Here is a 40,676-nt window from a genome sequence, read left to right as displayed (position 1 = left end):
CGGTTGAGAACAGCACTTCGAGAATCTTCTGGCGTTCCGTCGAATTCGCCATCAGGAACCGCTGGAACTGATACTGCGGCAACATCACGACCTGGCGGAACTGATCGCAGCGGAAACCGAGCAGTTGCTCGACCTTCTCGGTGACGTGCATCCATTGGGTCGCGATCACGGTCCCATCGTCCGCATCATCGGTCATATCGCTGCGGCGCCAAAGCGTCGCCTCGGGCGGCTCGCGCGTCACGCCCGTGCCTTTTTTCTTGGGGCGCTCCTGCTCCGGCATCCGTTTGATGCGGTAGCGTTCGGCGCCCACGGAAAAATCGAAGCTGACTTCCGTCGGCAGGTCGGGTGGCGCGTGATCGCTGCGCAGGGTGCGGGGCTCGCGGGCCGCTCCGGAAGACTCCCCATAAAGCGCGAAGCAGATGGCATCCAGGATCGAGGTCTTGCCCGAGCCGGTCTGGCCGTGGATCAGGAAAAGCGAGCGTCCGCCGAGCTGGCGGAAATCGATCTCCTGCCTTGCAGCATACGGCCCGAAAGCCTGCATCACGAGGCGCTGGGGCTTCACGGCTGGGACTCCCGCTCCGAGGCGTGCAGCCGTTCGACGACACCGAGATAGGCGTTGATCTCGTCCTCGGACGCGGCTTCCCCTTTCACCGTCTGAAAGAAGGAAGTAAAAATCTCGCGATCGCTCAGGGTGCGATAGTCCACGCGGGATGCCGCCGGATCACTCCGGCCGAGCCGCTCCGCCCGCTTGAGCTCCAGCACGTTGGGATACTTGGACCGCAACCGGCCGATGGGATCGAATACCGGGCCCTTGTCGAGGAGCGTCACCGACAGGTAATCGTCGGCTTCGTTACCGACCGGCGCACTCAGCAGCGTGTCCAGTGTCCCGGTTACGCAACGCACCGCGCGGCGCGGTGTGAGCGGGATCCGCTCGAGGCGGAATCGACCCGCGGCATCGAGTTCCACCAGGTTGACCGACTTTGAATGGGCGGCCTCGGAGAAGGAGTACTGAAGCAGCGATCCCGAGTAGTGGATCCGGTCGTTGCCGGCCCGCTGCGGGCGATGCAAATGGCCGAGTGCGACGAAAGAAAAACCGTCGAACACCGACGGTTCGACGGCGCCGGTACCGCCCACCGACAGAGGGCGTTCGGATTCGGACTCCTCGCCCCCGACAACCAATGCATGGGCCACGAGCACCGAGCGCGTACCACGCGGACGGGTCTCGCGTGCCTTCGCGATGAGGGCGCGCATCGCGGCGGCGTGATCGGAAAGGTCCGGATTGCCGAGGCGTTCGCGCACCAGGGCGGGCTCGGCATAAGGAATCGTGCAGAAGCTCACGGTGCCGTGAGCGTCCGTGAGCGATGTCCACATCGGGTCGAGTCCGACGCGCCCCGCCACGTGCAGACCGCTCTGGGAGAGCAGCCGCGTGCCGAAGCCCAGACGCTCCGGGCTGTCGTGGTTGCCGGCGATCAGTATTACCCGCGTCTTGAGGTCGATGACGAGTCGCGAGAGGGTCTCATCAAGCAAGCTCACCGCCTCGGGTGGCGGGACAGCCCGGTCGTACACGTCTCCTGCGATGACGACGGCGTCAGGTTTTGCCTCACGGACCAGGTTAATGAACTGGTCCAGCACGTAGGCCTGGTCCTGCGTCAGGTGGACGCCGTAAAAAATCCGACCGAGATGCCAATCGGCGGTATGAATAATTCGCATCCTGCCAACCCCGAGTCCTTGTACGACAATTCCGTAGTGTCCGAAATTCCGCGCGGGACTTCAACGTGCCCCGGCTTACCAACGCATAACGCGCGCTGACGAATGGCTGAATATTATTCAATCGCCATGTTTCCATTGCCTCCTGCCTGATATCCCGAAAACTTATAGCGCACGTGGGCTGGGGCATATCGAAGACAGAAACGTCACGCCATGGATGGCAGGCGCTTCACAAAATGGGGCGTAACTTGGCTTTCGCTCCTTCGGGGTCTCCGTGCGTCCTTAGTTCCGTAAACGGCGCATCCCTGCGCCACTCCTCTCTGCGCCCCAGCGTTCAACACAGCTACGCTGGTTGTCGAAACCGGCTAATGAAACGCATCGTCAAGAACAGGGAATGACAATTATCCAGGGACACCTCTTTTCATAACATCTGTTTCTCAATGAGATCATCAGACATGTACTAGAGCTTACCCAGAAGCAACAGGATGATTAGAATCAGCAGGATCAGGCCAATCCCGCCGCTCGGGTAGTAGCCCCACTGTCGACTATGAGGCCACGTGGGCAGTGCCCCCACCAGTATCAGAACCACGACGATAATCAGAATTGTTCCGAGCATATCGCACCTCCGTGCAGCAGTGATTTACCTTTAGGAAACTGACGCAGTGGTTGAATTTTACGATCTCCGCCCCTGGATAACATTGACCAGAATAACGATGATGGCAATCACCAGCAGTACATGGATTAACCCTCCCATCGTATAACTGGTCACCAGCCCCAGCGCCCACAGAACTAGCAGTACTACAACGATCGTCCACAACATTGGATCCTCCTTTCGGATTGGCCGGGATTGCCGAGTGCTGGTGCAGACATGCGCCGGCACCCGGCAATCCGGCAGTCTAATTGGACTTCCCGACGGTCATCTTGTTGTTTACGCGCTTCACGCCTTTTACGTCACTGACAAGTTTGGTAACCAAGTCGATTTCGGCGGCGTTCTCGGCCTTGCCACTTAAGGTGACCACGCCTTTTTTAGTCTCGGCCTTGGTGTGAACGGTGCTGGTTGAGCGATGGCTCAGCAACGTCATCTTGACCTGGGCAGTGATGGAAGCGTCATCGATCTTTTCGCCCATCGTTGCTTTCTTTTTTGGCGCACCGGACACGGTCATCGCATTGTTGACGTCCTTAACCCCCTCGACATCCTTGGCGTATTCGGTCGTCAGGTCCTTTTCCGCCTGGCTGGCGGCGTCGCCGCGCAGGGTTACGATGCCGTTATTGGCGGACACCTCAGTCATGGCGCTCACGTTACTATGGAACAAGAGCGTGGTTTTCACTTTCGTAACGAGCCACGCATCGGAGTTCTCGGCAGGGTGTTCTCCTTTGATTTCCAGCTCATTGTCCACGCTTTTGACGCCGGGCAGGCTTGCCACCGTCTCTTGGGCCAATGATTTGTGTGATTCTTCTGCAACCGTCCCCGTCAAGGTGACGACGCCATTCTTTGATTCGACTTTAATGTCATCACTCTTGAGGTAGGTCTTGAACACATACGACTTCTTGGCGGATGATTCGATGCGGTCATCTAACTTGGACGCCAGCACCGGCATGCTGGTCACGAGCATCGCAGCCACAGCCGCCGCCAGTAAAGTTGCAGAATATCTGGATTTCATTGCTTTTCTCCATTTCATTGTTGGCCCCCATGTTTTCCGCGATATGGTTTCGTTATCTAATGCAATCACAGCCACGGGTTCAAGCCAAGCCCGTGGCTCTCACCACTCGCGTCTACTTCCCTACGACCTTCTCGACTTGGCCGATCTTTTTTTGAACCTTGCCGGCGATCTTTTCGCCTTTGCCTTCGGCTTCCAACTCTGGGTCGTCGATAAGTTTCCCGGCGGTCTCCTTGACCTTACCCTTTGCTTCGTGAAACTTGCCTGCTGCCTGGTCCTTCGTGCTGCGTTTCATGGTGTTCCTCCTTGTTTTTCGCTCGCGCTTTGCCACGACAACACCCGGCACCCGCCGGCTCGTCATGACCTGCTCCGAATGACCTTAGATAATAAGTGAGGTGACCGGAAACACTCTGTGCGCTGGCGAACACAAAAGTTTGATCCAAATCAATATATGCGACGAAATAAGACGGCAGATTGGCCGTTCCATTAATATTAGGGCACCCCAATGTCAAGACGACATTCATTTCAGCCGTATCCTGAGACGTGTTTCGAGTCCAGGGACAGCAAGCGCGCCGTATCCGCACAGCTTGCGCCCAGGCAAAACCATCTTCTTGCAGCGCTGCCACGGGAGGATTATGAGCCTTAGCTGCCCCATCTAAAGCCCGCTCCTTTGCCGCTCGATTGCATCATTCACGGCACCGGCGACCGGAGAAAGTATCTGTATTTCCTCATCGCGAGCATCGTTTCCAAGTTTTGCGTGACGGTGAACGGGGCATCGTCACAATGCACGGTCAGACAGCGAAGACGTGAGCGGTCTGACCTGTGCTGCCATCTTCTCGAACACGCTTGCGCAATCGCGGGCCGTTGACTTTCCTTGGGTCTTCCCTCATTTTTCATGCAATGACACACGTAGGATTCATCGAGAATTTAAGTACCAGCCCGCGGTATCCTTCAGTAATACAAAGCGTTTCTGCTTACTGCTTTAAAAAGGTTAAAGTAGCCCGTTTTGGGAGGGTGCGATGAACTATTGGCAGACGATATTCCTGGGTCGGCGACAGCTCCCGTGTGAACTGACCCCCATCGAAGGGATGCCAATAATCGGTTCCATTTATGATGCTCAACATTATTTAAATAATCTAATTTATTGAAGCAATCCAATTCCAGCAGGTAAAATGCGCCTTTAATGGATTGTTTGTCGCTTTACTGGTTCTGGCTCAATACACTTCTATATACATCATGCAAAATATCCAGAAACCTGATGTCTCTAGTACTGCAGATTTGCAACATGAAGTTGCTGAATTGATGGTCGAATGTCTCAACCTCGAGGTCACGGCAGATCAAATCGCCCCTGACGCCCCGTTGTATGGCGATGGCTTGGGCCTGGACTCGATTGATGTGCTGGAAGTCGCGCTGGTGGTCTCCAAGCGTTATGGTCTGCAACTGCGTTCCGACAGCGCAGGCAACCGGCACATTTTCAGCTCGCTGCGCAGCCTCTCCGACTATATCGCAGCACAGAGAACCCGCTAATGGCACGCCGCGTCGTGCGCTTGCGGGGCATTGCGGCGCTGGTGATCGGTTATCCGCTACTGGCGCATTACATTAATAAATCCGCGCACAGCGGCAACTTGGGCGAGTTGGTGGCCATTGCCGAATATTGGGTGCGCAGATGGGTATTACCCAATATGCCGCCTACCCGCATCCTCGATGCGGTGCTGGCATTCAGGAACACCTCGGCGCTTCCAGGCTAGTCCTTACAGCCTTAATCATGTCTTCACTACCACTCGTATCACACGTCTCCCCGGACAGCATCATCGCCTGGCGCGCCGATGGCGCCGTCACGCTGCGCCAATTCCTGGCCGAGGTCAGGCAGCTTGCCGCCCTGTTTCCCGCAGAGGGTCACCTGCTCAACTTGTGCAGAGATCGTTACCGTTTCAGCGTGGGTCTGGCAGCCGCCATGGTGGCCGGCAAAGTCAGCCTGCTGCCGCCTGCCGACACACCGGAAGTGGTGCGCCAAATAAAGGTTTTTGCGCCGGATGTGTTTTGTTTGACTGATAGCGACCGATGCACAGTGGATCTGCCCCAACTGCGATATCCGGTCATGGGCGTTAGCCAAGCGGACGCATTGGCCATTCCACAAATAGACAGCAAGCAGCGCATCGCGGTGCTATTTACTTCAGGCTCGACCGGTACCCCGCAGCCGCATCCCAAAACCTGGGGTGCAATGTTCAGCAGTGTACAGGCCGAAGCAGCGCGCCTGGGGCTATTGCGCAATACGCCCTGCACCCTGATTGGCACCGTACCGCCGCAACACATGTACGGGTTTGAAGCCACGGTACTGATGGCATGGCGCAGCGGCAATGCCCTCAGCCATGCGCAACCGTTTTACCCGGCCGATATTTGCCAGGCACTGGCGGCTGTGCCCACACCACGCGTGTTGGTGTCCTCGCCCGTGCATCTACGCGCCTTGCTGGATGCGGGGCTGGCGCTGCCGGAGATCGCACAGGTGTTATGCGCCACGGCGCCGTTGTCTGACCAACTCGCGCAGGACATTGAGACACGCTGCAATGCTCCGCTAATGGAAATCTATGGCAGCACCGAAACCGGAATGATTGCCACCCGCCGCACCAGCCAAACCGCGGAATGGCAGCTGCTTCCCGGGATAAGATTGGTCGTGGAGGGTGACTGCGTGCGCGCTTGCGGCGGCCACCTCGAGACACCTATCGCCATGAGCGACATGATTGAACCGATTACCGACGAGCATTTTTTACTGCGCGGGCGCACGGCCGATCTGGTCAATATCGCGGGCAAACGGCATTCGCTGGCAAGCCTCAATTACCTGCTTAATTCCATTCCTGGCGTGGTTGACGGCGCTTTTTATATGCCCGATGAACCCAGTCCTGGTCATGTCACCCGGCTTGCGGCGTGCGTGGTGGCTCCGGGTATGGATGCGCCACATCTGCTGGCGGCGCTACGCGAACGTATTGACCCGGTTTTCCTGCCGCGCCCGCTGCTGTTTGTGGAGGCGCTGCCACGCAACGGCACCGGGAAACTGCCGCGCGCCGCGCTGCAAGCGCTGTTTCAGACACACAGCCCACGGAAATACGCATGAATAACGCCACGCGCTGGATTGTTCCGCTGGATCATCCCGCTTTTGCCGGACATTTTCCCGGAAACCCCATTCTCCCCGGTGTGACGCTGCTGGACACCGTGCTACACGCCATAGCCGCTGCCACTGGAATCTCGCTGGATATCTGCGAAATCAGCTCGATCAAGTTTCTGAGCCCGGCAAATCCGGGCGACGAACTGGTAATCCAGCATATCCTCTCGACCAGCGGCACAATTCGATTCGACATCGTGGCGGGTATGCGCAAAATTGCCAGCGGCAGTATCGTGCCGGGATCGCCTGTATGACATCGCGCCCGGGAACCGGCGAAGCCGCCTGGGCGCATACCCCCGAGCGCAGCAACATGCTCATGTTGCGCGTCATGACATGGATATCACTGCGTCTGGGGCGGCGCGCAGGGCGCGTCGTGCTGCACCTGACCGCCAGTTATTTTCTGTTGTTTGCACCGGCCAGTCGTCGTGCTTCAAGCAATTATCTCAGGCGGGCGTTGGGTCGTCCTCCCCACTGGCGCGATCTGTACCGGCATTTTTTCACCTTTGCCGCCACCGTTCATGACCGTATCTATCTGGTCAACCGCCGCTTCGATTTGTTTGATATTGAAGTGCACGGCGAGGACATATTGCACAACCTGCTTGCCGACGGCAAAGGCTTGTTCCTGATGGGCGCGCACCTGGGCAGCTTTGAAGTGATCCGCGCGCTTGGCCGGAGAGACACGGATTTGCGCATCGCCATGGTCATGCACCAGGATAACGCACAAAAAATCAACGCCATGCTGGCTGCCATTAATCCGGAAGCCGTGCAGGATATCATTGGCCTGGGGCACGTTGATTCCATGCTCAAGGTGCGAGAGCGCCTGGATGAAGGCGGCGTCATCGGTATGCTGGCCGATCGCAGCCCGGGCAACGACACCCTGTGCCCTGCGCAAATCCTCGGCGCAACCGCGAACTTGCCCAGCGGGCCGTTCCGCATGGCCGCATTGCTGCGGCGTCCCGTGGTATTCATGACCGGGCTGTATCTGGGCGGCAACCGCTACGCCATCCATTTCGATCCTCTGGCGGATTTTTCTACCGTTGCACCCGGTCAACGCGATGCCGCTCTGGAAGTGGCCATCACCCGTTATGCCGCGCTGCTGGATCAATACTGCCGTAAGGCGCCATACAACTGGTTTAATTTTTTCGATTTCTGGCAGTCCACACCCGCTATAACGCCTCCCAAATCATGATGACACTATTGTCCTCTCCGGCCTTTTCGCTGCGCGTCATGCGGCACCTGCTCGTTGCGCTGACGCTGATGCTGGTACCTGTCATCAGTCACACCGCCGAGTGGGATATTGACCAGCTCATGCGTGGCCTGGCGCAGGCCCATACCGACCATGCCAGCTTTGTCGAGAAAAAATCCATCGCCATGCTCGACAAACCGGTGGAATCTTCCGGGGAGTTGTTCTACACCGCACCTGACCATCTGGAAAAGCGCACTCTCAAACCCAAACCCGAATCCATGATCTTGGATCACGACACCCTGGTAATCGAGCGTGGTCGCCAACAACATCGCCTGCCATTGCAGGATTACCCGGAGCTGGCGGCTTTCATCGACAGCATTCGCGGCACCCTGGCGGGTGACCGCAAGGCGCTGGAACGCAATTACCGGCTGAGTCTGGATGGCACAGTCGAGCACTGGACCCTGCAACTACTGCCGGTGGATGAAAAAATGCAGGCGGTGGTAAAGCGCATCCGTATTGCGGGGATGCGCGACGCGGTGCGCAGCGTCGAAATCACCCAAGCCGATGGTGACAGCTCGCTTATGCTCATCGAAAAGTTGGCCACACCGTGAGGCCAGCCCCGGCGCGGCGCGGCCGGGCAATAATAGCCCTGTGGCTGGTGTTTATCCTCGTCTGCGGCATCATCATCAGCCGCAGCCAGTTCACCACTGATTTATCGGCTTTTTTACCACGCAGCCCCACGCCCGAGCAGCAGCTGCTGCTGGAGCAGATACGTGACGGCCTGGCCTCGCGCCTGATTCTGGTGGGCATTGAAGGCACCGATGCGTCCACCCGCGCCAGGCTTTCCAAACAAATCGCCCAGCGCCTGCGCGCTGATGCGGCTTTTGTCAGCGTCAATAATGGCGAGCCCGTCAGCGTCGAGCGCGACCGTGCTTTTCTGTTCAACCATCGCTACCTGCTAAGCCCTGCGGTGACGCCTGCACGCTTCAGCGCAGACGGCCTGCATGCCGCCTTGAGCGACAGCATCGACTTGCTCGCCTCGCCTGCCGGGCTGCTGGTCAAGTCGCTGCTACCACACGACCCGACCGGTGAAATGGTGCAATTACTCGACCAGCTCAACAGTGGCGTCCATCCGCAGATGATTGATGGCGCATGGGCATCACGCGACGGCGCGCGTGCCTTGATGCTGATGCAATCGCGTGCTTCGGGTGTCGATACCGACGCCCAGCAACGCGCCATGGCCGCCATCCGCCAAGCGTTTGACACGGCACCCAGCGCAACCCCATCCGCCAGACTGGTGATGACCGGTCCCGGTGTGTTTTCGGTTAATTCACGCGACACTATAAAAAGTCAGGTCAGCCGCCTGTTCATCATCAGCGTCGTGCTCATCGCTACACTGTTATTGCTGGTTTATCGTTCCTTCACGGCACTGGCATTGGGTTTTTTACCCGTTATCAGCGGCGCGCTGGCAGGCATCGCGGCAGTCAGTCTGGGCTTTGGGGCGGTCCACGGCATCACCCTGGGATTTGGCACCGCGCTGATCGGCGAGGCGGTGGATTATTCAATCTATCTGTTTGTGCAATCAGAACAGGGCGGTTCAGACCAGCAGAACTGGATCAAGCGCTTCTGGCCCACCATCCGTCTCGGTGTGTTGACCTCGATATTCGGCTTTGCTGCGCTGCTACTGTCCGGCTTTCCGGGGCTGGCGCAACTCGGCCTGTATTCGATCGCCGGTCTGGCAGCCGCCGCCACGGTGACCCGCTTCGTCTTGCCTAATCTGCTGCCGACAAACTTTCGCATTCATGATGTATCGGCTATCAGCCGCGTCCTGTCCCGTCTGGCACAGCACGCTGCGACGCTGCGATGGGCGGCCGCGTTACTGCTGCTGGCGGCCTGCGCCGTCCTCGTCCAGCACCGCGCCAGTTTGTGGAATGACAAGATATCCTCATTGAGTCCGGTATCGCAGGCCGACGTGGCGTTGGATGCCAGCCTGCGCGCCGACATGGGTGTGTCTGATGTGCGTTATCTGGTGGTGATATCCGGCGCGAGCCGGGAAAACGTATTACGTTCTTCCGAACAGGTTTCCACAGTACTGCAAACGCAAGTCGATCAAGGCGAACTCGCCGGATTTGAAAGTCCCAGCCGTTATCTTCCCAGCACAGCGACGCAGCACGCCCGCCAGGCCAGCTTGCCCTCCCGCGCCGTGTTGGAAACGCGGCTGGCGCAAGCTGTTCAGGGGTTACCGGTGCGTGCGCAACTGTTTACGCCGTTTCTTGCCGATATCGCAACCGCTCGCCGCCAGCCCTTGCTGCAAGCGGCTGATCTTGAACAGACCTCAATGGCCATGGCGGTTGATGCGCTGCTCATCCAGCAAGACCACCACTGGCGGGCCCTGTTGCCGCTTACCGCACCTAAGGATGTCGCCATCAACGCAAGCCGAATACGCGCTGCGTTGAACGCCACGGGTTTGCCCAATGTTCTGCTGGTGGATATGAAAGCCGAGTTCGATCGCCTGTATTCCGGCTACTTGCATGAAGCCATCCTGCTGTCGCTAGGCGGGCTGGTTGCCATTACCGGATTGCTGTTGGTGGTTTTCCGCTCGCCCATGCGCATGGCACGAATCATCGCGCCGCTGGCGGCCGCGGTTATCACCGTTACGGCAGGATTGGCTGTGTTTGGCCAGCAACTGATTATTCTGCATCTGGTGGGCTTGCTGCTGGTGGTCGCGGTGGGTTCCAATTACGCCCTGTTTTTCGATCGCGCTGATCAGCCTCTCCCGCCGGGAGAGGGGACGATGGCTGCGCCCGAACCGATTGACCACAGCATTTCGCCCCGCACCCTGACCTCGATGTTGTTTGCCAACCTCACGACCGTCGCCGGTTTTGGCCTGCTTGCGTTTTCCAACGTGTCAGTATTGCAGGCCTTGGGCGTCACCGTGGCGCCGGGTGTCATCCTGGCGCTGATTTACTCCGCGATTTTTGCTCGGCGACCCAAAGCGCAATTCGCGCATGAAGACCGCCTGGCCTGAGCGAATTAACATCGCTCTACGAAAACTTGACCGCGTCATGCTTGCGACACACGAGCAGTATCTCATCGACGTGCTCAGTATCTATCAGCCCGGGAATGAGCGCGAGTTTTTTCTGAAAGCGCACGCCCAGCGGCATGAAGACTCGGTTGTACCACCACATCGCCTGCTCGCGGTGATGGGTGAGATACCACATCCCGACATCGACCAGCCGCGACGATTTAGGTTGCATTCCGAATACGGCGCTCTGCTCCACGGCAAATCCGTGCTCGGCGAGCTTGGCGAGCAGCCGCTGCGGCTCATAGCGGCAACGGTGCCCGACGAAGTCGTCAAACGTCGTCCAGTGTCCGGGATGCAACGGCACAGAGAGCAACAACGACGCATGGGGGGCGGCCACGCGGGACAGCTCGGACAGGATTGCATCGTCGTCGTCGACATGCTCGACGATGTCGAAGGCGCAGACGAGCCCGAATGCACGATCCGGGAATGGCAGTGCGGATACCAGCGCGACAACGGCGTTTGCTCCGCGGGCGCGCAGTTTCGCCACCGCGGACGGGCTGAAGTCCACGAAATGCGTCTCCTCGAGTGGAAACCGCGGTCGCAAGCCCGGTGCGACTTCAAGCCGCGGCTGCGAGCGCGAGACCAGGGAGCACACGAGCGGCCACGTGTTGAAGCGCTGCGGCTCGACGAGGCGCGCGCTCGTCCACAGAGGATCGTAGAACCTGCGGTTCACTTCAAGCAGGGCCGGACCACCGTGAGCATGAGATTGCATGGAATTCGAGGTTTCCTCTGATTTTCGTCTTCCAATGAGTGTGTTTCATGCTACCAGTTTTCCATCTTGTTTAGCGATGAACCAGTCATCCAGAAACCGGATCGGTGACTTGTCACCCGGCGTCGAGCGTCGCCGTTTCCTGTTGTAGAATGCAGCGGTTTCGGTTTTTTGGACAGTCGGCGACGCCGATGTCCGCTTTTACGCTGCTCATCCAGCAAGACCGCCATTGGAGCGCCTCATTATGCGTAATTCACGCTGGCAACCCACGCTGTTGGTCCGCACTTCCATCGCGCTGCATCTGCTGGCCTTGATTGCCGTTATCGCCGAACCTGGGCAGTGGCGCTGGGCGCTGGGCGCCGTGCTTGCCAATCACCTCCTGCTCATGCTGGTCGGGCTGTGGCCGCGCAGCCACTGGCTGGGGCCGAACTGGACAGAGCTGCCCGCTGCCGCTGCAGCCAGAAATGAAATCGCTCTGACCATTGACGACGGCCCCGATCCCATCGTCACCCCGCAGGTACTGGACATGCTGGATCGTTACGCGACCGAGGCCACCTTCTTCTGCGTCGGGGAAAAAGCCGCGCGCTACCCGGACTTGTGCCGCGAAATCGTGCGGCGCGGCCATGCCGTCGAAAACCACAGTCAACATCACCGCCATTATTTTGCGCTGATGGGACGTTCCGGCTTCACGCGTGAGCTTCAGAACGCCCAGGACACGCTCACTGCGATTACCGGCCAGCGTCCCTTGTTTTTTCGCGCGCCAGCCGGCTTGCGTAACCCTTTTCTCGACCCGGTGCTGGCTCGACTGGAGCTGCGGCTTGCCAGCTGGTCAGCACGCGGCTTCGACACCCGGATCGGCGATGTTGAACGCGTTACTAACAGGCTGTTGCGAGGCCTGCGAGCGGGTGCTATTTTGCTGTTGCACGATGGCAACGCGGCACGCACGCGCGACGGCATTCCTGTTATTCTTGAAGTGCTCCCTGCTGTTCTGACCGCCGCTAGCGCCGCTAATCTGCGTTTTGTCACCTTGCGTCAAGTCAAGTCATGATTCGTGTCACTATTGCAGCATCCCATGGTGAACAAGCCTTGAACGAATATAGTCAGCAGACACCCTGGTACCGTCAAGCTGCAGCGGCAATATCCAGACATGTGTATCTCAAGAGTATCGGAACGACGCTTTTCATCAGCCTGTTTTTCGGTGCTTACTTCTATTTGCTCAAAGTCCCGTCCTACCCGACAACGGTAATGCCCATCACATTGCTGGATCACCTGATCGGCTTTCAGCCTCTGGCCTTGCCCATGTATATATCATTGTGGGTCTATGTTTCCCTGCCCCCGACATTGCTGTCGACACGACGCGAGCTGTATGGCTATGGCATGGTCATGGCTGTGACATGCCTCGCCGGACTGATCGTCTTCTACTTCTGGCCCACAGCGGTACCCGCCGCCAATATCGACTGGGCTCAGTATCCCGGCGTGGATTTCCTTAAAAGCCTGGATGCCTCGGGCAATGCCTGCCCTTCGCTTCACGTCACCGCAGCCGTGTTTTCGGGTATCTGGTTGCATCACTTGCTGCGCCGCTTTGGCGCGCCGCTGTGGATACTCATCTTCAATGGGGCGTGGTGCATCGGCATCGTATATTCCACCCTGGCCACACGCCAGCATGTGGCAGTGGATGTGTTGGCCGGACTAGTGCTCGGAGTGCTGGCTGCCTATCTGTCATTGCGACATCGCGTGGACGCGGGTGTAACCGGTAAAATCCACCACCCATCTATTTGATCCAAGCCAACCACTGGAATTTGCTAAAATCCTCCTTTACTTACGACTGGCTAACTTTTCTTTGAATCCGCTCCGGCTCTCCCATTTCACTGCGACCAGCAGCATCGGTTGCGGCCTCGACCAGACCGTGACCGCGCTGCGCCAGCGTCGCACCGGGCTGGCGCCGTGCGCGTTTGATACGGTGGATCTGGCGACTTTCATTGGCGAGGTGGCAGGGGTAGATGCGGTGCAGTTGCCCGCGCACCTGGCCGACTTTGATTGCCGCAACAACCGGCTCGCGTTGCTGGGATTGACTCAGGATGGCTTCGCTGAGGCGGTGCGCGCTGCCATCGCAAAATACGGTGCGCAGCGCATTGGTGTTTTCCTCGGCACCAGCACTTCAGGCATCCTGAATACCGAGCTGGCCTACCGGCGACGCGACCCGGTGACTGGCGCATTACCCGCCGATTTTATTTACCGCACCACCCACAGTACTTTCTCCGTCGCGGATTTCACGCGCCATTATTTTGGTCTGACAGGTCCGGCGGTCGTGGTGTCATCGGCGTGCTCGTCCAGCGCCAAGGTATTTGGTTCAGCGCGACGCATGATGGCGGCGGGACTGATAGACGCGGCCGTGGTGGGCGGCGTGGATTCGCTGTGTCTGACGACGCTGTATGGCTTCAGCTCGCTCGGCCTGATTTCTGAACAGGCATGTCGCCCATTTGATGAACATCGCAACGGCATCTCGATTGGTGAAGCGGCTGCCTTCGCGCTGCTGGAACGCACCCCGGAACACCTGGATGCCGATGCGGTGCTGCTGCTCGGGATAGGCGAATCCAGCGATGCCTATCACATGTCATCGCCGCATCCGGATGGTCTGGGTGCGCGCATGGCGATGCAGGATGCGCTGAAAATGGCTGGATTGCAGTCATCTGAAATCGACTATATCAACCTGCACGGCACCGCTACCCAAAGCAACGATGCCGCAGAGGGCAAGGCAGTTCAATATATATTCGGCTCGGATACGCCGTGCAGCTCCACCAAAGGCGCGACTGGCCACGCCCTGGGCGCTGCCGGTGGCGTGGAGGCGGTGATTTGCGCGCTGGCGCTGCAACACGGCTTGTTGCCCGCCGGGCTGAACACCCAGCGACTCGACCCGACGCTGGATCTCGATTATGTACTGGATAATCGCGAACAGCCGGTGGCGCGCGTGCTCAGCAATTCGTTTGGATTCGGCGGCACCAATTGCAGCCTGGTTTTTGCTCGCGCGGATTAGATCCATGCACACGCTCACCGCATACATTGAAGGCATCGGCTTGCTCGGCCCCGGTTTGACCGACTGGCCGACCAGTCAGGCTGTCCTTAGCGGGCGGCAGCCCTATCAGCCACACAAGACCGTACTGCCGTCACCCGCGTTGTTGCCAGCGGCAGAACGCCGGCGTAGTGGCGCGGTTGTCAAACTCACCCTGGCGACCGGGCTGGAAGCCATCGCAGCAGCCGGACTCGACGCCGCCAGCTTGCCCAGCGTGTTTGCTTCATCTGGCGGCGATGGGGAAAACTGTCACGCCATCTGTGAAATGCTCGCCTCGGATGACCGGCAAATCTCCCCGACCCGCTTTCATAATTCTGCGCATAACGCTGCCGCCGGGTACTGGAGCATCGCCACCGGCGCGATGACAACATCATCGGTGTTGAGCGCCTTTGACGCCAGCTTCGGCGCGGGTCTGCTGGAAGCGCTAACCCAGGTGGTGGTAGATAACACACGCGCCGTTTTGCTGGCGTGCGACACCGCTTACCCGGAACCGCTCTACAGCGCCCGCCCCATCCCTGATGCGTTTGGCATCGCACTGGTACTGGCACCGCAACGCAGCGCACAGGCGCTGGCGCAAATCACCGTCAACCTGACTGACGCCAGCGCAGACCAGCTCGACGACGTCGCACTCGAAAGCATGCGTCTGGCGATTCCCGCCGCGCGTGGGTTGCCACTGTTGCGCGGTATCGCACGGCGGCAAGACAAACACCTGGTGCTGGATTACCTCGATAGCACGCGTCTCGCCGTGGCAATTACGCTGTGCTAGATCAAATCAAACTAGATCACGCCTGGATTGCCCGGCACATCCCGCATCAGGGCGGCATGTGCCTGCTTGATTATGTTGAGGCGTGGGATCAGCAGCGCATCCAGTGTCGCGCGAGCAGCCACCGCGCCGCCGACAACCCGTTGCGCGCTTATGGCCGACTGGGTGCCGCCTGCGGTATCGAATACGCGGCACAGGCCATGGCCGTGCACGGTGCCTTGCTGGCACCGTCAGACAGTACCAGCGCACGGGTCGGTTATCTGGTCAGCGTGCGCGACACACGGTTGCATGTGCCACGACTGGACGACATCGCCGCCGATCTGCTGGTGGAAGCCACCTGCATCACGCGCAGCGAAAACAATATTCTTTATCAGTTCAGCGTCAGCGCGGCGGGTCGCCTGCTGCTGGATGGGCGCGCCGCTGTCGTGCTCAATGCTGACTCACTCACACTCCATTTAACTTGAATATCGCGAAGCGATACAACATCACTCTCCCCCTCTGGGGGAGAGGTAGGAGAGAGGGAACGGACATGGCGAGAAGTACTTTTCATAATTTGGAGCGGCGCTTCTCGCCTTGTCCGTCAGGAGAGGCGCCATGAAAAATGCCCTGGTGACCGGCGGGAGCGGCAGCATTGGCGCGGCCATCTGCCGCCGTCTTGCTGCCGATGGCTGCCATGTCTACATTCATGCCAATCGCAGACTGCAAGCCGCACAGACGCTGGCCGAAGCCATTTGTGCAAGCGGTGGCAGTGCGCAGGCGCTGGCATTTGATGTGACCGACAGCACAGCGGTAGCCGCTGCGCTGACCCCCCTCGTCGAGCACCAGCCGATCCAGATTTTGGTCAACAATGCCGGCATCCATGACGACGCCGTGTTTCCCGGCATGCGCGCCGAGCAGTGGCATCGGGTGATAGACGTAACTGTTAACGGCTTTTTCAACGTCACCCAGCCGCTGATAATGCCGATGATCCGCAGCCGCTGGGGGCGCATCATCAATATGTCTTCCATCGCCGCGCTGACCGGCAATCGCGGACAGGTCAATTATTCCGCTGCCAAGGGCGCGCTCAATTCAGCCACCAAGTCGCTGGCGCAGGAAGTCGCCAGCCGGGGCATCACCGTCAACGCGGTGGCGCCCGGCATTATCGATACCCCGATGAGCGAATCGGCGTTCGACGCCCAGGATATCGCGCGCATGGTGCCGATGAAACGCGCCGGTACCCCCGGTGAAGTTGCCGACCTGATCGGGTTTCTCGCCTCGACCCAGGCGGCCTATATCACCGGGCAGATTATCTCCATCAATGGCGGCATGATTTAACGGTGAGCAACAAGATGAACCCCCTAGACCTACTCCGGTGCATTCACTGCACATCCCGCTGACTGATTACTATCAAACACGAGTTTGAATATGAAAATCGTGGAATTAAAATCGTCCCCGCACCCGTCTTACCAGCAAAACGGGTAAACGCAACACAAAGCCGACAAACAGGCGCGTGTGCATCCAGCTCAACAGCACGTTGTCGCGCAGGTAGCGGAAATGCGACACGCCGCCCTCCTCCGCACGGTAATAGCGCACCGGTGCGGGCAGATTGACCGGCCTGACGCCGCGCCAGCACAGGCGCACCACGGCCTCGGGATCGAAGTCGAAGTGACGCATCCACAATTGATGACGCATCACTTGCCGCAACGCGTCAACCGGATAGACGCGGAACCCGAACAGCGAGTCGCCTATGCCTGCCCATAGCGTTTCCAGATTGGCCCACCAGTTGGATACGCGGCGCCCTTTCACACGCAAGCCCGGCGCACTGGCATCGAACACCGGTACGCCCAATATCATAGCAGCCGGCTGTCTGGAGGATTCCGCCATGAACGCAGGGATACATTCGGGTGGATGCTGGCCATCCGAATCCATGGTTAATAAGTGACTGAATCCCGCTGCTGCCGCCTGTTCCAGGCCGTGCAGTACCGCCGCGCCCTTACCCTGGTTGTGCGGCAACACGATCACGCGCAGGCCGGCGTCTTGCGCTGTCATCGCCAATAAACCCTCGGCGCTGCCGTCGTTGCTGCCATCCACCACCACCCACACCGGAGTCCAGTATTGGCGTGCCGCACGTACGGTTTCATAGACTTTGGCACCGGGGTTATAGCTGGGGATGAGGACGAGATGCGTAGTCGAGACACCACTCATGACGGTGTACGGGAAGTGAGGTCAGGAGTACGGTCAGCCTGCGTGGGGAGGGAATTAGCCGGGTAGAATGCCGAGCCTTGCATCAGCTCATGCGCAAAGTAGTGTTCCAGTTCAGCCATGAAGCGCTGGGTATTCCGCGGTGGATCAAAGCGCCTTCCCAAACGCACCCGATAATGGATCGGCATCGGCGGTTTGCGGAACAGCGACCAGCCTTTGCTCAAATATGCCGAGTCGGTTTCTATCAGAATTGTCTGTACGGGCACCTGTGCATAATTCGCGATCAGTCCGATACTGCCCTTGAGCGGGTTGACCGGGCGCGTGATGGTGCGGGTGCCTTCCGGGAATAGCAACAGATGGCTGCCAGAGTCAAAATCCTTGATCGCCAACCGCACCATGCGCCGCACCGGTTCATTGCGGATGTAGCGCGCCAGTCGGGCACCCGCACCGAGAAAAATATTGTTCATCAGCTCGGCTTTGAGCACGCAGGCAACATTCGGCAAGCGTGAAATTACCATCACTGCATCCAGCAGGCACGGATGATTGGGCGCAATAATCAGCGACGGTTCATCGCGCAGCACATCCAGCGCCTCCAGATCAAAGCTGCACCGGCGCGACACGCTAAGGCTGGCAAGGTAAAATCGAAACACCACCATGATGGCGTAACGCCCCAGCGCCTGTCCCCGGCGCTCGGACAATAGCAGGTAAATGATCATCGCAATCGGCGTCCATGCCAGGCACAGTATCCCCAGCCAGGCCAGGCCGAGATACAGCACCAGGTAATCGTAGCCATTCAGCAACACACGCAATGCGGCACGCATGATCAGTCCCGTAGACCGGATATGAACACCAACGGATACGCAGCAGCGGCCTCAATTTCCAGCATTCGTTATCATAACTGTTAACTATTTCGCCGTCTTGCCAGACTTATCTACGTCCGTTGTACCGACGCCATGAAGTCTATGCGACCTCTCTTTGCGCAGGGGCCTCATGAGGGTGGTATTACTCTGGCCTGCGGCCATCACCCCTTCGGGGCCGCCGTGCGTCCTTAGCTCCGTAAGCGACGCATCTCTGCGCCACTCCTTGCTGCGCTCCAGCGTTCAAGTTCGCCTGCGGCGAACTTGTCGAACCCGGTCTATGAATTTACCGAGGGCTCGAATTCACTCATTCACAGGTCAAATAATAAAGGGCCTTATGGCCCCATTTTAATTGACTGGCGGAGAGGGAGGGATTAGTCGTTTCTGCGCTTCGCTATCCTGCTCAGCATGAAACCCAGGGCTCGGCATCCTGCCGCGCCCGTTGGGGGCCGCTGTCGATACGCTCCTGCATTCCCTAGCGTCCTTTCGCGGGATAACCCACGGTTTGCGCCAGTATAATCCGCTGGTACGGGGCCAGCCCCATGGCCTTGGCAAGGGCATCGCGTTCGACCGACCCGCGCACCACGGTGGCGAGGTTAGCGGATGCGCAGAAGAGATAAACGTTCTGTGCGATAAAGCCAGCGTCGGTCGCGGCGTAAAACTCTTTTTGTTCAGCGGCGGATCCTTCCATGCGTTCGAGATTAGCGACGTAGACCAGGTTAACCGGTGCCATGGCGACAAAGTCCTGCACACCCGTGAGCGCGCGCAAGTCGCGCGCGACGACCGGTTGCAACGCGTTCGCCTTGGCATCGTAGCGGTACATGCCCTGCGTCATCGCGACGTAGACGTCGATCTCGCGCCAGTCGCGCGCTGACGGGACAGTACGCTGACCCGACGTCGGCCGGTTCAAGCCGGCCGCGGCCCACAACAGATTCGATAGCACCTGGGGCGGCAGCGCCTCGGGACTGAACTCACGCGTCGAATGCCGTTCCTTAAGCGCCTGCATCAGTGGTTTTCCGCCCTCGGTCTGCGGTGACGGCAAGCGTACGATCTGCTGTTCACTCGCGATTGTCGACGCGGTCATGATCATCAGCAACACTCCTGCCCAAATTCGAAATTGCATCGTAGCTACCTCCTTCCATCGACAAGGTGACAGCCGCACGACCACGCGACTATCCAGCGCGTTCAGTCGGGACAGAAGGACGTCGTCATGTGCCAACCGGCGAATCCAAAAGTCTGGGTAAAAATGTCGCGTGTGTCTTTGACACAGATCAGAACCGCGGCGTTGGCGCGAAGACTGCGCCGGCTTGATGTCATCGACATCTGCCTATTCGCGTACAAGATAAAAACGGGGCCGATGGCCCCGTTTTTATTTGACTGGCGGAGAGGGAGGGATTCGAACCCTCGGTGCGTTTTTGACGCACACACACTTTCCAGGCGTGCTCCTTAAACCGCTCGGACACCTCTCCGTAACTCTATTTCGGGATAACACACGGCGCCACGCGCCAAAACGGGACGCAAGGGTAAACTACCGGGCAGTTCTCCGCAATAAAGCAATCAGGCAGCGCGGGAAAGTCCGCCCAAACCGCCGCGCAGAACCGAAACCTCGAATCCCCGCTGACTCAGCAAAAACGCCGCCGCGCAACTGCGGCTGCCGGTCTGACAAAAAACTACATAGTGGCGTTTTGAGTCGAGCTCCCGGGCCTTGCGCCGCAACATATACAGCGGCAGGTTGACGCTGCCCTTGACGGTGCCGTTGCGAAATTCATCCTCGGTGCGCACATCGAGCAGCCCGGCTCCCTTCTGCGCCAAGGCTCTGGCCTGATCCAGCGCCACCCACTGCACCAGCGGCTCGCGCATCAGCTCATTGAAATCTTTCCGGCCCAGGCGCATGAGGACGCCATCCACCGCCATCACCACCGTGGCATTGCGTGGCGCACCGGACAGAAGCGCTTCTTCACCAAAACCGTCACCTTCGCCCAGTTGTCCAACAACAGAAACCTTGCCGCCTTTCTCTGCCTTGCGTGACACGTTGGCTTTGCCGGTTTTGATGATGTAGTAAAAGTCGCCGGGATCTCCTTGCCGGATGATGACCTGGTTTGCCTTGACCTCGATCGGCTCAAAGCGGGCAAACAGGGCATTGATATTGGAAGGCGGCAATTTCTGGAATGTATCGCTGCGCAACATGCGTATCATCCATTCGGGGTCCTGACTGCCGTCGAATTCAGTGACCTCATAACCGGTCGTCTGGTCCCAAGTGAGCAAACGGTCCAACATGGCGCTGTCCACCCAAGCGACGGTAATGGCTGTCTTGGCGGTGCCGGTGTACTGGCGCGGCTTGAGCTGCGCAAGCGCATAGCGTGCGTCATCGGTACCGGCAACCACATGGCGACTGTCGGCGCTGTCGGTTGAAGTCAGCGCGACTTCTCCTGACAACAGAAACACGGAATGAATGTCGCGGTCGCCTTGCTTGAACAGCTGGCTCCCGGCAGTCATATTTTCGATGACGGCCTCGGCCGCTAGTTCCTTGAAGTTTTCGGGCGTCAGCGAATTGATGGGGACCAGGGTTTTGAGGATGTTCTTATCCATGTGGCAACGATAAATTTGTAAGGGGTATTCTATATAGTAGAACATCCCGGATTAGGCGCCCTTTGCACTCGAATCCATTTTTTCACAGGCCAAATAAATAAGGGGCCATAAGGTCCCTTTTTATATTTGATTGGCGGAGAGGGAGGGATTACTCGGTGCATCCCTGCGCCTCGCCCCTTCGGGGCCGCCGCTTCGCGGCGTTCCGCGTCGCTCCTGGCGACGCTGGTCGAACCCTCCGGGTTCCCATACCATTCCTTCGGCCGGCTTTAAAACAATAAGGGGGCACATGCGTGCCCCCTTATTGTTTTAAATTGGCGGAGAGGGAGGGATTCGAACCCCCGTGGCGTTTCCGCCCATCTGATTTCGAGTCAGCGCCGTTGTGACCGCTTCGGTACCTCTCCGGCGGCAACTATCATTATACCCAGACGAACGAAGTAGGGCGACATCTATACCAATACACACTGTTTCGGCCATGCATGAGGCACGTGACAAGCGCCTGACGCTGCACTAGGTTTAGCTCTATGGATCGTATCGGGACTGACCAGCCAACCGGGATATTTCACGCCGCGCTCCGAATCTGCCGTCCTGCCCTGCTGGTTTTGCTGGTTTTCCCGCAACTCCTGTCCTGTTCCTTTTTTGAGAAGAACAAGCTGCGGGACGTCAAATCCGCGGGCGAACTGGTGGTGCTGACGCGCACCAGCCCCACCACTTATTACGAGATGCCGGAAGGACCGGCCGGGTTCGAATACGATCTGGTGAAAAGCTTCGCCAACTATCTCGGCGTGAAACCGCGTTTCGTGGTCGCCGAAAAATTCAACGACATCATTCCACGGCTGCTCAAGGGCGATGCCGACCTGGCGGCGGCGGGGATCACAGTGACGGAGGCGCGGAGCAAACTGGTCCGGTTCGGCCCGCCCTATCAGGAAATCCACCAGCAGGTGATTTACCGATCGGGGACCGACCGGCCCGCCAGCGCCGAGGAATTGATCGGCCGGCAGATCGAAGTGCAAGCCGGCACCAGCTATGCCGAGCGGCTGAACGAACTCAAGCAGCAATATCCCGAATTGAAGTGGACCGAGGTGGATAAGGAAACCGAGGAATTGCTGCAGCTCGTATGGGAAGGGCTGCTCGAAATCAGCATCGCCGATTCGAACATCGTCGCGATCAACCGGCAATATTTCCCCGAGATTCAGGTCGCCTTCGATCTCCAGAATCCGGAGGCGCTGGCCTGGGCCTTCCCTCTGGGCGAAGATCGAAGTTTGTACGACGCCGCCGTGAAGTTTCTGGAAAAAAGCCGCGCCTCGGGTGAACTGGCGCAACTGGTCGATCGCTATTACGGCCCGGCCAGCCGCTCGAACTTCGTCAACCTGAGCGTATACAAAGTGCGCATACGCAGCCGCCTGGCGCAATATCAGCTAATGTTCGAAAAGGCGGCCAAGCAGTACAACCTCGACTGGCGGCTGCTCGCCGCCCTCGGTTACCAGGAATCCTACTGGGACCCGACCGCGACCTCACCGACCGGCGTGCGCGGCATGATGATGCTGACGGAAGAAACCGCCAACCAGCTCGGGATTACCGACCGTCAGAATGTAACACAAAGCATCGACGGCGGTGCCCGTTATCTCCAAGGCCTGATCGAGCGCATGCCACCCGGCATCACCGAACCCGATCGAACATGGATGGCGCTCGCGGCGTATAACATCGGTACCAGTCATCTGGAAGACGCGCGCATCATTACCCAGAAGCAAGGCCATGATCCGAACAAGTGGAATGATGTCAAGACCTACCTGCCGCTGCTCGCCGACGAAGCCTGGTACCCCAAGACCAAAAACGGCTATGCCCGCGGGCTGGAGCCAGTCATCTTCGTCAACGCCGTGCGCACATATTATGACGTGCTGGTAAAGACCGACGAAGAGGAAAAAGCCAAGAAAAGGCCCGAGGCTTTCGGGATCAAGGCGCCGGCGATTTGATTACCGTAAATGTAGGTTGGGCTGAGCAATAGCGAAGCCCAACAATTAATCGAAGACGTTGTTGGGGTTCGCGGTGCTCACCCCAACCTACAGTTTCTACATTCCTCAACGCCTTGCCGCGAAAAAATTCCGCAACATCTCACCGCACTCCTCCGCAAGCACGCCGCGGGTGACCTCTGCGCGATGATTCAGCGCGGAGGATTCCAGCAGGTTGAATACGCTCCCGGCCGCGCCGGACTTCGGGTCGGCCGCGCCGTACACAACGCGTGCAATACGCGCGTGCACCATCGCGCCGGCGCACATGGCGCAGGGCTCGAGTGTTACGTAGAGCACGGCGTCTGAGAGACGGTAATTTCTAACGCACGCGGCGGCGGCGCGCAACGCCACGATCTCGGCGTGGGCGGTGGGATCATGGGAGACGATCGGCTGGTTCCAACCCTCACCGATAATCTCGTCGTTCAGCACCACCAGCGCGCCCACCGGCACCTCACCCGCTTCCTCGGCGTGGTGGGCCAGTTCGAGCGCACGACGCATGTTCGCCGCGTCGCGCGCCTCCGGTGTCGTTACTCCCATTCGATGGTCGCCGGCGGTTTGCCGGAGATGTCGTAGACCACGCGCGAGATGCCACGCACTTCGTTGATGATGCGGTTGGAGATGATGCCGAGGACTTCATAGGGGATCTGCGCCCAGTTGGCGGTCATGAAATCCACCGTCTCAACCGCGCGCAGCGCGACCACGAAATCGTAGGCGCGGGCATCGCCGAGCACGGCGACCGATTTCACCGGCAGAAACACGGCGAAGGCCTGGCTGATCTTGTCGTAAAGATTGTGGCGGTACAGCTCTTCCAGGTAGATCGCATCCGCCTTGCGCAGCAGATCGGCGTATTCCTTTTTGACCTCTCCCAGGATGCGCACGCCCAGACCCGGACCGGGGAAAGGATGGCGGTAGATCATCTGATGCGGCAATCCCAGCTCCTCGCCGATGCGGCGCACTTCGTCCTTGAACAACTCGCGCAGCGGCTCGAGCAACTTGATGTTCATGATCTCCGGCAACCCGCCGACGTTGTGATGCGACTTGATCACATGCGCCTTCTTGGTTTTGGCCGCGGCTGATTCGATTACGTCCGGGTAGATCGTGCCCTGCGCCAGCCATCGGGCGTTCTTGATCTTGGCCGCCTCCTCCTCGAAAACCTCGATGAAGATGCCGCCGATGATCTTGCGCTTCTTCTCCGGATCGGCCACGCCCTTGAGCGCGGAAAGAAAACGGTTCTCGGCGTCCACCCGGATGACCTTCACGCCCATGTGCCGGGCGAAAGTCTCCATCACCTGGTCACCCTCGTTCAGGCGCAGCAGGCCGTTGTCGACGAAAATGCAGGTGAGCTGCTTGCCGATGGCGCGGTGTAACAGTGCCGCGACCACGGAAGAGTCCACGCCGCCGGACAGCCCGAGCACCACTTCGTCCTGGCCGACCTGGGCGCGCACCGACTGGACCATGCTCTCGATGATGTTGCCCGGCGTCCACAGCGACTGGCAGCCGCAGATCTCGTGCACGAAGCGCTGCAGAATCCCGCTGCCTTGCGTCGTGTGCGTCACCTCCGGATGGAATTGCACGCCATAAAAACCGCGCGACTCGTCGGCAATGCCGGCGAGCGGCGCCGAACCGGTTTCGGCGATCATGCGGAATCCCGGCGGCAGGCGCGTGACCTTGTCGCCGTGGCTCATCCAGACGTGCAGCCACTCGCTGCCATCGTCCATGTGCTCGTCGCGGATGTCGCGGAACAACTTGGAATGCCCGTGCATGCGTACCCGGGCATAACCGAATTCGCGTTTCTCGCCGGCCTCGACCGTGCCGCCCAACTGTGCCGCCATGGTTTGCTGGCCGTAGCAGATGCCAAGGACGGGAATCTTCATGTCGAAGATTTCCTGCGGTGCGCGCGGTGTCTCGACCAGCGTCACCGATTCCGGCCCGCCGGAAAGAATAATGCCGCGCGGGGCAAATTTCCGGATTTCCTCGACCGGCGTGTCATAGGAATACAGTTCGCAATACACCCCGGCCTCGCGCACGCGGCGCGCGATCAGCTGCGTGTATTGAGCGCCGAAATCGAGAATCAGGATTTTCTGTGAATGCGGATCAGTCATGGCACTAAATTATTTTTACCGCCAGGAGCGCCACGGAAATCAATGGTGGCGGTTCATTCCCGCTGGTAGTTTGGAGCTTCCTTGGTCACCATTACGTCGTGTACGTGCGACTCGCGAATGCCGGCGTTGGTGATGCGCACGAACTGCGTTTTCGTGCGCATTGCTTCGATATTGACGCTGCCGGTATAGCCCATGCTGGAACGCAGGCCACCCATGAGCTGATGAATGATGTTGATCATCGGTCCCTTGTAGGGCACGCGGCCTTCGACGCCTTCCGGAACCAGTTTGTCGCCCTTGGTGCCTTCCTGGAAATAACGGTCGCTCGAGCCTTCGCCCATCGCCCCGAGCGATCCCATGCCGCGATAGGATTTGTACGAGCGGCCCTGGTAAATTTCCACCTGTCCGGGCGCTTCATCGGTGCCGGCCAGCAGGCTGCCAATCATGATCGAGTGCGCGCCGGCGGCCAGGGCTTTGGCGATATCGCCGGAGTAACGGATGCCGCCGTCGGCAATCACCGGAATGTTCGATCCCTTCAGCGCTTCCGCGACGTTGGCGATCGCCGTGAGCTGCGGTACGCCGACCCCGGCCACCATGCGCGTGGTGCAGATGGAACCGGGCCCGATGCCGACCTTTACACCGTCGGCTCCGGCATCGCGCAGTGATTTCGCGGCGTCGCCCGTGGCGATGTTGCCGCCAATCACCTGCATGTCGGGATAATGCTTCTTGATCCAGCGCACGCGATCGAGCACACCCTGGGAATGGCCATGCGCCGTGTCCACGATGATCACGTCCACCTCGGCCTCGACCAGGCGCTCGACACGCTCTTCCGTGCCCTGGCCCACCCCGACCGCGGCGCCGGCGAGCAGACGGCCCTTGGTATCCTTGGCCGAACGCGGGTATTCGCTCGACTTCTGGATGTCTTTGACGGTAATAAGGCCTTTCAAACCGAACTTGTCGTCCACGACGAGGATCTTTTCAATACGGTGCTGATGCAGCAGCTTGAGTATCTCGTCGCGCGAAGCACCTTCCTTGACCGTCACCAGTTTTTCCTGCGGCGTCATGATGCGCGACACCGGCTCCTCGTAGCGGGTCTCAAACCGCAGATCGCGGCTGGTGACGATGCCCAGAAGCTTGTCACCCTGGGTCACCGGCACGCCGGAGATATGCTGCGCGCGCGTCAGTTCCAGCACCTTGCGGATGGTGGTATCGGGCGTCACCGTGATCGGGTTGCTGATGATGCCGGCTTCGAACTTCTTGACGCGGCGAACCTCGTCCGCCTGGCGCACCGGCGTGATGTTTTTGTGGATAATGCCGAGACCCCCTTCCTGGGCCAGGCAGATGGCGGCGCGCGCCTCCGTGACCGTGTCCATGGCAGCCGACAGCAGCGGTATATTGAGGTTGATGGTACGCGTAAGGGAGGTTTTCAGGTCCACGTCCTTGGGCAGGACGGTCGAATGTGCAGGAAGCAGCAGGACATCGTCAAAGGTGAGGCCTTCCTGAACTATTCGCATGCCGTATTATACGTAATCCACCCACCAGCCGTAAACTGGGCGACGTGCGAATCGCACCGCTTATTCCCCTACTTCCGGGGTCTGCGGGCTTAAGACACATGTCCCGTTGACGTGACAGGGAATGTATTTTACCGTGGGGCGTCTATATATACCGTACAGTCAGTCACAGGAGGAGAAGAATGAAACAGACGCTCATGATAGGCACCTTGGTCGTCGCGCTTGCCGGATGCGCCAGCGTCGTCAATGACGATGAATACAACAAGCTCGCCGCCCAGGCGGAAAATGAAATCAAACTCGCCGACAAGACCGGCTTTCTGTGGCTTCACACAGAGAAATATATGAAGGACTCGAAAGAAGCCAAGGCCGCCGCCGACAAGGCCATGAAGGACGGCGACAAGACCACCGCTTCCAAAGAGTTCGAGAAAGCCATGAAGCTCGCCAAGAACGCGCTCAAGGAAGCACAACTGGCGCAACAACAGGCCAGGGACAACGCCAACCCTGTCGCAATATACAAGTAGGCCAGCCGTTTGCCGACTAAAAAGCCGGGCATTGCCCGGCTTTTTTATTCCCCCACCCTTTTTCCACCTCATGAATTTCAGGGCTTGTCATACCTGAAAACGAGTTTTATCGATCGCCATGCATCGAATGTCGAACATTTAGCCATGCTCAGGGAGATTTTGTATTTCTCTTAAATCAGGTTATGTTTCATGGCATGAAGCAGCCGTCACCCACCACCACACCTGTTCGCGACATCTACACGGTTTCACGTCTGAATCGTGAAGCCAAGGGACTACTGGAGAGCAGTTTCCCGCCCATTTGGATTGAGGGCGAAATTTCCAATCTCTCGCGTCCGGCGTCGGGCCACGTGTACTTCTCACTCAAGGACTCCCAGGCGCAGGTACGTTGTGCCTTCTTTCGTCAACATCAACGCCTGGTCGGCATCACGCTCAAGGACGGGTTGCACGTGCTGCTGCGCGCGCGCGTAAGCCTGTACGAGGGTCGCGGCGACTTTCAGATCATCGTCGAATATCTCGAAGAGGCCGGCGAAGGCGCCTTGCGGCGCGCTTTCGATGCGCTCAAGCAGAGACTCGCCAAGGAAGGTCTCTTCGATACCGCGCACAAGCTACCGCTGCCCCGGCTCCCGCGGCGTATCGGCATCATCACTTCCCCTTCCGGCGCGGTGCTGCACGATATCCTGACAACGCTCAAACGCCGCTTCCCGGCGATCGCCGTGCTGGTGTTTCCAGTGCCGGTGCAGGGCGAGGGCGCGGCGGAGAAAATCGCCACGGCCATCCGGCTGGCCGGTCGGCGAAAAGACTGCGATGCGCTGATCCTCGCGCGCGGCGGCGGTTCGCTCGAGGACCTATGGCCATTCAACGAAGAGATCGTGGCGCGCGCCATTCACGCCTGTCCTGTCCCGATCGTCAGCGGCGTGGGACACGAAACCGATTTCACCATCGCCGACATGGCCGCGGATGCGCGCGCCCCGACACCGACTGCGGCCGCCGAGATGCTGAGCCCGGACCAGCAGGAATGGCTGGCGCATTTTGAGCGCATTGCTAACCGGTTGATCTCGGCCATGCACGGCCGCCTGCGCAGCCACAGTCAGCACCTTGACTGGCTGGGCGCGCGCCTGGTGCATCCGCGTAGTCGCCTGGCATTACTGCAACAACAGCTCGCCTCGCTCTCCCAGCGTATGCATCTGGCACAGGCCACGCGGTTGCGCCATGCGCGTTCGCAACTTCAAGCCATGACGGCAGGACTGCTTCAACACTCGCCATTGCCGCGGTTGCACGCGGCAATGCTCGACACCCGCCATTTCCACGCCCGCCTGGCGTCCGCCATGAAGCGGCGTATCGAACTCTCCACTGCCCGCCTGCTGCAAGTGATGCAGGCCCTGCATGCCCTGAGTCCGCTTGCCACGCTGGAGCGGGGTTATGCCATTGTGCAACAATCGGCCACCGGCGCGATCGTAACCGAGGCGGCATCGGTTCAAGCGGGCGAACGAGTACAGGCCCAACTGGCGCATGGCTATCTGGATTGTCTGGTTGAAAAAACTCGTGAGCAATAAAATGTGGGCGCTGTTAACGCTGCTGATCGGCGCGGTCGCGCACGCGCAGGAATTGCCATCGGCTAGCCCGGTGCCGGGCGGCATCGCGATCCTGCCGCTGGTGCCGGACACCGAGCCAGTGCCGGTGGTGCATTTTGCCGATCAACGCATCATGGTGATGCGTCACGATGGACGCTGGCAGGCCGTCGTGGGACTGCCACTCACGCTCGCGCCGGGCCCGCAGATGGTTACGGTCCGCGACAGTCAGGGCAGGACGCGGGAATATCCGTTTACCGTACAGTCCAAGGAATATGCCGTGCAGCACCTGACGCTCAAGAACAAGCGCATGGTGGAACCGACTGAAGAAGATCTCGCGCGCATCACCCGAGAACAGGCGATCATCCAGCACGCATTTGCCGCCTGGACCGATGAAACTATATCCTCGCTGCGATGCCTGCTGCCGGTGCACGGGCCGGTGAGTAGTGTCTTCGGGCTGCGGCGTTTCTTCAACAATGAACCACGTCAGCCGCACAGCGGCATTGATATCGCCGCGCCCGTCGGTGCGCCGGTCGTGGCGCCGCTGGCGGGGACCGTCATTCAGACCGGAGAGTATTTCTTCAATGGCAAAACCGTTTTTCTCGACCATGGCCAGGGACTCGTCAGCATGTTCAATCACTTGAGCCGTATTGCGGTCGAGAACGGCGCGCGGGTGAGCCAGGGTCAGAAAATCGGCGAAGTAGGCATGTCCGGACGTGTCACCGGCCCGCACCTGCATTGGACCGTGAGCCTTAACAATAGCCGGGTCGATCCGGCATTGTTCCTGCCCAAAATAAAATAATAGCGCAGCGGAAAGTCGTATCAGCGCGGCCTGGCGGTCGCGCTCAAATAAATCTCATTTTCCCTTCCAGATTCGGACGGTTTTGTCGCGGCCGGCGGAGACAAGCCTGGTGCCATCCGGCGAAAACGCCACCGACTGCACCCAATCCTGATGACCCACGAGCGTCTGCAAGGCAGTGCCGTTACCGGGATCGAATATCTCGATGGTTTTGTCAGCCAGTCCGGCGGCCAGCCAGCGGCTATCCGGCGACCAAGCCAGACTGAGAACGGCGGGATTATTATTCAGTATCCGTATCAACGTACCAGTCGTCGCATCCCACAGACGTATCGTTTCACCGGAGTCGCCGGAAGCCAGCCATTTCCCGTCAGGCGACCAGGCCAGCGCCAACACCTTGTCTTTGTGGCCGGCCATCCTCATTGCCTCCGCTCCATTCGCCACGCTCCAGACGAGCAGCATCTTGTCGACGCCGGCGGAGGCAATGAATTTACCACTGGGAGAAAACACGAGCGCATAAATATCGCCGGAGTGTCCTTCAAGTGTTTGCAGTCGTTTTCCACTATCCACGTCCCATACGTACACGATCCTGTCCTTGCCGGCGGCGGCGACAAGCTTCCCATTGGGCGAAAACGCTACCGCATAGAGCGCATTGCTCGGGCCGCTCAAGGCACTGTGCAGTTGCCCGGTGCCGGCTTCCCACAACCTTACCGTCCCATCATCGCCTGCCGACGCCAGCCACGTGCCAGTGGCGGAAATTGCCACGGCGTTAGCGGCATAACTCTGCCGCAGCGAACCGAGCAGCGAACCGCTGGACGTCACCCAGAGCTTGATAGTCTTGTCGGCACCAGCAGACGCGATCCATTTTCCATCCGGTGCAAACGCCACCGACTGCACCCAGTCCTGATGACCGGTTAGCGTTTTTTCGAGCAAGGCAGGAATAACCGCCGATACTGTCTGCGCGACTGGTTGGGGTTTGGAGAGAGGTGCTACGGGTTCGTATGCCTTCGTCGGCAATTTCGCTTCCGCTGGTTGCTCTGTTGACGTTGCGGATTTGCTTGAAGGCCTGATTTGAATTGCCGGTGCGGAGGTATGTTCTTCCCCCTCCCAATGAACCTTAAGGTCGGACCAATAGAGGGTACCGGCCACCGCAAGGCTGGCCACCATCAGCGCCGCTGCCATCCAACCAACGGCCGTCGAGCTGCGGTCTTTTTCATTCATGGCCTTCGTCGCCTGGGCTGATACCTTTACCCTGGATACGGACGGTCGGTTGAACACGGCCGGTTGACCGGTCGTGGACTGACGTCCAATTCTGCCTCTCCCCATGAGGGCATCCTGCAACTCACGCGCCGATTGAGGCCGATCACGCGAATACACCTGCATGGCCCAGTCAATGCATTCGAGCACTTGCTTCTGATACCCATTTTTTCCCGCCACGACCGCCGGTGTCAGCGGATCCACCTGGTATTTGAGCACCGCCTGATAACGCTCCAGGGCGTCATCCGGCTTCTTGCCGCTGATGCAGCGGTACATGGAAGCACCCACGGCATAGACATCGCTCGATGGGTCCGGTGTCCCCTTGTCGGGGTATTGTTCCATCGGAGCATAACCTTGGGTCAGCGCCACTTTCTGCAGATGGACCGCCCCCTGGCGAGCCGAGCCAAAGTCAATGAGCATCGGGCTGCCGTCCTTGCGCAGGTAAATATTTTCCGGCTTGATGTCGAGATGCAGCATCTCGGCCTCGTGCACCGCGTGCAGGCCATTGAGAATCGGGATAAACACCTTCAACAGGGTCTGCTCATCCAGACGCGGTCCATTGCGCTTGAGATAATCCGCGAGGCTCTGTCCCTCCTCGTACTCCATGACCATGTAGGCGGTCCCATTAGCCTCGAGGAAACGCAGGACGCGGACGATGTTGGGATGCTTGAAGCGGGCCAGGGCCCGGGCCTCCTTCACGAAATTCTTGAGGCCGATTTGATAGTCGTGCACCGCCCCGCGGGAGGGATTCGGCAACACTTGGGTCTTGTTGTCACGGTTGGCAATCTCGTGGGGGAGGTACTCCTTGATCGCCACTTGGGCGCCCAACGACGTGTCGCGCGCAAGATAAGTGATTCCGAAGCCGCCATGGCCCAGAACCGATTCAATAGTGTATTCAGCCAGCCGGTAACCGGACCGGAGGGCGCTTTTATGGAATGCGCTCACGACACTACCCTCTGAGTCCCTGATTCACGCGCCCTGCCCCTTGCTGCGGCATGTCTCTGCTTTTACTTTATGTTTCAATCTACAGGTGAGTATAGTTCACGGATTTTCAGGAGCGTTTACGGGGGGAATGCCGGCGGCCGGCCCGTCCACCAGCCTTCTTATCCTCATAGGGATTCTTTTCCTGTCGGCAATCGATCCAGACCTGTGTGCCAACCAATTGAAATGCCTTGCGGAAGGTATTAGCCAGGTAGCGGCGGTAGGATTTGGACAGTGAGGCAACCTGGTTGCCATGGATCACCACGCGGGGAGGGTTCTTGCCACCCTGGTGGGCATACTTGGGACGGGCGCGCCGGCCACGGGCCAAGGGCGGCGGGGTAGCCGTCACGGCGTCCTGCAGGACGCGATTAAGCTTGGGGGTGGTCATGGTACGGAAGGCGGAAGCATAGGCCTCGTCCACCGAGGCAAATAAACCGCCCACCCCAGCACCATCCCGCGCCGAAATATAGTGAACCCGGGCAAACTCAAGAAATGGCAATTTGCGCTCGAACTCGCGCTTGATCCAGGCACGCTCGGAATCCGCCACCGCATCCCATTTGTTGATAGCGACCACCATGGCCCTTCCGGCTTCCAGCGCGTATCCGGAAAGCGAGGCATCCTGTTCTGAAATGCCGGCACTGGCGTCAATGACAAGAATCGCAACGTTCGCCTCGTCGATGGCCTGAAGGGTTTTGAGCACGGAAAACTTTTCCAGCAGTTCATCAATTTTGGAGCGGCGACGCACACCAGCCGTATCAATGAGAATATAGCGTCGGCCTGCGCGTTCAAGCGGTACGCGGATGCTGTCGCGCGTGGTGCCCGGCGCGTCGCTGACCACCACGCGCTCTTCACCGAGCAAGGCATTGACGAGCGTGGATTTGCCGACGTTGGGTTTTCCGATCACGGCGATGCGCGGGACACCTTCTTCCGGCTCAGTCTCTTCGCTGATGGGCAAGGAACCCAGCACGCGTTGCATCAGTTCCTCCACGCCATCGCCATGCGTGGCGGAGATAGCCATCGGCTCGCCCAGACCGAAGACATGAAATTCCGCCACCGCCGTGGACGGGTCATATCCCTCCGACTTGTTCACGGCAACCCAGACCGGTTTGCCATGCCGCCTCAGATCCGTGGCAAGTTCACGATCGACGGGATGAATACCCTCGCGCGTATCCACCAGCAGAATAACAGCGTCGGCCTCGGCCAGCGCGGCGCGGACCTGGACAGCGACATGTGAGCTTACGTCCCCCTGCTCTTTGGCGGAGGCAAGACTGGCGACGATGCCTCCCGTGTCCACGACAAAATACGGGCGATCCCCGATACGCCCATCTCCGTACTGACGGTCGCGCGTCAACCCGGGCACGTCGGCGACGAGCGCCGCGCGGCTGCGCGTGAGCCGGTTGAACAGCGTGGATTTACCGACATTGGGCCGGCCGACGAGAACGACAACGGGTTTCATATGAAAGATTTAACCGTCAGGACGCCAAGAGCGCCAGGGAAACAAAATTGAACTAAAAACCTACAACAAAATAAGAATTAGCTGCAGAGCACACAAGAATCGACTAAAAAACGAATTTTCACAAATAGCTCTTTAGTGGATTCCATATTCGGTTACTCTAAAAAATATTTTCCTGGCGTCCTGACGGACCCACCGTCAGTTCTTTTCCAGACGCAACGCTTCCAGCGTGCCCGACTGGCTGCTGACGTAGAGCGTATCGTTACTGGCCAGTGTCGGGGATTGAATGGCGCTATGACTGACTCGGTAACGCGCCACGAAATGACCATCATCGCTCGACAGCCAGTGAACATAACCCTCGAAATCACCGACAGCCACCAGTCCGTCCACGCAACGCGGTGCATTCAGCTGACGTGCGCGTAGCTGTTCCTGCTTCCACACGCTTGCGCCGGTTTGTTGATCCAGCGCCATTACAATACCGTGATCATCGGTGAGATAAATGTTTTTTGAATCCGCGTCCATGCCGGTATAGGTTGACACATCTCGCGACCACAGGATGCGGCCTGTCTGCATGTCCACGGCGATGATCTTGCCTTGGTAACTCGCGGCATAGACTACATTGCGCACGACAATCGGCGAGGCGTCGACGTCCACCAGGCGTTCCACTTCATTGCGTCCGTGAGGTTGGGCAACGGGCATCTCCCACAGGAGTTTGCCGTCCTTGATCTGGATCGCGGCGATCTTGCCGGTGGCAAAACCGGCGAGCACGATATCGCCGACCAAAACGGGCGCGGCCGTGCCATACAGGCTGAGCGGCGGCTCCGAGCGCTCGTACAACCACAGCCGCTTGCCATCCACGACCGACAGGCCGGCAAGCTTGCCGTCCACCGATTGCACCACGACCACTCCGGCATGGATCGCCGCCGGCGTCACCACCTGGCTCGACAGGGCACTAACCCATAACCGATGTCCGTCATGACTGTCGAGCGCAATCACTTCGCCTTTCTTGGTGGCGATCACCACGAGTCCATTGCCGGCAGCTGCGGCGCCCGTCACCGGACGGTCGACGCTTGATTTCCACAATTTTCTGCCGCTGTCGGCAGCGAACGCCGTCACACGGCCTTTTGGGTCGGATGTATAAATTGTGTTGTCGTCCAAAGAAGGCCATAGCGTGACCGCCTTTTTAACCGCGCTGGCGCCGCTGTCCGCCGACCAAAGCTTTTTCACGTGTATTGCGGCGGCGATATCCTCGAGTTTCGCGGGTTCCTCACGCACCACCTTGCTGCCGCCGCAACCGGCGAGTAACAGCAAGGCGCAGAGAAATGCCATGCCGCTTTTCATGAAGACTTCTCCGATCCCAGATCATCGAGCTTCATGTTGAGTACCGGCGCATAAGGCGAACCGGCGGGAAGTTGTTTGAGCGCCTCGCGATACGCCGTGCGCGCCTGCTCGCGTTGTCCCTGGGCCAGGTAGATGTCGCCCTTGAGCTCGGCATATTCGGCTTCGAAACCGGCCTGGTCCTTCACATCGAGAAGCGCGAGCGCGGCCTGCTTGTCGCCGCTGTCCAGATTGATCCTTGCCAACCGCAAGCGCGCGGCGTGCATCGTTGCGGCATCCTTGGCGTGCTCGACCACCCATTGCAAATGCTTGCGTCCACTGAGAGCGTCGCCCGCTTCGAAGTCCATGCGTGCCAGCAGCAATCCAGCCATGCCGGCATAGGGCGTGGACGAAGAATCCTTCAGCAGCGACTCGCCGGACTGGCGCGCCGTTTCGAGCTTCTTCGAGTGAAAATCCTGCAGCATCCGGTCATACAGCACCGATGCTGTCTGAAGGCGCTGTTCGGTGTAGTGGGTCCAGTAGCGGAAACCGATGAGTATGCCGGCGCCCAGCAGTACACCGAAAATAACGGAACTGCCGTAGTTCTTCCACCAGGCTTTAAGTTTGTCCAGCTCTTCCTGATCAGCGTAGGCACTCAAGATTTCTCTCCCCTTCCGGTCCTCTGTTTCAAAAAATCAGTCAATGCGTTCTGTGCGACCTGTGATTGCGCCTCACTGCCACGCAGATCCTTGACGGTCACGGAGCCGTTCCGGGTCTCCTCCTCGCCCAGCAGCAACGCATAATGCGCACAGCTGCGATCCGCGCGCTTGAGCTGCGCCTTGAGACTACCGCCTCCGCAATTGCATTCGATACGCAGTCCGGCGTCGCGCAGGCGCTCGGCAAGCGCAAGGCCCTGCTTTTCGGCGACTTCACCCAGAAGCACCAAGTACGCCTGCGGCTGGGCATCGGAATATTGGTTAGCCTGTTGTGCCATCAGTTCGGCAAGGCGCTCCATGCCTAGGGCGAAACCCGCCGCCGGGGCAGCTTTACCGCCAAGTTGCTCGACCAGCCCGTCATACCGACCACCGGCGCAGACCGTGGATTGCGCGCCGAGCCGTTCGGTCGTCCATTCGAACACAGTGCGGGTGTAATAGTCGAGCCCGCGCACGAGACGCGGATTCACGGCGAAAGGAATTCCCGCCTGACGAAGGTAATCGCCGAGACGTGTAAAATGCTCGCGCGACGCTTCGTCGAGATGGTCGTAAAGACTCGGGGCCGCCGCGATCACTTTCTGCATGTCGGGGTTCTTGCTGTCGAGGATGCGCAACGGATTTTTATCCAGCCGTCGCAGGCTGTCTTCATCGAGCCGGTCACGTTGCGTCTCGAGATAACGCAACAGCTCGCGCCGGTAAACGGCGCGCGACTCGAGTGTGCCGAGCGAATTGAGCTGCAAGGTCAGCCCATCGAGACCCAAGGCCGTCCACAGACGCGCGCACATCATGATGAGTTCGGCATCCAGATCGGCGCTTTCGATTCCAAAGGCTTCGACACCGATCTGGTGGAATTGGCGGTAACGGCCTTTCTGGGGACGCTCGTGGCGGAACATGGGACCGGCGTACCACAGGCGCTGAATCTGATTGTGCAGAAATCCGTTTTCAATACCGGCGCGGACGCAACCGGCCGTGCCCTCGGGACGCAGTGTGAGATTCTCGCCGCTGCGGTCCTCGAAACTGTACATTTCCTTCTCGACAATGTCGGTCAGACTGCCGATGGAGCGCGCGAAGAGTTCGGACTTCTCGATGATGGGCAGACGGATTTCACGGTAGCCGTAGGCGTGCAAGACATCGCGCGCGATGGCCTCGATCCGCTGCCAACGCTGCACGGCGTCCGGCAGCATGTCATTCATGCCCCGTACGGCCTGTATGGCCTTGCTCAATGGAATGCCCTCACCCGGTCTGTTTGATGGGGAAGACCTTCTTGTCCGCCGGCTTGTCACCCGGCTGGTGGCGTCGCTGTACCTCGGCGCGCACCGCGCGCTCGATTTCGTCTACCAACCGGTCGTTGCCGATCTTGTGATCGGGCTTGCCGTTGATATAAAGCAGACTCGGATCGCCGCCCGCCAGACCGACTTGCGCCGCCTTGGCTTCACCCGGACCGTTTACGCAACAGCCGATGACGGCCACATCGAGCGGCTCCTTGATGTCTTCGAGACGCTGCTCCAGGGCATTCACCGTGGCGATCACGTTGAATTCCTGTCGCGAACAGGAAGGACAGGCGATGAGATTGATACCCTTGCTGCGAACATGCAAGGCCTTGAGGATGTCCCAACCCACGCGCACTTCCTCCACCGGATCGGCCGCGAGCGACACGCGGATGGTGTCGCCGATGCCTTCGGCCAGCAGCATGCCCAGGCCGATGGCCGACTTCACCGCACCGGAACGGAAACCGCCCGCCTCGGTGATGCCCAGATGCAGCGGTTGCTCGATCAGCGTGGCAAGCTTGCGATACGCGGCCACGGCCATGAAAACGTCCGAGGCCTTGACACTGACCTTGAAATCCTGAAAGTCGAACTTGTCGAGCATATCGATGTGACGTTGCGCGGATTCCACCAGCGCGTCGGACGTGGGTTCGCCATATTTTTTTTGCAATTCCTTTTCCAGCGACCCGGCGTTGACGCCGATACGTATCGGAATCCCGCGGTCACGCGCCGCGTCCACCACGGCACGCACACGATCTTCGCGCCCGATATTACCCGGATTGATTCGCAGACAATCGGCGCCCAGTTCGGCAACGCGCAGCGCAATCTTGTAGTCGAAGTGAATGTCCGTCACCAGCGGAACGGAAACCTGTTGCTTGATCCTGCCGAAAGCCTCGGCGGCTTCCAGGGTCGGAATTGACACGCGCACGATGTCAGCGCCGGCGTTTTCAAGAGCGACGATCTGGGCCACGGTCGCTGTCACGTCCGTGGTTTCGGTGTTGGTCATGCTCTGCACGCTGACCGGAGCATCGCCGCCGACTGCCACGCTGCCGACCATAATGCGGCGGCTCTTGCGCCGCTGGATGGGGTTCTCGCTGAACATCAGTTGTTCACCGCCTTCTCATCGCCGAGCGTAAAGCGTGCGACCTGCCCACGCTTGTAACGGCCGATGTCAAAATTCTGTCCATTGAATTCTACCCGGACGCCCTCGGCGTTGCCCAGAAACACGCTGAACGGCGCCACCCCCTCGATGGCAATGCTGCGGCCGGCCGGCACGTTTTCGTACAGGAGTTTGTTGTCGCGGGCATCGCGAACATCGACCCACGACTCCTGTATGGCGCGCAGCACCATCCGCGACCGTGGCACGCCCGCGGGTATGTCCGGCGTGCGTCGCGTGCGGTCCAGGGCGCGGTCGGTATGTGGAGGCGTTGCCGGGCTGGTCGGCTTGAGCGTTTCGGTCGGCGACACATTGAGAATCATGCCGGAAGCCGTAATTTGCCCGTTGGAGGGTTCCGCCGTCGTGGCGGGAACCGGTGGTACAGGCGTCATGATGTTCGATGTCCGCGCGATATTACTGGTCACCGCTTGCGACACAGGTTCCGTGACGACAGGGGAAGTCGCGGAATTCGTTGCCACAGACGTACCAGCGGTAGACGGCGGCGTGTCGCCTTCAGGCGGGATTGGCGTCGCCGGCGGTACCATCGCCGGAGTCTGACTTGCCACGGCGGGCGGCGAACTTGGCGCTGTCGGGGTCTTTTCCTCGCTGCGCCACCACAGGTAAACCAGGCCCAGCACGATCGCCGCCACACCGAAGGTCGCCACCTTGATCAGGCGGTCGCTACTCGTGATTTGCGGCGGCGGAGCCGACTGCGGCAACGAAATCGGCTTGGAAGGAATGGTGAGACTGTTGTAGGACTCAAGCACCGTTTCCGGTGACAATCCTAGCAACTGCGCGTAGCTGCGCAAATAGCCGCGAACATAGGTCGATCCCGGCAGTTTTTTGTAGTCGTCCTGCTCGAGGGCGACGATCTGCTTGGAAGACAGGTGCAGGATCTGGGCCACGTCTTCCGGCGCCAGGCGCAATTCCATACGCGCCTCATGCAACAAGCACCCCGGACCGGACCGGGACGCAACGGTGTCAGGTGATTTCGGTTTTGCGTTTTCCATGGCCTACTTCTTCTTGGGCGTTGACGCCGCGTGTAATTGCCCGGCTTCGGGCGACGTGGGGAATTTGTTGCGCAGCCGCAGCGCGTAACTTGCCTCGGCATTCTTGTTGCCAAGCGCGCGCTCGATTCTGACTGCCAATAACAGGCTCTCGGGCGTATCTTCCGCGGACTGGAAATAACGTTCGATGAATCCGCGCGCGGACAGGCGATGTCCCGAATCCAGACTGAGCTTGGCCATCTGATAAAGCGCGCTAGGGAGCTTGGGATTGATACGCAACGCTTCACGGAAGTATTTTTCAGCTTCGGCCGGTGCTGGTTTCTTCATCAAACAGACACCGGCGTTCAGGTTGACTTCAGCCGTGTAAGGATAGAGCGCATCGCCGGCCGCCGCATCGAAATGCCGCACGCCGGCGTCGAGCTTGCCGCGATCGCAGAGAAATGCGCCATAGTTGTGGTGCGCCGAAGAATTGGCGGGGTTCGTGTCTAGCGCCTTGCGAAAAAAACGCTCCGCCTCGTCGTATTTTTTCAGCCGCCACTGCAGCACGGCCATGATGTTGTTGGCCTGCGAATTATCCGGTGCCTCTTTCAGGGCTTTATCGAGTTCTTCCTTGGCCACATCCAGCTGGCCGCGTTGCAGGTAGTTGGCGCCGAGCATCACGTGGGTTTCAGCCCGATTGTTCTTCTTTTCCATGTCTGCCTCACGCTCCTTGGAGGAGGCGCAACCCGCCACGGCCACGAGCAGCAGAACCATCACGGCGTTGAGAAAACGGCGATTCATGCCTGACCCACCCTTGCCGTAAGGCGTTGGCGGCGGCGCGTGCGATCCTTCACCTGTCCGGCCAGCTGGCCGCAGGCCGCATCGATGTCATCACCGCGTGTTTTGCGGGTGATCGTGGTGAGTCCTGCCGCAATCAGTACATCACGAAACCGGTCGATGACCGGCTTCGGAGAACGCTGGTAAAGCGTCTGCGGAAAAGGATTGAAGGGAATCAGGTTCACCTTGGACGGCACGTCACGCAGAATCCGGACAAGTTCATGCGCGTGTTCAACGCTGTCATTCACGCCATCCAGCATCACGTATTCGAACGTCACCCGGCTGCGCGGCGAATCGGCGCAGTAACGGCGGCAGGCCTCGAGCAATTCCCGGATCGGGTATTTTTTATTCAGCGGCACCAACTGGTCACGCAACGCGTCATTCGGGGCGTGCAGCGATACCGCCAGACTCACCGGGCATTCCTCGCGCAGGCGATCCATCATGGGTATGACGCCGGCCGTGGACAGCGTCACGCGTCGGCGCGACAGGCCGTAACCGTAATCATCGAGCATCAGCCGCATGGCCGGCACGACATTGTCGAAATTGAGCAAGGGCTCGCCCATGCCCATGAGCACGACATTGGTGATGATGCGCTCGCCCTTCGGGTCCCGGCCCAGGGCGCGGTTGGCGACGAGCAGCTGTACAATGATCTCGGCGACGCTGAGGCTGCGGTTGAACCCCTGATGTCCGGTGGAACAGAACGAACAATTCAGCGTACAGCCCACTTGCGAGGACACACACAGTGTGCCTCTATCCTCTTCGGGAATAAATACAGTCTCAATGGCGTTACCGTCGTCCAGCCGCAGCAGCCACTTGCGAGTGCCATCGGCCGCGACCTGGTCCTGCGCGATTTCCGGCACGCGGATTTCGGCGATATCCTTCAGGCGCGCGCGCAGCTCCTTGCTCAGGTTGGTCATGGCCTCGAAATCGTCCACGCCGTACTGGTGAATCCATTGAATCACCTGTGTGGCGCGGAACGGCTTCTCGCCGTGAGCGGCGAAAAAGTCATGCATCGCCTGACGATCCAGATTGAGCAGATTGGTTTTCTCAGCGGCTGACAAAGCTATCCTCGGATGATCGCGACTGTCTCGGACAAAAAAATACGGGGCCGGCCGCTTGGCCTTGCCCGGCCCACCTCTGGCGGTTCGCAAAAAGAGCGACGCAAGCTCTCGAATAAAAGAGACTTTTCGTCCGTTCAGGACCTATAGTGTAGCGTCTGACGGCGGGTCAGACAATGAAGAATGAGGT

Annotated in this window: 38 protein-coding genes, 2 tRNA genes and 1 pseudogene; 16 read left to right on the top strand and 25 right to left on the bottom strand. The window is 59.3% G+C overall.

The features are described 5' to 3' along the window. The 6 genes from WB402_RS14065 to WB402_RS14040 all read right to left on the bottom strand — a co-directional run. A partial coding sequence (locus WB402_RS14065) for an AAA family ATPase (RefSeq protein WP_424208915.1) occupies positions 1 to 562 on the bottom strand: 562 nt, incomplete at its 3' end. Beyond that, positions 559 to 1,710, bottom strand: coding sequence for an exonuclease SbcCD subunit D (locus tag WB402_RS14060; RefSeq protein ID WP_424208913.1), 1,152 nt, complete (start codon positions 1,708 to 1,710; stop codon positions 559 to 561). The genes WB402_RS14060 and WB402_RS14065, both read right to left, overlap by 4 nt. A gap of 457 nt (positions 1,711 to 2,167) precedes the next feature. After that, positions 2,168 to 2,323 carry a DUF3309 family protein gene (locus WB402_RS14055; protein ID WP_424208911.1) on the bottom strand — a complete coding sequence of 52 codons (156 nt, stop codon included), beginning with the start codon at positions 2,321 to 2,323 and terminating at the stop codon, positions 2,168 to 2,170. Positions 2,324 to 2,380: 57 nt separating this feature from the next. Further along, positions 2,381 to 2,527 (bottom strand): lmo0937 family membrane protein, encoded by a 147-nt coding sequence (locus tag WB402_RS14050; protein ID WP_424208909.1) that lies wholly within the window; start codon positions 2,525 to 2,527, stop codon positions 2,381 to 2,383. Between the two features lie 76 nt (positions 2,528 to 2,603). Continuing rightward, positions 2,604 to 3,368 (bottom strand): BON domain-containing protein, encoded by a 765-nt coding sequence (locus WB402_RS14045; protein ID WP_424208907.1) that lies wholly within the window; start codon positions 3,366 to 3,368, stop codon positions 2,604 to 2,606. 112 nt (positions 3,369 to 3,480) lie between these two features. Continuing rightward, entirely contained in the window at positions 3,481 to 3,660 is a 180-nt protein-coding gene (locus WB402_RS14040; RefSeq protein ID WP_424208905.1) for a CsbD family protein, read from the bottom strand. A gap of 941 nt (positions 3,661 to 4,601) precedes the next feature. On the opposite strand from WB402_RS14040, the gene WB402_RS14035 reads away from it, so the two are divergent. From WB402_RS14035 to WB402_RS14010, 6 genes and pseudogenes are all read left to right on the top strand, one after another. Beyond that, positions 4,602 to 4,892 (top strand): phosphopantetheine-binding protein, encoded by a 291-nt coding sequence (locus WB402_RS14035; RefSeq protein ID WP_424208903.1) that lies wholly within the window; start codon positions 4,602 to 4,604, stop codon positions 4,890 to 4,892. Then, positions 4,892 to 5,113, top strand: a complete 222-nt coding sequence (locus tag WB402_RS14030; RefSeq protein ID WP_424208901.1) for a hypothetical protein — start codon at positions 4,892 to 4,894, stop codon at positions 5,111 to 5,113. The genes WB402_RS14035 and WB402_RS14030 overlap by 1 nt, the downstream gene beginning before the upstream one ends. Before the next feature lie 17 nt (positions 5,114 to 5,130). Beyond that, a pseudogene (locus WB402_RS14025) lies at positions 5,131 to 6,776 on the top strand (AMP-binding protein). Continuing rightward, positions 6,773 to 7,711 carry an acyl-CoA synthetase gene (locus WB402_RS14020; protein ID WP_424208899.1) on the top strand — a complete coding sequence of 313 codons (939 nt, stop codon included), beginning with the start codon at positions 6,773 to 6,775 and terminating at the stop codon, positions 7,709 to 7,711. Before WB402_RS14025 ends, WB402_RS14020 begins: the two are co-directional and overlap by 4 nt. Further along, positions 7,711 to 8,319, top strand: a complete 609-nt coding sequence (locus WB402_RS14015; RefSeq protein ID WP_424208919.1) for a LolA-related protein — start codon at positions 7,711 to 7,713, stop codon at positions 8,317 to 8,319. Before WB402_RS14020 ends, WB402_RS14015 begins: the two co-directional genes overlap by 1 nt. A 38-nt stretch (positions 8,320 to 8,357) precedes the next feature. Continuing rightward, the gene (locus tag WB402_RS14010) at positions 8,358 to 10,736 is read left to right on the top strand and encodes an MMPL family transporter (protein ID WP_424208917.1); all 2,379 of its coding nucleotides are present in this window, start codon (positions 8,358 to 8,360) and stop codon (positions 10,734 to 10,736) included. A 16-nt stretch (positions 10,737 to 10,752) separates the two neighbouring features. Here the strand turns inward: WB402_RS14010 and WB402_RS14005 are convergent, their stop codons facing one another. Then, positions 10,753 to 11,505: a class I SAM-dependent methyltransferase gene (locus WB402_RS14005; RefSeq protein WP_424208897.1), complete on the bottom strand. Its 753-nt coding sequence runs from the start codon at positions 11,503 to 11,505 to the stop codon at positions 10,753 to 10,755. Between the two features lie 241 nt (positions 11,506 to 11,746). On the opposite strand from WB402_RS14005, the gene WB402_RS14000 reads away from it, so the two are divergent. From WB402_RS14000 to fabG, 6 genes are all read left to right on the top strand, one after another. Then, positions 11,747 to 12,550, top strand: a complete 804-nt coding sequence (locus WB402_RS14000; RefSeq protein WP_424208895.1) for a polysaccharide deacetylase family protein — start codon at positions 11,747 to 11,749, stop codon at positions 12,548 to 12,550. A gap of 38 nt (positions 12,551 to 12,588) precedes the next feature. Beyond that, positions 12,589 to 13,281 (top strand): phosphatase PAP2 family protein, encoded by a 693-nt coding sequence (locus WB402_RS13995; RefSeq protein ID WP_424208893.1) that lies wholly within the window; start codon positions 12,589 to 12,591, stop codon positions 13,279 to 13,281. 61 nt (positions 13,282 to 13,342) lie between these two features. Next, a complete protein-coding gene (locus WB402_RS13990) occupies positions 13,343 to 14,536 on the top strand; it encodes a beta-ketoacyl-[acyl-carrier-protein] synthase family protein (protein WP_424208891.1) in 1,194 nt (397 codons plus the stop codon). 4 nt (positions 14,537 to 14,540) lie between these two features. Next, positions 14,541 to 15,338 (top strand): beta-ketoacyl synthase chain length factor, encoded by a 798-nt coding sequence (locus WB402_RS13985; protein ID WP_424208889.1) that lies wholly within the window; start codon positions 14,541 to 14,543, stop codon positions 15,336 to 15,338. Continuing rightward, a complete protein-coding gene (locus tag WB402_RS13980) occupies positions 15,332 to 15,799 on the top strand; it encodes a 3-hydroxylacyl-ACP dehydratase (protein WP_424208887.1) in 468 nt (155 codons plus the stop codon). The genes WB402_RS13985 and WB402_RS13980 overlap by 7 nt, the downstream gene beginning before the upstream one ends. Before the next feature lie 130 nt (positions 15,800 to 15,929). Further along, complete coding sequence (gene fabG / locus WB402_RS13975; protein ID WP_424208885.1) at positions 15,930 to 16,649, top strand: 3-oxoacyl-ACP reductase FabG; 720 nt, start codon at positions 15,930 to 15,932, stop codon at positions 16,647 to 16,649. Between the two features lie 105 nt (positions 16,650 to 16,754). On the opposite strand, the gene WB402_RS13970 is transcribed toward fabG, so the two are convergent. The 6 genes from WB402_RS13970 to WB402_RS13945 form a co-directional block, all read right to left on the bottom strand. Further along, positions 16,755 to 17,519 carry a glycosyltransferase family 2 protein gene (locus tag WB402_RS13970; protein ID WP_424208883.1) on the bottom strand — a complete coding sequence of 255 codons (765 nt, stop codon included), beginning with the start codon at positions 17,517 to 17,519 and terminating at the stop codon, positions 16,755 to 16,757. Beyond that, complete coding sequence (locus WB402_RS13965; RefSeq protein WP_424208882.1) at positions 17,516 to 18,337, bottom strand: lysophospholipid acyltransferase family protein; 822 nt, start codon at positions 18,335 to 18,337, stop codon at positions 17,516 to 17,518. Before WB402_RS13965 ends, WB402_RS13970 begins: the two co-directional genes overlap by 4 nt. 511 nt (positions 18,338 to 18,848) lie before the next feature. Further along, the gene (locus WB402_RS13960; RefSeq protein WP_424208880.1) at positions 18,849 to 19,457 is read right to left on the bottom strand and encodes a SagB/ThcOx family dehydrogenase; all 609 of its coding nucleotides are present in this window, start codon (positions 19,455 to 19,457) and stop codon (positions 18,849 to 18,851) included. Between the two features lie 294 nt (positions 19,458 to 19,751). Further along, positions 19,752 to 19,842: transfer RNA gene (locus WB402_RS13955), tRNA-Ser, on the bottom strand. A gap of 88 nt (positions 19,843 to 19,930) precedes the next feature. After that, positions 19,931 to 20,962 carry a cyclic nucleotide-binding domain-containing protein gene (locus WB402_RS13950; RefSeq protein WP_424208878.1) on the bottom strand — a complete coding sequence of 344 codons (1,032 nt, stop codon included), beginning with the start codon at positions 20,960 to 20,962 and terminating at the stop codon, positions 19,931 to 19,933. A 312-nt stretch (positions 20,963 to 21,274) separates the two neighbouring features. Further along, a tRNA-Ser gene (locus WB402_RS13945) sits at positions 21,275 to 21,363 on the bottom strand. 120 nt (positions 21,364 to 21,483) lie between these two features. Between WB402_RS13945 and mltF the strand changes: the two genes are divergently transcribed. After that, positions 21,484 to 22,932: a membrane-bound lytic murein transglycosylase MltF gene (mltF, locus tag WB402_RS13940; protein ID WP_424208876.1), complete on the top strand. Its 1,449-nt coding sequence runs from the start codon at positions 21,484 to 21,486 to the stop codon at positions 22,930 to 22,932. A 105-nt stretch (positions 22,933 to 23,037) separates the two neighbouring features. On the opposite strand, the gene tadA is transcribed toward mltF, so the two are convergent. Genes tadA through guaB form a run of 3 tightly spaced genes read right to left on the bottom strand, consistent with a single transcriptional unit; the run spans position 23,038 to position 26,581 of the window. After that, on the bottom strand, positions 23,038 to 23,505 hold the full coding sequence (gene tadA / locus WB402_RS13935; RefSeq protein WP_424208874.1) for a tRNA adenosine(34) deaminase TadA: 468 nt from the start codon (positions 23,503 to 23,505) through the stop codon (positions 23,038 to 23,040). Then, positions 23,496 to 25,070: a glutamine-hydrolyzing GMP synthase gene (gene guaA, locus WB402_RS13930; RefSeq protein WP_424208872.1), complete on the bottom strand. Its 1,575-nt coding sequence runs from the start codon at positions 25,068 to 25,070 to the stop codon at positions 23,496 to 23,498. The genes tadA and guaA overlap by 10 nt, the downstream gene beginning before the upstream one ends. Before the next feature lie 53 nt (positions 25,071 to 25,123). Further along, a complete protein-coding gene (guaB, locus tag WB402_RS13925; RefSeq protein ID WP_424208870.1) occupies positions 25,124 to 26,581 on the bottom strand; it encodes an IMP dehydrogenase in 1,458 nt (485 codons plus the stop codon). 179 nt (positions 26,582 to 26,760) lie between these two features. Between guaB and WB402_RS13920 the strand changes: the two genes are divergently transcribed. The 3 genes from WB402_RS13920 (at position 26,761) to WB402_RS13910 (ending at position 29,469) form a co-directional block, all read left to right on the top strand. Continuing rightward, positions 26,761 to 27,099, top strand: a complete 339-nt coding sequence (locus tag WB402_RS13920) for a hypothetical protein (RefSeq protein ID WP_424208868.1) — start codon at positions 26,761 to 26,763, stop codon at positions 27,097 to 27,099. A 194-nt stretch (positions 27,100 to 27,293) separates the two neighbouring features. Continuing rightward, positions 27,294 to 28,652: an exodeoxyribonuclease VII large subunit gene (gene xseA / locus WB402_RS13915; protein WP_424208866.1), complete on the top strand. Its 1,359-nt coding sequence runs from the start codon at positions 27,294 to 27,296 to the stop codon at positions 28,650 to 28,652. Then, positions 28,642 to 29,469: a peptidoglycan DD-metalloendopeptidase family protein gene (locus tag WB402_RS13910; RefSeq protein ID WP_424208864.1), complete on the top strand. Its 828-nt coding sequence runs from the start codon at positions 28,642 to 28,644 to the stop codon at positions 29,467 to 29,469. Before xseA ends, WB402_RS13910 begins: the two co-directional genes overlap by 11 nt. A 54-nt stretch (positions 29,470 to 29,523) precedes the next feature. Here WB402_RS13910 and WB402_RS13905 read toward each other — a convergent pair whose 3' ends face one another. From WB402_RS13905 to rlmN, 9 genes are all read right to left on the bottom strand, one after another. Further along, positions 29,524 to 31,665 carry a protein kinase domain-containing protein gene (locus WB402_RS13905; protein WP_424208862.1) on the bottom strand — a complete coding sequence of 714 codons (2,142 nt, stop codon included), beginning with the start codon at positions 31,663 to 31,665 and terminating at the stop codon, positions 29,524 to 29,526. A gap of 106 nt (positions 31,666 to 31,771) precedes the next feature. Next, positions 31,772 to 33,157, bottom strand: coding sequence for a ribosome biogenesis GTPase Der (gene der / locus WB402_RS13900; RefSeq protein WP_424208860.1), 1,386 nt, complete (start codon positions 33,155 to 33,157; stop codon positions 31,772 to 31,774). 195 nt (positions 33,158 to 33,352) lie between these two features. Beyond that, positions 33,353 to 34,495, bottom strand: coding sequence for an outer membrane protein assembly factor BamB (bamB, locus tag WB402_RS13895; RefSeq protein WP_424208858.1), 1,143 nt, complete (start codon positions 34,493 to 34,495; stop codon positions 33,353 to 33,355). Further along, positions 34,492 to 35,130, bottom strand: a complete 639-nt coding sequence (locus tag WB402_RS13890) for a YfgM family protein (RefSeq protein WP_424208856.1) — start codon at positions 35,128 to 35,130, stop codon at positions 34,492 to 34,494. The genes bamB and WB402_RS13890 overlap by 4 nt, the downstream gene beginning before the upstream one ends. Continuing rightward, positions 35,127 to 36,407, bottom strand: coding sequence for a histidine--tRNA ligase (hisS, locus tag WB402_RS13885; protein ID WP_424208854.1), 1,281 nt, complete (start codon positions 36,405 to 36,407; stop codon positions 35,127 to 35,129). Before hisS ends, WB402_RS13890 begins: the two co-directional genes overlap by 4 nt. A 10-nt stretch (positions 36,408 to 36,417) precedes the next feature. Beyond that, positions 36,418 to 37,551, bottom strand: a complete 1,134-nt coding sequence (ispG, locus tag WB402_RS13880; protein WP_424208852.1) for a flavodoxin-dependent (E)-4-hydroxy-3-methylbut-2-enyl-diphosphate synthase — start codon at positions 37,549 to 37,551, stop codon at positions 36,418 to 36,420. Further along, the gene (locus tag WB402_RS13875) at positions 37,551 to 38,615 is read right to left on the bottom strand and encodes a RodZ domain-containing protein (protein ID WP_424208850.1); all 1,065 of its coding nucleotides are present in this window, start codon (positions 38,613 to 38,615) and stop codon (positions 37,551 to 37,553) included. The genes ispG and WB402_RS13875 overlap by 1 nt, the downstream gene beginning before the upstream one ends. Positions 38,616 to 38,618: 3 nt before the next feature. Continuing rightward, positions 38,619 to 39,392, bottom strand: a complete 774-nt coding sequence (pilW, locus tag WB402_RS13870) for a type IV pilus biogenesis/stability protein PilW (protein WP_424208848.1) — start codon at positions 39,390 to 39,392, stop codon at positions 38,619 to 38,621. Beyond that, on the bottom strand, positions 39,389 to 40,489 hold the full coding sequence (gene rlmN, locus WB402_RS13865) for a 23S rRNA (adenine(2503)-C(2))-methyltransferase RlmN (RefSeq protein WP_424208846.1): 1,101 nt from the start codon (positions 40,487 to 40,489) through the stop codon (positions 39,389 to 39,391). Before rlmN ends, pilW begins: the two co-directional genes overlap by 4 nt. Between the last annotated feature and the right edge of the window lie 187 nt (positions 40,490 to 40,676).

It is taken from the genome of Sulfuricaulis sp. (genome assembly GCF_049587675.1).
Taxonomy (GTDB): Bacteria; Pseudomonadota; Gammaproteobacteria; order Acidiferrobacterales; family Sulfurifustaceae; genus Sulfuricaulis.
Note: the sequence above shows the minus strand (reverse complement) of the source record. Positions and strands in the feature narration are given on the sequence as shown.

What these genes read in the sequence shown, in the direction of transcription:
- WB402_RS14030 (WP_424208901.1), top strand. Translation starts at nt 4,892, where the DNA reads ATGGCACGCCGCGTCGTGCGCTTGCGGGGCATTGCGGCGCTGGTGATC.
- ispG (WP_424208852.1), bottom strand. Translation starts at nt 37,551, where the DNA reads ATGTTCAGCGAGAACCCCATCCAGCGGCGCAAGAGCCGCCGCATTATG.
- pilW (WP_424208848.1), bottom strand. Translation starts at nt 39,392, where the DNA reads ATGAATCGCCGTTTTCTCAACGCCGTGATGGTTCTGCTGCTCGTGGCC.
- bamB (WP_424208858.1), bottom strand. Translation starts at nt 34,495, where the DNA reads ATGAAAAGCGGCATGGCATTTCTCTGCGCCTTGCTGTTACTCGCCGGT.
- WB402_RS14055 (WP_424208911.1), bottom strand. Translation starts at nt 2,323, where the DNA reads ATGCTCGGAACAATTCTGATTATCGTCGTGGTTCTGATACTGGTGGGG.
- guaA (WP_424208872.1), bottom strand. Translation starts at nt 25,070, where the DNA reads ATGACTGATCCGCATTCACAGAAAATCCTGATTCTCGATTTCGGCGCT.
- WB402_RS14020 (WP_424208899.1), top strand. Translation starts at nt 6,773, where the DNA reads ATGACATCGCGCCCGGGAACCGGCGAAGCCGCCTGGGCGCATACCCCC.
- WB402_RS14060 (WP_424208913.1), bottom strand. Translation starts at nt 1,710, where the DNA reads ATGCGAATTATTCATACCGCCGATTGGCATCTCGGTCGGATTTTTTAC.
- fabG (WP_424208885.1), top strand. Translation starts at nt 15,930, where the DNA reads ATGAAAAATGCCCTGGTGACCGGCGGGAGCGGCAGCATTGGCGCGGCC.
- der (WP_424208860.1), bottom strand. Translation starts at nt 33,157, where the DNA reads ATGAAACCCGTTGTCGTTCTCGTCGGCCGGCCCAATGTCGGTAAATCC.
- WB402_RS13950 (WP_424208878.1), bottom strand. Translation starts at nt 20,962, where the DNA reads ATGGATAAGAACATCCTCAAAACCCTGGTCCCCATCAATTCGCTGACG.
- tadA (WP_424208874.1), bottom strand. Translation starts at nt 23,505, where the DNA reads ATGGGAGTAACGACACCGGAGGCGCGCGACGCGGCGAACATGCGTCGT.
- WB402_RS13965 (WP_424208882.1), bottom strand. Translation starts at nt 18,337, where the DNA reads ATGCGTGCCGCATTGCGTGTGTTGCTGAATGGCTACGATTACCTGGTG.
- WB402_RS14000 (WP_424208895.1), top strand. Translation starts at nt 11,747, where the DNA reads ATGCGTAATTCACGCTGGCAACCCACGCTGTTGGTCCGCACTTCCATC.
- WB402_RS14035 (WP_424208903.1), top strand. Translation starts at nt 4,602, where the DNA reads ATGCAAAATATCCAGAAACCTGATGTCTCTAGTACTGCAGATTTGCAA.
- WB402_RS14005 (WP_424208897.1), bottom strand. Translation starts at nt 11,505, where the DNA reads ATGCAATCTCATGCTCACGGTGGTCCGGCCCTGCTTGAAGTGAACCGC.
- WB402_RS13960 (WP_424208880.1), bottom strand. Translation starts at nt 19,457, where the DNA reads ATGACCGCGTCGACAATCGCGAGTGAACAGCAGATCGTACGCTTGCCG.
- WB402_RS13875 (WP_424208850.1), bottom strand. Translation starts at nt 38,615, where the DNA reads ATGGAAAACGCAAAACCGAAATCACCTGACACCGTTGCGTCCCGGTCC.
- WB402_RS14050 (WP_424208909.1), bottom strand. Translation starts at nt 2,527, where the DNA reads ATGTTGTGGACGATCGTTGTAGTACTGCTAGTTCTGTGGGCGCTGGGG.
- WB402_RS13985 (WP_424208889.1), top strand. Translation starts at nt 14,541, where the DNA reads ATGCACACGCTCACCGCATACATTGAAGGCATCGGCTTGCTCGGCCCC.
- guaB (WP_424208870.1), bottom strand. Translation starts at nt 26,581, where the DNA reads ATGCGAATAGTTCAGGAAGGCCTCACCTTTGACGATGTCCTGCTGCTT.
- WB402_RS14015 (WP_424208919.1), top strand. Translation starts at nt 7,711, where the DNA reads ATGACACTATTGTCCTCTCCGGCCTTTTCGCTGCGCGTCATGCGGCAC.
- WB402_RS14045 (WP_424208907.1), bottom strand. Translation starts at nt 3,368, where the DNA reads ATGAAATCCAGATATTCTGCAACTTTACTGGCGGCGGCTGTGGCTGCG.
- WB402_RS14040 (WP_424208905.1), bottom strand. Translation starts at nt 3,660, where the DNA reads ATGAAACGCAGCACGAAGGACCAGGCAGCAGGCAAGTTTCACGAAGCA.
- mltF (WP_424208876.1), top strand. Translation starts at nt 21,484, where the DNA reads ATGGATCGTATCGGGACTGACCAGCCAACCGGGATATTTCACGCCGCG.
- WB402_RS13970 (WP_424208883.1), bottom strand. Translation starts at nt 17,519, where the DNA reads ATGAGTGGTGTCTCGACTACGCATCTCGTCCTCATCCCCAGCTATAAC.
- WB402_RS13920 (WP_424208868.1), top strand. Translation starts at nt 26,761, where the DNA reads ATGAAACAGACGCTCATGATAGGCACCTTGGTCGTCGCGCTTGCCGGA.
- xseA (WP_424208866.1), top strand. Translation starts at nt 27,294, where the DNA reads ATGAAGCAGCCGTCACCCACCACCACACCTGTTCGCGACATCTACACG.